Source organism: Sphingobium sp. Leaf26, assembly GCF_001421665.1.
In the GTDB taxonomy this organism is placed as follows: Bacteria; Pseudomonadota; Alphaproteobacteria; order Sphingomonadales; family Sphingomonadaceae; genus Sphingobium.
In genome coordinates, this window is record NZ_LMKV01000032.1 from 173,015 (window position 1) to 220,472 (window position 47,458).

The following is a 47,458-nucleotide window of genomic DNA, read 5'->3' on the forward strand; positions in this document are numbered from 1 at the left end:
CGGCAGATAGACATCGTCGATATACATGCCGACGCCCGGTTCGAGCGCGAAATTGGGATCGGACTGGCCGACGCCGCGGATGAAGGCGATGATGCCGGGCCCAAGATAGCCGTTTTGCGGCGCCAGCGTGACGTTGGGCGTCTGCGCCGCGACTTCGGAAATATTGGTCTGGCCGCGTGCTTCCAGCGCCTCGCCAGTCATGGCGGTGATGGCGAGCGGCGTGTCCTGCAATTTCTGCGACTTGAACTGGGCGGTGACGATGATGTCCGCCGCAGCGGGCGGGGTGACGGCCTGTTCCTGTGCCCAACCGGCCGGCGCTGCGGCGAGACAGGCCAGCACGGCCATGCTGGTTCCCAACAAGAGCTGCTTATTTACCACTATATCCTCCCATTTGTATGCTTATGATACAATATAGCTAAAATTCTGCCGTTTTATTTTGACTGAATTGCGACGGTCAGAAGAACAGGCTCGACGCTACAGATGAAATAATGATTTGCTGAAGCGGAGCATTTTTGGACGAGCGACAGATATGATCACACGGATCATAGCATGATGACTTCAATGTAAATAATGAACAGGCATATTAATATCGCCTATCGTGGCGAATACCTCCTCTCCTCCTGCGATTCAGTCGTCCCGATTATAGGCTTTGTTCGATGATCGACTAACAACTGTCCGTATATATGAAATATTCTGAAATGTGAAATGATATTTGTAAGAACGAGATTACTTGGTAACTTTATGAAATATATGAACGTTTTGCCAGTCTGATATGGAAGGGCGATCGGATCGCTCCTCCTATTCCTCTGAGATGCGCAGGACGGGTTTGACGACGGTGCCGTTTTCGGTGGCGGCGATGGCCTGGTTGATGTCGTCGAGGGTGAAATGGGCGATGAGCCGGTCGAAGGGGGCACGATCCAGGCGCCAGAGGNATGCGCAGGACGGGTTTGACGACGGTGCCGTTTTCGGTGGCGGCGATGGCCTGGTTGATGTCGTCGAGGGTGAAATGGGCGATGAGCCGGTCGAAGGGGAAATGGCCGGCGCGATAATGGTCCATCAGTTCGGGGAGGAAGGTCTGGAGGTCGCTGTCGCCGCCCAATATGCCCATGATCCGGCGCCCGCCGCCCATCAGTGCGGCCTCGTTGAAGGTCAGCATGTCCGTAGGATCGGATGCGCCCACGAGGCCGGCGATGCCCATCGGCGCGAGCAGGGACACGGCCTGTTCGATCAGGCGGTTGACGCCGGTCGTGTCGAAGGCATAGGCCAGGCCCGCCGGACAGAGCGCGCCGATGCGCGCGGGCACATCGGCACGGCCGTTGATCGCATGCGAAGCGCCCAGTTCCAGCGCAAGGTCGAGCCGGGCATCATGCAGGTCGATGGCGATGATGGGAAAGGCGCCGGCGATCCTGGCCGCCATGATCGCGGCCATGCCGACGGTTCCCGCGCCCCAGATCGCGATCGGCAGTCCGGCGCGCACCTTCATCGCCCGCAGCACCGCSCCCGCGCCGGTCATCAGCCCGCAGCCGATCGGCGCGAGGATGTCGAGCGGCACGTCGTCCATGCTGTCGGGCACGCGGACGACATTGCGTTCATGGGCGATGGCATGGGTGGCAAAGGCGGACTGGCCGAAGAAATGGCCGTTCATCGGTGCGCCGTCATGGAACAGCGTGGGGCTGCCATCGGCACGGACGCCGGACCAGTTATGCTGGACGAAGGCATAGCAATAGGTTGGCGCATCGACCGTGCAACTGGGGCACTGGCCRCAGGAGTTGAAGCTCATCACCACGCGGTCGCCGGGCCGGACGGCGGTGACGGCGCTGCCGACCGCCTCGACGATCCCGGCGCCTTCATGGCCCAGGACGATCGGCAGCGGGACCGGCAGTTGCGCGTCGCGCACGGCCAGNGGCGGTGACGGCGCTGCCGACCGCCTCGACGATCCCGGCGCCTTCATGGCCCAGGACGATCGGCAGCGGGACCGGCAGTTGCGCGTCGCGCACGGCCAGGTCGGTATGGCAGATGCCGCAGGCCACGATCCGCACCCGCACCTCGTCAGGCCGGATATCGTCCAGCCGGACCTCCCCGATCACGAACGGCTGGCCCGGCCCGCGGCAGATGGCCGCTCTGGCAATCGTCATGAAGCGATTCTCCTATATGGCACCCATAAGTCTGGGCGGAGAGAATGCCGACTAACGTCGGATATTATAAGGCTTTTTTTGGAGTTTTATGTGTGTGTGACCTACGGTTATGATCGTTTGCGAAATTTCCGAACCAGTGCCGCGATAGCCTTCGCGAGCAAGCGCATGTCCAGCACTATCACTACAAGGCCACCTATCCACTGATAGGTGGCGCCACAGCAAAGCCCGACAGGGCCGTCTAAAACGTCGCGAGCATCAAAAAAAGCGCGAACCCGCAACCCTATCCGTCAATCGTTACCGAAGACCCAATCCCATAGCGTTTGTGCGCGGCCCAATAGCCCGGACAACCGGGGCGAGGGTTTGGCAGGTGCGGCAATCACTCTTCTTTCGGCGGGCGTCCGCGCCGCCGCTTGTCGGGCTCCGCCAGTTTCACGCCGCGCCGCCGCAGCCCTTCGCGCAGCAGCATTTCGACCTGCGCATTGACGCTGCGAAATTCGGCCGCGGCGCCGCGTTCCAGCGCCTCGTACAGCGCCGGGTCCAGCCGCAGGGGGAAAGCCTTGCGCGGGGCGATATCGTCCTTCGCCACGATCCGGGCCTATTGGTAGAGGGTGCCCGTATTGATCACCGGCTGGCTGTCGCGCTCGCCGCACAGGACGACCATCAGGTTGCTGACCATGGCGGCGCGGCGTTCGTCATCCAGTTCGACCACATTCTTGGCCGATAGCTGGTCCAGCGCCAGTTCCACCATCGTCACCGCGCCTTCGACCAGCCGGGTGCGGGCGGCGATGACGGCTTCGGCCTGCTGGCGGCGCAGCATCGCCTGGGCGATTTCCGGCGCATAGGCAAGATGGGTCAGGCGACATTCGTCCACGGTGACGCCGGCGAGCGCGACCCGGTCCTGCAATTCCGCCTGCAATTCGTCCGCGACATGGTCGCCATCGCCACGCAGCGTCTTTTCCTCATGCTCGAAATCATCATAGGGATAGCGCGACCCGATTGCCCGCACCGCGCTTTCGATCTGGATTTCCACGAACGCCTTATAGTCGTCGACGTCGAACAGGGCCTGCGCCGTGTCGGTGACGCGCCAGACGACGTTGGACGCGATTTCCACCGGATTGCCGCGCTTGTCGTTGATCTTGAGCTTTTCGGAGGTGACGTTGTGAACGCGCACGCTGATCTTCTGCCGGGTCAGCCAGGGCAGCACCCAGCGCAGGCCCGGCGTGCGATCGGTGCCCTTGTAATCGCCGAACAGCAGGATCGCCGCCGCCTGGTTCGGCTGGATCAGGTAGAAGCCGGCAAGCGTCAGAATGAACAGCGAGATGGACAGCAGAAGCATCAAGCCGCCGATCGCCTCATGTCCGGTGCCGAGCAGGCCGATGGCGGCCAACCCACCGACGACGCAGAGCGGCGGGACCAGCAGCATGGCGTAGCCGCTCAGGGTGGTGATGCGCCGCTCGCGGGTGGCCTGAAGCACGGACATGGACATGATTCTCCATAAATTATGATATCATAATTATATCGAATCCATGGCGCGATCAAGGGGCGGTATGAAGGCCGTTCGACAGGGGGGTTGCGAACCGACAAGATGGACTTGGCGAGCCGCGGCCCGATCGGCTAGAGCGGCCGCATGACAGACCAGATCACAATCCGCCGTCCCGACGACTGGCACGTCCATCTGCGCGATGGCGACATGCTGAATGCCGTCGTCCATCATACCGCGCGCCAGTTCGCCCGCGCGATCGTCATGCCGAACCTGACGCCGCCGGTCATCAGCGTCGATGCGGCGCTGGCCTATCGGGATCGGATCGTGGCGGCACTGCCGGCGGGCACGGATTTCACGCCCCTGATGGTCTGCTACCTGACGGACGACGCCGATCCGATGGAAATTGCGCGCGGCTATACGCAGGGCGTCTTTGCCGCCTGCAAACTCTATCCGGCCCATGCCACCACCAATTCCGCCCATGGCGTCACCGACATTCGTCGCCTGTCCAGCCTGCTGGAAACCATGCAGCAGATCGGCATGCCATTGCTGATCCATGGCGAGGTGACGGACCGGGACGTCGACATCTTCGATCGCGAGGCGGTGTTCGTCGATCGCGTCCTGACGCCGCTCGTGCGCGATTACCCGTCGCTCAAGATCGTGCTGGAGCATATCACCACGGCCGAGGCAGTCGATTTCGTCGAAGCGAGCGGGCCGCTGATCGGTGCGACCATCACGCCCCAGCATGTCATCATCAATCGCAACGCGATTTTCGACGGTGGCATCCGTCCCCATGCCTATTGCCTGCCGGTCGCCAAGCGCGAACAGCATCGACTGGCCGTGCGCAAGGCGGCAGTGTCGGGATCGCCCAAATTCTTCCTGGGCACCGACAGCGCGCCCCATGCGATCGGCCGCAAGGAATCGGCCTGTGGCTGCGCCGGTATCTTCAACGCGCCCTTCGCCCTGGAAAGCTACCTCCAGGTGTTCGAGGAAGAAGGTGCGCTCGATCGGTTCGAGGGTTTCGCGTCGGAACATGGCCCCAATTTCTACGGCCTCCCGTTGAATGAAGGCAGGGTGACGCTGAAGCGTGAGGATGTGGTCGTGCCGGATGCGCTGGCGGAAGGCGGGATCAGCCTCGTCCCCTTCCATGCCGGCGAAACGCTGCGCTGGCGCCTGATCGACTGACGGCATGGCTAGAAGCTCTTATGGTCCATGCCATAGTTTTGATTGACCCCTCTTCAGGATAAAGAGGGTTGACGTTCAGCGCGCCAACAGCCGTAAGCGCGGCGGAGAGAAGTGCGACGTCCGGTCGAGCTTTCGCGATGGACCGATGGCGTCGGAGCCGCCAAGATAGGCATGTACGGGGCAAGAACCGTGTGGCCGTAAAAAGGGGAGGAGGGCAAGCGTGAAGATAGGGGCACCCAGAGAGACGGCGCAAGGCGAGGCGCGTGTTGCGCTGACGCCTGACAGCGCCGCGCAGTTGCAGAAATTGGGCCATAGCTGCCTGATCGAAAGCGGGGCCGGTGCGGCAGCGGGTTTGGGCGACGAGGCCTATCGCGCGGCAGGCGTGACCGTGGTCGCCGGCGCCGAGGCACTTTGGGCACAGGCGGATGTGATCGTGAAGGTCCGCCCGCCCGAAGCGGCCGAGGCTGCGCGCCTGACGCCAGGCAAGACGCTGATTTCCTTCTTCTACCCCGGCCAGCGCGGTGAAGAGCTGGAAGCGATCAATGCCACCGGCGCCAATGTGCTGGCGATGGACATGGTGCCCCGCATTTCGCGCGCGCAAAAGATGGACGCACTGTCGTCCATGGCGAACATCGCCGGTTATCGCGCCGTGATCGAGGCGGGCGCGAATTTCGGGCGCTTCTTCACCGGTCAGGTGACGGCGGCGGGCAAGGTGCCGCCGGCCAGGGTGCTGGTGATCGGCGCGGGCGTCGCGGGTCTGGCGGCGATTGGTGCCGCGACCTCGCTCGGCGCGATCACGCTGGCCTTCGACGTGCGGCCGGAAGTGGCCGAGCAGATCGAATCGATGGGCGCGCAGTTCGTCTATCTCGACTTTGCCGGGGAGCAGCAGGACGGGGCGACGACCGGCGGCTATGCTGCGCCGTCCAGCCCGGAATTTCGCGCAGCGCAGCTCAAGAAGTTCCGCGAACTCGCGCCCAATGTCGACATCGTGATTTCCACCGCGTTGATCCCCGGCCGGGACGCGCCGGTGCTGTGGACGAAGGATATGGTGGAGGCGATGCGCCCCGGATCGGTCATCGTCGATCTGGCGGCCGAACGCGGCGGCAATTGCGAACTGACGGTCGCCGATCAGAAGATCGTGTCTGCCAATGGCGTGACGATCATCGGCTACACCGATTTCCCAAGCCGCATGGCGGCGCAATCCAGTGCGCTTTATGCCAGCAACGTCCGGCATATGCTGGCCGACCTGACGCCGGGCAAGGATGGCGTGATCGTCCATAATATGGAGGATGACGTGATCCGGGGCGCGACCGTCGCCTATCAGGGGGGCGTCGCATTCCCGCCACCACCGCCCAAGATCAAGGCGATCGCGGCGCAGAAGCCCAAGCCCAAAGCCGAGGAACTGACGCCCGAGCAGAAGCGGGCGCGGGACGTCGCCGCCTTCAAGGCGCAGACCCGGTCGCAGGTGACGACGCTGATCGCCGGCGCTGTGCTGCTGATGGCGGTCGGTGCGGTCGCACCGGCCAGTTTCATGGCGCATTTCACCGTCTTCGTGCTGGCCTGCTTCGTGGGCTTCCAGGTGATCTGGAACGTCAGCCATGCGCTGCACACGCCATTGATGGCGGTGACGAACGCGATTTCGGGGATCGTCGTGGTGGGGGCCATGCTTCAGGTCGGATCGTCGAGCAGGATCGTCCTGGTGCTGGCGACGATTTCCATCCTGATCGCGTCGATCAATATCGTGGGCGGCTTCCTGGTCACGCGCCGGATGCTTGCCATGTTCCAGCGGTCGTAAGGGGGACGATCCATGTTTGATATCGGTGTGGTATCCGCCGCCTATATTTCCGCTGCGGTCCTTTTCATTCTATCCCTTGGCGGCCTGTCCGATCAGGAAAGCGCCAAGCGCGCCGTGTGGTATGGCATATCCGGCATGGCGCTGGCTGTGGTGGCCACGCTGTTCGGCCCCGGCGCAGCCAATCTGCCGATCGTGGTCGCGACCTTTGCGGTCGCCGCCGTCATCGGCTGGGTCGTGGCGGTGCGGGTCCAGATGACGGAAATGCCGCAACTCGTCGCCGCGTTGCACAGCTTCGTGGGTCTGGCTGCCGTCTTCATCGGCTATAATGCGCATTTCGAACTGGAAACGGTGACCGCGCTCGATCCTGCCGCGCGGGCGGCCCTAACCGGCTTTGCCGGCGTGCTGGCGCACAAGACGCCCGTCGAAATCAATATCCTCAAAGTCGAGGAGTTTCTGGGCATCTTCATCGGCGCGGTGACCTTCACCGGATCGATCGTCGCCTTCGGCAAGCTGGCCGGCAAACTGGACGGCAAGGCGAAGAAGCTGCCGGGCGGTCATGTGCTGAATGCGACTGCGGCGATCGCCTCGCTGGTGCTGCTGGTGATGTATGTCGGCAATATCGGGGTCGAGGGCCGCGAACTGACCGTGCTGATCGCGATGACGGTGCTGGCGCTGTTCATCGGTTTCCATCTGGTGATGGGTATCGGCGGCGCGGACATGCCCGTCGTCGTGTCGATGCTGAACAGCTATTCCGGCTGGGCGGCGGCCGCGATCGGCTTCACGCTGGGCAATGACCTGCTGATCGTGACGGGCGCGCTGGTCGGCTCTTCCGGTGCGATCCTGAGCTATATCATGTGCAAAGCGATGAATCGCAGCTTCGTGTCGGTGATCCTGGGCGGCTTTGGCGGCACCAGCGGCCCGGCGGCGGAGATCGAGGGTGAGCAGATCGCGATCGACGCCGATGGCGTGGCTTCGGCGCTGAACGATGCGGACAGCATCGTCATCGTGCCGGGCTATGGCATGGCGGTGGCGCAGGCGCAGCAGAGCGTGAGCGAACTGACCCGCAAGCTGCGCGCGGCGGGCAAGGTGGTGCGCTTCGCGATCCACCCGGTGGCGGGGCGCCTGCCCGGCCATATGAATGTACTGCTGGCGGAGGCGAAGGTGCCCTATGACATCGTGCTGGAAATGGACGAGATCAACGAGGATTTCCCGTCGACCGACGTGGTGATCGTCATTGGCTCCAACGACATCGTCAATCCGGCCGCGCAGGATGATCCCAATTCGCCGATCGCCGGCATGCCGGTGCTGGAAGTGTGGAAGGCCAAGCAGGTCTTCGTGTCGAAGCGCGGGCAGGGCACCGGCTATTCCGGGATCGAGAACCCGCTCTTCTACAAGGAGAATACGCGGATGTTCTATGGCGATGCAAAGGTCGCGGTGGACAGCCTGCTCGGCAAGATCGGCTGATCGAACGACCGTTCGCGGTCATGAAAATGGCCCGGCTCCCCATCGGAGGGCGCCGGGCCATTGTTTTTGGATCAGGCTGTCAGAAGCGACCCTCGAAACTCAGCCCCAATATGCGCGGATCGGTAAGCGTACCGCGCACCCGGCCGTCGAAATCGGTGAAGAACTGGCTGGGCTTCTGCACATTGAAGAGGTTGCTGGCGGTCAGGAATGCACCGAAATGCTGGCCCTGCCAGCCGATCTTGGCATTGACCAGCGTACGTGCGGGAATGTCGCGAAACGCCTGATCGACCGTGTCCTGATAATAAGCGCTGCGATAATTGGCGTTCAGATTGGCGAACGAGCCGTTGGGATGATGGAAGGTGGCGCCGCCCGATAGCGTCCAGTGCGGGGCGCGGGCAAATTCATTACCCTGCGCCGCCGCCGACAGCGATCCGACGGTGACGTTGAATTCCTGGAACCTGGTATTGCTGTAGCCGGCGCCGGCATAGAGATTGAGCGTCCGGGTCGGCCGGCCGCTCAGTTCGACCTCGGCGCCATAGAGGCGCGACTTGCCGGCATTGACGACCTGCGTGTCGAACACCGCGCCGGGGGTCAACTGGACCGACACCTGCTGGTCCTTCCAATCGATCCAATAGGCGTTTGCGTTGAGCGTCAGGCGGCGTTCGAGCCATTCCGACCGCAGCGCGAATTCGTAATTCCAGGTGTATTCTGGATCAAAATCATAGGCTTGCGCGCGCTGCTGGTTCAGGCCCGAACCGCCGGCGCGATAGCCGCGCTGGGCCGTGAAGCTGAGCGATACGTCCTGCGCCACATCATAGGTCAGGCCAATCTTGGGCAGCCAGGCGGTATAGGTGACGGGTCGTACCGGTTCGACGCTGTTGGCGCCCGCCGCCGTCGCCCGCAATATGGCATTGAGCTGCGTGACGATCGGCGCCAGCGCGGGGATAGGCAGATTTGCGGGATCAGGCAGCGCCCGGTCGATTACCACCGTCTGGATCGCGCCACGCTCCTGCGTTTCATGGTCGTAGCGCAGCCCGACATTGATCCGCAGGCGATCCGTGACGGGGAAGGTCAGGTCGGCGAATCCGGCGTAATTTTCGGTCAGGCGCGGTTGCGACAGGCTGTTGCGGATCGGAACCACGCCGCCATAGAGGTCGAGCACGGCGTTCACCGTGGCCTGCGGCAGGCCCATGGCCAGCAACTGCCGGTCGACGCCTAGCCGGGTGAGGTTCAGGCTCTGCGTCGCCTCGAACTGATAGCCGCGATTGTCGTCGCGCAGATAATAGCCGCCGATCAGGCCATGGACCCAGCTCTTGTCGATGTTGAACCGGAGTTCCTGCTGGAAGGTCTTGTCCGGATCATAGACGCGGCTGGTCTGGCCCGGCGTCGGTCCGCGATCGGGATCGCCGACCGATCGGAAGCGGATGTCGCTATAGTTGGTCACGGAGGTGAGGCTGAGCCCGCCGCCCAGATCATAGCCGACCTCTACCGTGCCGATATCGCTCTTCACCGTCTGGTCGTCCATGACGTCTTCGGTGGCGATCCGGTCGCGGCCATTATAGGGCGCATCGAACTCGCTGTAGAACATGCCGCGCTGGTGCCGGTCGTGCATGAAGGTCGCGACGATGCGCAGGTCCGGCAGGAAGTCGGGCGTCAGCAGCAATTTGGCCCGGATCGTCTCCGACTCGCGGCGATCGGCGTCCTTGTGCGTGGTGACATTGTGGATCAGGCCATCGGCACGAGAAATCTCACCCGCGAGGCGGAAGGCGACCTGTCCATCGACCAGAGGGCCACCGATCGCGGCGCCCACCCGGCGCTGGCCATCCTTGTCCGTCATCAGCGCGCGAAAGCGACCGCTCCATGCGTAGCTGGGATCGGTGGTGCGGATGATGACCGCGCCGGCCAGAGCGTTGCGGCCCTGCACGGTCGATTGCGGGCCACGGAACACTTCCACCTGCGCAATGTCATAGAGGTCGAGCGGCCCGGCCGTCAGTGCCGTGCGCGGCATGACGGCTCCGTCCAGATAGACGCTCGCCAGCGCGCCATCCCCGCCGCCCGACACGCTGAAGGCGTCGATGCCGCGAATCGAGAAGGTCGTCTTGTTGCCGTCCACGGCCAGATTGGGCGTCCGTTCCAATATGTCATAGACGCTGAGCAGATTCTGGTTGCTGATGGATTCGCTGGTCACCACCGCAACGCTGGCCGGCGTTTCCTGAAGCGTGCGGTTGGTCTTCTGTCCGGTGACGATGATTTCGCTGTTGTCCGCCGATGGTCCGGCCGGATTGGCGTCAGCAGCCGCCTGCGCATAGGCCGCAGGTGCCGTGCCGGCGAGCAGCAAGGCCGTGCTGAGAAAAGGAAAAAGCATGATGTATCCCCCCACAAGATGAGGGCGGCCTATAAACATAAATGTTGCGAGTCAATATCAGTAGCAATATAGGCGTGACAGGAGGACCGGGTCATGGGGGCGGCATTTCTGATTGCCACGGCGCTGTTCATGTCATTGGCCGGCATAGTGCTGTGCTGGCGGGCGTGGACGCGCCATGCGCTGGGCTGGCGCGTGGTGGTTGGCGCCGTCGCGCTCTGGGGCCTGTCGACCTGGGCATGGATCGCCGGTTTCGGGCCGGAAATCGGCATTGCGCTGGCGCTGGAGACGGCGGCATTGCTGGCCCTTGCCTTCATCCTCACCCGGATCGAGGTGCGGCCGGCGCAAGTCGTGCGGGATCGGATTGCGCCGCCGTTGCCGCGCCGCCGCCATGGCCGTGGGATTGCGCGGGCGCTGACGGCGGGATTGCTGGGCTTTGCCGCCGCGATCGGCCTGGCGGTGCTTTTCGCCACGCGCGCGCCGCTGGCCGAGCAGACACGTCTCATCCTCGCCGCGCTCGCCATGCCCTCGCTCTGGTGCGGCGCGATCGCCTGGACGGTGTGCGACCGGCGGCTGCTGCTTCAGATCGGCGTTTTCCTTGGCCTCGCTGCGACCAGCGCCGGCATCACCTTCATCACGGCCTGATCCATGCAGATACCCAAAAGCCTCACCCGCGCCGCCATGGAGGGCCATGGCCTGCTTGGCGTGCTGTTCGGCGCAATCATCTATGTGCTGTGCCTGACCGGGTCGATCCTGGTGCTGGTGGATCAGATCAGCATCTGGGAACGACCGGATGCGCCGGCCATCGCCAGCCTGTCGGATGCGGACATCGCCGCCATATCCGTCCGCGCCCTTGCCAGGGCGCAGGCGGCGGGCGTGGCGCATGACATCTACATGCAGATGCCCACGGACGAACTGCCGCGTATGACCGTGTACGGCTATGGCGAAAAGGGGGATCATCGCGACTGGAATGTCGATGCAGCGGGACAATTGGTGCCGCATGCGGAAACGCCCTGGCTGGACTATATGCAGTTGCTGCATTTCAACCTGACCCTGCCGGGCGCGATCGGTCGCTATATCGTCGGCATTTTCGGGACCATATTGCTGGCCAGCATCGTCACTGGCCTGCTGGCGCACCGCCGTATCCTGAAGGACGCCTTTCGCCTGCGCTGGGGCGGGTCGCGGCGGCTGACCAATGCCGACCTGCATAATCGCGTTGGCGTATGGGCCTTGCCCTTTCACCTGATCGTGGCGCTGACCGGGTCGCTGCTCGGCCTTGCCGGCCTCATCACCATCATTCTGGCGATGGTCGCCTATAAGGGCGATCAGGAAAAGGCGATCGCTTCGCTGCTTGGGCCGCAGGCCGGCGCGGATACGCGCGCTGCGCCACCACCCGACGTGGCCCGGATGCTGCGCGATATTCAGCTACGTGCGCCGGGCGCGGCCGTGACGCAACTGGCGATCGAACATGCCGGCACCGTCGGGCAGCAGGTGCGGATCATGGTCGCCGCGCCGCGCCATCTCGCCCGCAATGAGGCCTTTCTGTTCAGCGCCGATGGTCGCTTCAAATGGCGGGCCGGCCTGACCGACGGCAATGCCGGGATGCGCATCTATGGCATGATTACCCCGCTCCATTACGGTACCTATGGCGGGGTGGCGCTCAAGATCATCTATGCGCTGCTGGGCATGGGGCTGACCCTGATCGTCGCGACTGGCGGCAATGTCTGGCTGGCGCGGCGCCGAGAGCAGGGGCGTGCCACCCCAAGGCTGGAGGCGCTGTGGGCGGCGATCATCTGGGGCCAGCCGATCGTCATGGCGACGGTAGCGGTGCTGCTGCTGTTCGCGCCGGTGCCGGCGGTCGCCACTTACTGGCTGCTGACCACGCTGTGCTGGATCGTGGCGCTCAGCCTGCGGGAGAAGGCCAGGGCGTCGTTGCGGATCGGGCTGGCGGGATCGATCCTCGTCCTGTTCATGGCCCATGGGGTAGTTCGCGGCGCTGGGTATCCGATAATATTACTGGTGGACATGCTCGTGGTCCTGATCGTGCTGGCATGGATGGCGAAGAGCATCGGCGTAGCGCGGCGCCGACCGTTGCGGCCTGCCTCCGCCTAGAGCATCGTGCGGAAAAGTGGGAACCGGTTTTTGGCTTAAAACGATGCGAAAACAAAAAACTAGAGCGCGCGACCTGCATCGGATTTAACGCAGCGCGCTCTAGAAGCGCGCGCCCGCCGCCGCCAGCGCTTCCTTGACCCGCGCGGTCGCCATGCCGAGCGGATCGGTTTCGCCAAGCAGGGCGAAGCTGCCATTGAGCGCGAAGGCGCAATGGCCGTGCACGGTGGCGACCAGCGAGCGGGCGAGGCGCGGGGCGTTGTCCCGATGGCCATCCGGCAGGACCGCTGCAACCTCCCGCACGATCACCTCGGTCAGCGCACCGCGCCGCTGGGCGAGCGTGTCCGGCATCGCCATGCCAACCGGCAACCGATGATCGTAGATCGCCGTCCACAGGTTCATCTGCTCCGACGCAAAGCTGAAATAACCCGCGACCAGAGCCGCGATGCGATCGGTAGACGGGCCAGCCAGCCGGTGCTCCAGATGCTGCGCCCATTGCTCGAACGTCCGCGTGTTGATCGCCGCGACCAGCAGGTCATAGCTGCCGAACACATTGTAGAGCGTGCCCACGGCATAACCGATCCGCTTGGCCACTTCGCGCGCGGAGAAGCGGGCGAAGCCGACCTGCGCCATGTGTCGATGCCCTTCCTCCAGGATCAGCGCTTCCAGTTCCGCGCGGCTATGATCGGATCGCCTGCCCATGGGTTCCATCTAGAAATTTAATTTAACACTGTCTAATTATTTAATTGACCACTGTTCAATTAATGGATATTCCCAATGCAGACGCGACGGGCAGGCGATCGCGCCGGCGGGCTGGGCATGCTCCGCCGGGGGTTAACGGCCCGTCTATATTTGTCGCCTACAGGCACTCCATCAGGGGGTATTGTTCATGTCTGCACCGGATCTGTCGCTGCTGGGAAAACGGCGTTTCGCGCCTTTGTTCGTTGTCCAGTTCCTGGGGGCGTTCAACGATAATCTGCTGAAATTCGCGCTGCTGTTCCTCGCCAATTTCGTCCTGTTCCGGGCCGAGCCGGACAAGGCGGGGCTGCTGGCGACGATCGCGACGGGCCTGTTCATCCTGCCCTATTTCCTCTTTTCCGCGCTGGCGGGGCAGATTGCCGATGCCTGGGACAAGGCAAAGCTGGTGCGTGCGGTGAAGGCGGCCGAAATCGTCATCATGGCCACGGCGCTGCTCGGCTTCTGGCTGGAATCGGTGCCGCTGCTGCTGGCTTGCCTCTTCTTCATGGGGCTGCATTCGACTATCTTCGGCCCGGTCAAATTCTCGATCCTGCCGCAGCATCTCCACCCGAAGGAGGTGATGGGCGGGACCGGTCTGGTCGAAGCGGGCACCTTCCTGGCCATATTGGGTGGCCAGTTGCTGGGCGGAACCCTGACGGGCGCCAAGGCGCCGCTTTGGCTGGCCGACATCGTCGGAACCAGTGCAGCAGGTACTTTGCCGGCATGGATAGCCGGCGTGACCGCCGTCGCGGTCGCGCTGCTCGGCTTCATCGTCAGCCTGGCCGTACCGCCTGCCCCGCCAGTCGCGCAGGGGCTGCGGATCGACCCCAACATATTTCGCAGCACATGGCAGATTTTGAAGGCGGCACGCCATGGCCGTGGCGTCTGGCTGTCCATTCTTGGGATAAGCTGGTTCTTTGCGGTGGGCGCGGTGCTTCTGGCCCAGTTCGCTCCGCTGGTCAGCGGGGTGCTGCAAGCCAGTCAGGATGTCGCGCAACTGTTCCTGCTTGTCTTCTCGCTCAGTGTCGCGCTGGGGTCGCTGCTCGTCAATCGCCTGCTTTCGGGTGAAGTTTCCGCCCGCTTCGTGCCGATCTCGGCGCTGGCGCTGGCCGGCTTCATGATTGATCTCTGGCTTTCCACCAGCGCCTATGTGCCGGTGACGCGCGATGCCGGCATTGCAGCTTTCATCGACACGCCCGGAAGCTGGCCAATCCTCATCGACCTGTTCGGGATCGCCTTTGCCGGTGGCATGTTCATCGTCCCCCTCTATGCGATCCTCCAGACCCACGCCCCGCGCGAGGAACGATCGCGCACCATCGCCGCCAACAATATCCTGAACGCCGCCGTCAGTGTCGCGGTCGTTCTGGTCGTGACGCTGATGCTGGCGCGGGGCGAAAGCGTGCCGGGCATCATCGGCACATTGGGTTTTGCCACGCTGACGATCGCGCTCATCTCCTGCTGGCTGCTGCCTGAAACCATCATCAAGGCGATCGTGCGCGCAACGCTGCGCTTCCTCTATCGCATCGAATTGTCGGGCGAGGAGCATATGCCCCGCGCCGGTACGCCTGCCGTGGTCGTGGTCAACCATGTGTCTTTCCTCGACGGGCTGTTGCTCGCCGCTTTCCTGCCGGGCAAGCCGACCTTTGCGGTCAACACGCACATCGCCAAGGCCTGGTGGGTGAAGCCCTTCCTGGCGCTGTTCGATGCTTTCCCGGTCGATCCGACCAACCCGATGGCGGCCAAGGCCATGGTGAAAGCCGTGCGCGAAGGGCGGACCCTGGTCATCTTCCCGGAAGGCCGCATCACCGTCACCGGCGCGCTGATGAAGATATTCGATGGCCCCGGCATGGTCGCCGACAAAGCCGACGCGCCGATCATCCCCGTTCGCATCGACGGTGCGCAATATACGCCCTTTTCCCGCCTGCGCGGCAAGGTGCGTCTGCGCAGCTTCCCGAAGATCAGGCTGACCGTGCTGCCGCCCCGCCGTTTCAGCATAGAGGGCGAGATGACCGCCCGCGCCCGCCGTGCGATCGCCGGTCGCCGTCTCTATGACGAGATGAGCGAGATGATCTTCGCCACCTCGAACACCGAAGAGACGTTGTTCGCGGCGCTGCTGGAGGCACGGCATATCAATGGCGGCAAGGCGGCGGTCGTGGAAGACGTCAAGCGCGAACCGATGAGCTACAACCGGCTGGTCGTCGGCAGTCTGGCGCTGGGTCGTCCCCTGGCGGCGGCGAGCCGGCAGGGGGAGGCGGTCGGCGTGCTGCTGCCCAATGTCTCGGCCGTGGTCGCGACCTTCTTCGCGCTTCAGGCGCACGGCCGGGTAACGGCGATGCTCAATTACACCGCCGGCCTCACCAATTTGAAGGCAGCCTGCGCCGCCGCACAGATACGCACCATCGTCACCGCCCGCGCCTTCGTCGATCAGGCGAAACTGGGCGACATCGTCGCCGCGCTCGAAGCCGAAGGGCTGACCGTTCTCTGGCTGGAGGATATCGGCGCGACGATCGGCACCGGCGCCAAATTACGCGCGCTGATCGCCAGTCGCTTTGCCGGCTACAGCCATCGCCGCCTGCGCATCGCCCCTGACGCGCCGGCCGTCATCCTTTTCACCAGCGGATCGGAAGGTCTGCCCAAGGGCGTGGTGCTGACCCATCGCAACCTGTTGTCCAACTGCCGCCAGCTTGCCGCGCGGATCGATTTCAACAGCGCGGACATGGTGCTGAATGCGCTGCCGGTCTTCCACAGCTTCGGTCTGACCGGCGGCACGCTGCTGCCGATCCTGCACGGGGTGAAGACGTTGCTCTATCCCAGCCCGCTGCATTATCGCATCGTTCCCGCGCTCGCCTATGACAGCAATGCGACGATTCTGTTCGGCACCGACACCTTCCTGTCGGGCTATGCCCGCATGGCCCATGGCTATGACTTCTACTCGCTGCGCTATATCTTTGCAGGCGCCGAGCGGGTGCGGGACGAAACGCGCAAGGCCTATGCCGACAAGTTCGGCCTGCGCATCCTGGAAGGCTATGGCGCGACCGAGGCGGGGCCGGTGATCGCGGTCAACACGCCGATGCACTTCCGCGCCGGCACCGTCGGCCGCCTGCTGCCGGGGATCGAGGCGAAGCTGGACGACGTGCCCGGCATTGCCGAAGGTGGCCGCCTGGCGATCCGTGGCCCCAACATCATGGCCGGCTATATGAAGGCGGATGCGCCGGGCGTGCTGCAACCGCCGGAAGAGGGCTGGCACGACAGCGGCGACATCGTCACCATCGACGGCGAGGGTTTCGTCACCATCCGTGGTCGCGCCAAGCGCTTCGCCAAGATCGGCGGCGAGATGGTGTCGTTGCCCGCGGTGGAGGGCTATGCCGCGGCGCTTTGGCCCGACGCGGATCATGCCGTCGTCACCCGCCCGGACGCGCGCAAAGGGGAGCAACTGGTGCTGTTCACCACGCGCAAGGGGGCGAAGGCGGGCGAGCTTCAGGCCTGGGGCCGCGCCAATGGCGTGACCGAACTCGCCATTCCGCGGGACATTCGCGAACTGGACGCGCTGCCGGTGCTGGGCACGGGCAAGCTCGACTATGTCATGATGGGCAATATGGCCGTAGCCTGACACCCCATTTACACTCCCTGCGGTCCGGACTGGCGCCTGTGCGTCGATCCGGATCGCGGGGCGATTGCACCGTCCGCATAATATATTTCGTATACAATATTTGACATTGCGCTGTTATTGCCGCAGCATCCCGCCTGAAAAAAAGGTCAGGGAGACACAAAATGCGGAATTACCGTGTAAAATTAAGCTGCGCAGTGGCTGTCGCAGCGTTGGTGCCGGGGGTAGTGCTGGCGCAGGACGGCGAGTCGGCCGGCGCATCCGAAATCGTGGTGACGGGCACGCGCATCAAGCGACCCGATCTGGAAAGCAACAGCCCCCAGACCGTCGTCAGTGCCGAAGAGTTCCGCTATCAGGGCGCGACGACCGTCGAAGGCGTGCTGAACCGCCTGCCGCAATTCACGGCCGACGCGAACGAGAATGTGTCCAACGGATCGGACGGCACATCCAATATCAACCTGCGCAACCTTGGCGCGAACCGCGTGCTGGTGCTGGTCAACGGCCAGCGCATGTTGCCGCAGCAGGCGATCGACCTCAATTTCGTGCCCAGCAGCCTGGTCGAGCGTGTAGACGTCCTGACCGGCGGCGCATCGGCGGTCTATGGTTCGGACGCGCTGTCCGGTGTCGTCAATTTCGTGTTGAAGGACAATCTGGACGGTATCCGCATCGACGCCCAGACCGGCTTCTACCAGCATGACAATAACAACAGCGCGGTGCGCGGTCTGCTGGACGACAAGGGCTATCGCAAGGCGAACGGCTCGGTCATGGACGGCGGCAAGCAGGACATCACCGTGTCGGCGGGCAAGAATTTCGCCGACGGTCGCGGCAATATCACCGCCTATGCCGGCTACCGCCACTATGATCCGGTGCGCCAGTCGAACCGCGACGTGTCATCCTGCGCGCTGCAACAGGCCGACGACGCCGGCACTGCGCTTTTCTGCGGTGGGTCGAGCAATACGCCGATTGGCACTTTCGTTCCGCTGGAGGGTGCCTTTCAGGGGCAGACCCTGACCAACAACAAGGACGGCACCCAGACCTTCGTCCCCTATGACAACAGCTATGCCTATAATTACGCGCCGGACAATTATTTCCAGCGTTCCGACGAGCGTATCACGGCGGGGGCCTTCGCCAAGTTCGAATTGAGCAAGGCGGCCGAAGTCTATGGCAGCTTCATGTTCATGCGTGACCATACTTTCTCGCAGGTCGCGCCCTCAGCCATCTTCCTCGGCTCGCCCTTCGCCATTTCGTGCAACAACCCGCTGGCCAGCGCCAGCCAGCTCGATACGCTGTGCGGCAGCAAGGCGGGGACTGACCAGACGGCCGACGCGCTGGTCGGTTATCGCATGTCGATCGCCCCGCGCCGCGATGACCTCAAACATACCGACTATCGCTACAGCGCCGGCGTGCGCGGCGATCTGGGCAGTGGTTTCAGCTATGACGTGAACTATCTCTACTCGCTGGTCCGCTTCAAGGAACGCTATCTCAACAATGTCGACGCGGTGAAGGCGCAGCGCGCGCTGGATGTCGTGACCGTCAATGGCGTGCCCACCTGCCGATCGGTGGTCGATGGCACCGATCCCAACTGTATCCCGGTCAATGTGTTCTCGTCCGGCGGCGTGACTGCTGAACAGGGCGCCTATCTCTTCACCCCCAGCAATACCTCTTCGCGCAATTCGCAGCAGGTCTTCTCCGGTACGCTGAGTGGCGACCTGGGCCAGATGGGCATTACCAGCCCATGGGCCAGCCGGGGCGTGGGCATCGCACTCGGCGCTGAACATCGCCGCGAGACGCTGGCCTTCTTCGCCGACGATATCGCCCAGCAGGGCGGCGCCACCAATGCGGATGGCATCATCAGCGTGACCGAAGGCTATGGCGAAATCGAAATCCCGCTGATTTCCGACGTGCCGTTCGTCCGCTCGCTGACGATCAATGGTGGCCTGCGTTACTCGTCCTACAGCAACGAACAGAAGTCGACCGGCTTCAAGTCGAAATTCAATGTCTGGACTTACAAGGGCGAACTGAGCTGGCAGCCGGTCGATGATCTGCGCCTGCGCGCCAGTTACAACCATGCCATTCGCGCGCCCAATATCGGCGAACTGTTCGCATCGCAGTCGGTGGGCAACGTCGCGGGGCAGGACCCCTGCTCCGGTTCGGACCCGGTCGCATCGGAAGCGACCTGCGCGCTCACCGGCGTTACTGCCGCCCAATATGGCAATATCGTCGAATGTCCGGCGGATACCTGCTCGGCTCTGGGTGGCGGCAATCGCAATCTGCGGCCCGAAACCGCCGATACCATCACGGCGGGGTTCGTGCTGACGCCGCGCGCGCTCCGCAACTTCTCGCTGTCGGTCGACTATTACAAGATCAAGGTGAAGGACTATATCGGCGCGCTCGACGCTTCGCTGATCATCAGCCAGTGCGCCGAAACGGGCGATGCCTATTATTGCGGCCTTTTCAACCGCGATCCCCGGTCGGGCGCGATCTTCGGCCAGAATGGCTATATCGTTTCGACCACGCTCAACACCGGCTATCTGAAGACTTCGGGCATCGACATCACTGCCGATTACACCTTTGGCATCGGCAAGATGGGCCGGTTCAATGTCAACATGGTCGGCACCTGGTTGGCCGAGCAGGTGGCGCAACCGTTGCCGGGTCTGGGCAGCTATGACTGCAAGGGGCTGTTCGGTTACACCTGCGGCCAGCCCTCGCCCGAATGGCGCCATGTCGCGCGCTTCACTTGGATGGCGCCGAGCGACACCGTGCTCTCGCTGTCCTGGCGCCATATCGGCGGCACCAAGCTGTCGAGCCTGTCGGATAACGCATCGCTCAGCGGCACGCCCAGCGTCATCAACCGCAAGATCGACGACTATAATTATTTCGATCTGTCGCTGACCCAGTCGATCGGCAAGCAGTTGACGCTGCGGGCTGGCATGAACAACATGTTCGACAAGGATCCGCCGGCGATCGCCGCGGGCATCCTGTCCTCCTTCGGCAATGGCAACACCTATCCCGGTGTCTATGACGCACTTGGCCGCAACATCTTCATCGGTGCGACGGTGAATTTCTAAAAGACCGGCTGGCCGGGGCAAGTCCCCGGCCAGCAGACATAAAAAGGCCCGCCTGCATCGCGCGTGCAGGCGGGTTTTCTACACGGCGCAGGATGGGATCAGCGGGCAGCGTCGATCGTGAAGCTGTAGGTCAGCGATCGCAGCGGGATGCGGAAGTTCATATGCGCCCGACCGTCCGTATTCCATCCGGTGTCGCCGCCCACGCCCGCCTGCGCTGCATCGATCAGCAGCGTGCCATGGTCATGCGGGTGAATGTCCGAACTATGCGCCTGCCCCGGCGGCTTCATCGCCAGATCCGCATAGGGAAAGGCCAGCGCATTGACCGACAGCGGCTGCGCGCCGGTAATGCGCAATCCGGTGCCGGCGCCGCTCAGCGCGATCCAGCGCACGTCGCTCTTGTTCCCGGATTCCTGTGGGCGCGCATAGTCATGATACTGGTCAGCGAGGCTGCCACGCCATTGCGCGATCAGTCCGCCGCTCTTGCGATCCGCATAGGTTTCCTGCGGCCCGCGACCGTACCAGGCGACCCGATCCAGCGCGGCGGGCGTGTCGAATGCCAGCCCGACGCGCAAGGGATCGGGCAAGGTGTCGCGGATCGGATCGAAGCGCATCTTCACGCCGACCCGGCCATCGGCGGCCATGGTCCAGCGGGTTTCGACCTTGACCGATCCCACGCCCATGTCATGGCGCACGACAATGGCATTGCCCGATCGCTCGATCGCCTCGACCCGGCGATGATCGGAGAAATATTGCCACATGGCATGGCTTTTGGGAATGCCGGCGCCGACATCATTGTCGGTCGGTGCGCGCCAGAAATTGGGCGCTCCGCCACTGAGCAAAGTCGTGCCGCCGCGTGCATAGCGCCGCACCAGACCGGTCGCGCGGTCGATTTCCAGCACGCTATTGCCGGCGGACAGGCTTAGCGTTTCCGCTGTCTCGACCGGTGCGACCGCGCCGGCGGGTGGCACGGGCAGGGCAGGGGCGTTGAGGGCGAACTGGTCCCATCCCATGACATGCCCCATCGGCAGCGTCGGCACGGCGCCCGCCCTGGTCCGTGCGCGCAGCACTAATATCCGCTCTGCCGCCAGGTTCTTCGACGCCGGCAGGGAGAGAGGGATCTGCGCGCTGCCACCCGGCGCGACGGCAGGCATGGGCAGGCTACCACTGGCGGCGGCGATGCCGTCCTCCATCACCGTCCAGTCCAGCGTGAAGCGCGACAGGTCGATATGGTCGTGCCGGTTGAGGATGCGATAGCCGCTGCCATCCGCCACAAAGGCGATGGGCGCCTGCACCTTGGCCAGTTCATGATATTCGGGATCGGGGGTCCGGTCGGACTGGATCACGCCGTCGCCCACCGGGCTGTCGTCGCCATGAACGCCGGGCGCCTTGGGATCGGGATCATAGTCCGGTCCCTGCCCCCAATAGGGACGCCCGTCCTTGTCATGCAGCACCATGGTCTGGTCGACCCAGTCCCACACGAAGCCACCCTGCAATTTGGGATGCGCCCGCATCGCCTGCCAATAGCCCTCAAGGTCGCCCAGGCTGTTGCCCATCGCATGCGCATATTCGCACAGGATCAGCGGCTGCTTGAAGACCGGATCGCGCGCATAGTCGATCATCTTGGGCACATCGTCATACATGGGCGCGAAGATGTCGACATAGGCGTTCACCGGATGGCGCCAGCCGCTCATGCTCCAGCCGAGGAAGCTGACGAGCCGCGTCGGATCTTCCTGCTTCACCCATTTGGCCGCCGCTTCGAAACTGTCGCCGATCCCGGTTTCATTGCCCAGCGACCAGAAGATGACGGATGGATGATTGCGGTCGCGCCGCACCATGCGCTGCACCCGGTCCAGATGCGCGGCGCGCCATGCGGGATCATTGCCCAGCAGCACGGACGGATCGTTGTTCCGCTCCTGTGAGAGGCTGAGATAGCCGTGGCTCTCGATATTGGCCTCGTCCATGATGTAGAGGCCATATTCGTCGGCCAGATCATACCAGCGCGGGTCGTTGGGATAATGGGACGTGCGCACCGCGTTGATGTTGGCGGCCTTCATCAGCGCGATATCCTTGCGCATCGTCGCTTCGGAAACGATGCGGAAGGTCTTGGGATCATGTTCGTGCCGGTTGACGCCGCGGATCATGATCCGCTTGCCGTTCACCCTTACCTCGCCACCGGCGATCTCGACCGTGCGGAATCCGATCCGCCGGCTGGTCGCCTCGACCAGTTTGCCCTTGTCGTCCAGCAGTTCGACCACCAGCGTGTAGAGGTTGGGCGTTTCGGCGGTCCATGCCTTCACCCCTGGCAGGCTGGCGTCCATCCTGACCGCGCCGTTGCCCGTCGCCTCGCGCACCAGCAGGCTCTTTGCGTCGTCCAGCAAGGTGGCCCGCACGCGCATCGCGGCGGGTGCGCCGCCGATCGCGACCGTCAGCCCCAGCCGCCCGTCGCGATACCCATGATCCAGCCCGGCGTCGACTGTCAGGTCACGGATATGGGTCGGTGGGGCGGCATAGAGGCTGATGCTGCGCTCTATGCCATTGACCCGCCAGAAATCCTGATCTTCCAGATAGCTGCCGTCGGCAAAGCGATAAAGTTCGATCGCCACGACATTACGCCCCGGCCTGGCGTAGCGGCTGATATCGAATTCGGCGGGTAATTTGCTATCTTCCGAATAGCCGACCTTCTGCCCGTTGACCCAGAGATAATAGGCCGCCCCGGCCGCGCCCACGGTCAGCAGCAGCCGGCGCCCGGCAAAATGCGCCGGGATCGTCATTTCGCGCCGATAGGAGCCGACCTCGTTCAGGCCATGCGCGATCTTCGGCTGATCGCGCGGGAAGGGATAGCCGCTGCCCACGAATACCGGACGTCCATAGCCTTCCGCCTGCCAGATGCCGGGCACCGCGATCGTGCCCCATTTGCTTGCATCAAAGTCGGGGCGGTAGAAGTCGACTGGCCGGCTTTCCGGGTTGGGCGACAGGTGGAACTGCCAGTCCCCGTCCAGCGAGAGATGATAGCGGGACCGTGCCACATCGCGCGACAGTGCGCCCGCGCGCGTCTCGAACCCGGCGAAGGTCGCATGCATGGCTTCCGCGCCCTGCCGGATCACGTCCGGCTGCTCCCATTCGGGCGGGCTGCTCTGCGCCGGGGCGGGAGAGAGAAGAAGGCCGGCGATCAGCGCGCCGGTCGCGCTGGAGTGCATCCACATGCGCATCTTTCTCTCTCCGCCTTCTTACCGTCCCTTGACCACGACCATCACCGTGCCGCGTGCCGGCACGGCATAGCTGGCAGGCAGGGCGATGGCCGTAGCGCCGGACCATTGATCCTCGACCTGCGTGATCGAGGACAGACCGGCATCCGCCGCCGTCAGGGCCATGGTCGCAGCTTCGGCGCCGCGATTGAACAGGGCCAGCGCGACGCGCCCGTCCGCCAGAGGCTTGGCCCACACCTCCAGCGAACCCTGCTTGCGCACGGCCTTGCCCTGTACGCCGCGCGCATCCTGGTCGATCGCGATGACCCGGCGGTTGGTCAGCATCGCCAGTGTCGCGGCATCCGTCTCGCGCAGGTCATGCCCCATCATCAGCGGCGCGGCGGACATCGCCCACAGCGTCATATGGGTGCGATATTCGTCGGCGCTCATCCCGCCATTGCCGATTTCCAGCATGTCGGGGTCGTTCCAGCCGTGCGGCCCGGCATGGGCGGCGTTGCCATTCTTGTCGAAACCGATCCTGGCCATCGTCTCATAATCGTCGGTAATGTCGCCGGTGGTGCGCCACAATTGTCCGCCGACATCGCGGCCCCAGCTTCCAACGTCGAAGCGGCCATATTCGCACAGCGAATAGATCATCTCCCGCCCGGTCGCCTGCAATGCCGCACCCATCTCATGGTAACTGCGCTTGACCGTGTCTGCGTCGGCATAGAACCATTCGCCTGAACAGAGATCATATTTCAGATAGTCGAAACCCCAGTCGGCAAAGCTTTTCGCATCCTGCGCGACATGGCCATAGCTGCCCTCATAGTCGGCGCAGGTGCGCGGTCCCTGCGAGCTGTAGATGCCGATCTTCAGCCCCTTGGCATGGACATAGTCGGTCAGCGCCTTCATGTCCGGGAACTTCTCGTTTGGCTGCAACACGCCGCTGGCATCGCGCTGGCCCTGCCAGCCATCGTCGATGTTGATGTAGCGATAGCCCGCATCGCGCAGGCCGCTCGACACCATCGCATCGGCCATGGCGCGCACCGTCTTGTCGTCGATATGCTCGGCGAACTTGTTCCAGCTGCTCCAGCCCATCGGCGGCGTCGCAGCCAGCCTGCTGGGAATGGGCTGGCCCATCGGTGGCAAGGCGGCGAAGCGGAAAGCGCGGGCCTTGGCATCCTTCGCCGTGCCGCGATAGCCGTCGATCGCGATCGCGCTTTCCCATATCTGTCCTTCCAGATGCGGCTTGCCGTCCTTCAGGCTGACGCTCCAGTTGCGGGTCGGATGATCGCGATCATTGATGTTGCGCGCCTCGAACAGCAGCGTCCCATCCTCGATGCGTGGATTCATCATCTCGACCGGGCCGTACCAGAGCGTCGTGACGCGCCCCTTGATCTTGGCACCCTTGCTCGTCACCTCCATCATGGTGACGCCGGGTGTGGATGGCGCCTTGTCGAACAGCCAGATGCCGTCGAAGGCGGTCCTGGCGGATGCAGGCATGGCCGCGCATAGGGCGATAGTGGCAAAGGCTGTGGCAGCAAAAAGGGCGCGCGTCATCGCGATCTCCTCGTTGGATCAATGAAAAACGACAATGGAAAGGGAGGGCGGGGCCGTCAGTTGGCCGCTTCCTCCTGCCGGGCGCCGCTGCGACTGCGGCTGTAGAAGCAGTAGAACAGCAAGCCGATCACGTTCCACGCTCCAAAGCGGATCAGCGTGGATTCGGGCAGGCTGAACAGCAGATAGGCGCAGCCCAATATCGTCAGCGTCCCCACCACATAGGGTTGCGGGCAACGGAACAGGCGCGGCAATTCGGGCGAACGACGGCGCAGGATCATCAGGCAGGCACCCACCGCCATGAAGGCGATCAGCGTGCCGGCATTGGCCAGTTCGGCAATTTCGTCCAGGCGGAAGATCCCGGCGACCAATGCGATCGATACGCCGGTAATCAGCGTGATGCGGGTCGGCGCGCCGGTGCGCGGGCTGATCTTGGCCAGGCTGCGCGGCAGCAAGCCGTCACGCGCCATGACGAAGAATACGCGGCTCTGGCCATACATCATTACCAGGATGACGGAGGGCAGGGCGATGACGGCGGCGAGCGCGATCAGATGCGCGGCGACCGGCTGGCCCAACTGGCGCAGCACCAGCGCCAGCGGTTCGGGCGAATTGGCAAGCTGTTGGAAGGGCAGGGCGCCAACGGCCGCGACGGCCACGCCCATATAGATGACGGTGCAGACCAGCATCGATCCGATGATGCCGATGGTCAGGTCACGGCCCGGATTCTTCGCTTCCTCCGCCGATGTGGCGACCGCGTCGAACCCGTAGAAGGCGAAGAAGACGATCGCCGCCGCCGCCATCACACCCCGCTTTTCGCCGCCGATCTCGGTGCTGGCAAAGCCATAGGGCATGAAGGGTTCGAGGTTGGTGGACTGGAAGGCGGGCAGCGCCATGGCAACGAAGATCGACAGCGCAATGAGCTTGATGATGACCAGGATGATGTTGAGCGTCGCGCTTTCGCGGGTGCCTGCGATCAGCATGCCCATCACCGCCAGCGCCACCATGACGGCGGGCAGGTTGATGAGGCCGCCGCCATGCGGGCCTACCAGCAGCATCGCGGGCAGATGAATGCCCGCCGATTGCAGCCAGCCGACCAGATAGCCCGACCAGCCGACCGCCACGGTCGAACAGGCGAGCGAATATTCCAGGATCAGGCTCCAGCCCACGATCCAGGCGATGGTTTCGCCCATCGCGGCATAGCTGAACGTATAGGCGCTGCCCGCTGCCGGGATCAGGGTCGCCATTTCGGCATAGGCGAGCGCGGCGCAGGCGCAGACGGCGCCGGCAATGGCGAAGGCCAGGATGACGGCCGGCCCGGCGCGTTCGGCCCCCACGCCGGTCAGCGTATAGATGCCGGTGCCCACGATCGCGCCGACGCCCAAAGCGATCAGGTGCGGCCAGCTCAATGTCTTGGCCAGACTATGCCCGGACTCGCGCCTTGCGAGTGACTCGATGGATTTGCGTGGTCCGAGCATGAAGTCCCCTATTATATGGTCATTGCGTATGGCTGGCGGCGAGTTGCGCGCGCAGGTCGTCCAGGGTGCTGGCGATATGGCTGGTCAGGAGCGCCTGTACCGCGTCGGCATTGCCGGCGAGCCAGGCATCGAGAAGCGCCTGATGCTCCAGATGCGCACGGTCGCCGCGACCGGCCGGCGCCAGATGCGCCAGCACATAGCGTTCCGCCAGCACTTCGAGCCGCTCGACCAGTTGGGTCGTCAGCAGCCTGCCGCCCGGCCGCACCAGCGCGACATGGAATTCCCGGTTGCGCACGGCAACGGCGTTCAGGTCGTCATTGGCCGCCGCATCCAGCAGCTTGAAGGCGTCGATGGCCGCTTGCCTGTCACCTTCGGTCGTGCGCGTGCAGGAAAAGGCAGCGGCGACCGGTTCGGTCGCCAGCCGCAACAGGTAGATTTCCTCCGCCTGATCGGCCGACATGGGCCGCACGAACCAGCCACGATTGGCCTGGCTGGTCAGCAGCCCCTCATGCTCCAGCCGCGCCAGCGCCTCGCGCAAGGGGATTTTGCTGACGCCCAGTTCGGCGGCCAGCGCATCCTGCCGAACCGGCTCGCGATCGGGCAGCTTTCCTTCCACGATCCGTTCGCGGATCACTTCAAAAATACGTTCGGAAAGCGTGCGGACGACGATGGTCACCTGTCTGTCTCCATATTGGGCGCTGCGACGCGGGAAAAATGCGCCTCAACTTGACCGTATATGGTAGATAATCGCCTATTGCACTGCAAAAGCGCGGCTATTGTCCGTCTGTCCGAAAATGTCACGACTCGCGCGCGCGGCGCGGCATCGGCCGGTCGCATGCTGGAGAAGGGACGAAATCGGTACATGGTCGGCTTAGGCCTTGTGCGCTATCTGCTCAGTTGATATACCGTATACGATATTGAAGAGGCGATGCAATGGAGTTTTTGTGGGGCGTTTAGCGATAGTCGGCGGCGGCGTCGTCGGACTGGCCGTGGGGCTGGCGCTGCTGGACGCCGGACGGTCCGTGATACTGATCGACGACGATGCGGACGGGCAGGCCGCCTCCTGGGGCAATGCCGGCCATATCGCGGTCGAACAGGTGGAGCCGCTGGCATCGCTGGCTCTGCTGCGCAGCGTGCCACGCCGCCTCTTCTGGCGCGGTGGTGCATTGGACTTCCCGCTGTCGGCGATGGGCGCGTGGTTGCCCTTTGGTCTGCGGTTGATGGCGGCGGCACGACCGGCGCGGTTTCGTCAGGGTAGCGATGCCCTGCGCGGGTTGCTGGCGCAGGCCATGCCGGGTTGGGAGGCGCTGGTCGATCGCATCGGCGAGCCGGGCCTGCTGCGGCGGGATGGTCATTATGTCCTCTGGCAGACGGCGCAATCGGCGAAAGACGGCCGCGTCGGCTGGGCAGCCGCCGATACCGGGACGGCGCAGGTGCATGACGTGTCCGTGCCGGAACTGGCGCAACTGTCGCGGCTTACCGGTCAGCCGCCCGCGGGTGCGATCCGCTTTTCGGGCAGTGGCCAGATTGCGGACCTTTCCGCCCTGCGCCTTGCCCTTCGCGCGGCCCTTGTGGCGGGTGGCGGCGAGATTGTCGGGCGGAATGCCACTTTGCGCCGCACCGGCGGTCGGGTCGAGATACCCGGTATCGACGCCGACCATGTCATCCTCTGCGCCGGCGTCCGTTCCCGCCCGCTGATGGAGGCGCTGGGCCACAAGGTGCCGATGATCGCCGAGCGCGGCTATCATATCCGCGCGGACGCCGCCGACTGGCCCGCCGACCTGCCGCCGGTCGTGTTCGAGGATCGTTCGATGATCGTGACCCGATACCGCGACACCGTACAGGCCGCCAGCTTCGTGGAACTGAACCACGTCGGCGCCCCGGCCGACCCGCGCAAATGGAAGCGGCTGGAACGGCATGTGGCAGAACTGGGCCTGCCGATCCGCGGCCCTTTCACCCGCTGGATGGGCTGCCGCCCGACGCTGCCCGACTATCTGCCGGCGATCGGACGTTCGGACCGGGCGGACAATCTCTATTATGCCTTTGGGCATCAGCATCTGGGGCTTACACTGGCCCCCATCACCGCGCAGTTGGTGACGGCGCTGGTTACGGGAACGGCGCCAAAGCTGTCCAACTCGTTGTTCGATATCGAGCGTTTTGCATAAGGACTTGTCATGATTGGTGGATCGACCGCAGAGATCGAACTGGATCGCCTGCACCCCTGGGCCGACCGCGCCGCACCCATTGCGTTGGAGGAGCGTCTGGCGCGCCTCGACAAGGCACAGGTGCTGGCTGACGGCATCGGCGCGCAGGCGCTGCTGGTCAATGCCGGGGCGTCCCTGCGCTATTTCTCTGCCCTGCCCTGGGGGCAGAGCGAACGACTGGTCGCGATGCTGCTGCTGCCCGGGCGCACGCCGATCATCATCTGCCCGCATTTCGAGATCGGTACGCTGGAGGCGGATCTGGCGATCAGCGCCGATATCCGGTCCTGGCAGGAGGATGAAGATCCGGTCGCGCTGGTGGTCGATGCGCTGGCGGAGGCCGGCGTGCGCACGGTGGCTGTCGATCCTGAACTGCCTTTCCACTTCGCCGAGTGGCTGCGCGCCGCGACGCCGGCGGCTCTGGTCGATGCCACCCCCATCATCAGCGGCTGCCGCATGGTGAAGTCCGTCGCCGAACTGGCGCTGATGCGACAGGCCAAGGCAATGACGCTGAATGTCCACGCCGCCGCCGCGCGCATCCTGCGCCCCGGTATCAGGGCAAGCGAAGTGACCCGCTTCATCGACGAGGCGCATCGTCGGCTGGGCGCAAAAGGCTCCAACTTCTGCATCGTCCAGTTTGGCGAGGCGACAGCCTATCCCCACGGCCTGCCGGGCGACCGCGCGCTGGAGGAGGGCCAACTGGTACTGATCGACACGGGCTGCACGATCGAGGGCTATCATTCCGACATCACGCGCACCTACGCTTTTGGATCAGTGGGCCAGCAGGCCCGCGACATCTGGGCCTTGGAAAAGGATGCGCAGCAGGCGGCCTTCGATGCCGTCGTGCCCGGCGCCCCTTGTGAAAGCGTGGACGCGGCGGCACGGGCCGTGCTTGAGAAGGCGGGACTTGGCCCAGACTATCACTTGCCCGGCCTGCCGCATCGCACGGGCCATGGCATCGGCCTTTCGATCCATGAACCGGCCTATCTGGTGCGCGGGGATAAGACGCCGCTTGCGCCGGGCATGTGCTTTTCCAACGAGCCGATGATCGTGGTGCCGCAGCGCTTCGGCATCCGGCTGGAGGATCATTTCCATGTCACCGAAACCGGCGCGCAATGGTTTACCCGGCCGCAAGTGGCGATAGACCGGCCTTTCGCCGAATAACGCCCTGTTCGCTCTGCGGCCTTGGGCATCCGATGTTTGAGCTTGGCGAAGACCTGCTCGATCGGATTGAGGTCGGGCTTGCAGGGGGCAGGAACAGGAGCCTGGCTCCGGCGTTTCGGATTGCCGTTCGGACGGCTCGCCGTTTGTGATTGCCCGGATTGTCCATGATGACGAAGCCGCCTCTGGAGCGACCAAGAGCCGGGGCTTGAACGTCTGCTTTTTATCCGCGCCCCGGCTCTGGGCCTGAGCAGGAGTGTAGAGGCGGGTCAGAGATCGCGGTTATGCGATGATATCTGGTGCCGCGCCTCGGATGCGGCCCGCAACAATTCCCTGGCCGTGTCTTCCGCCGCCTCAGGCGTCATGCTGACGGCTATGCCATCCGGCCCATCCAGCATTACCTGCCCCTCTTCCGCGCAGGCTTTACCGCCTTCCTCGTAGACATATGCTTGGGACATGGTTTCTCCGTCACTTCACTGGCGATGGGCGCTTCCGATAACAGACGGTTCCATTATTCGCTGATGAACAGATAGGACGGATCAAACTCGCTCAGGCGCCGAAGCGTCGGTAAATCCAGAATGGTGACCCGGCCACGCTGCATATGCATCAATCCGCGCTCCCGTAATTCCTTGAGCATGCGGTTGATATGGACCGGTGTCATGCCGCAAGCCTCGCCCAGGTCGGCCTGGGTCAACGGGCAGGAAAATTGTCTGCCGTCACTCCGGCCGACGGCGCGCAGTTTAGCTTCGATTTCGCAGAAAAAATGGCCGACGCGGGCGACTGCATCCAGGCGGCCCAAACGGAATATCCATTCGCGGTGCATGGCCGCATCGAGCAGGGTGCTGAACCAGAGCAGCTTCGTCAGATTAGGCCGATCGCTCACAAACTTGTCCAGCGCTTCATGACGGACAAGCGCGATCCTGCACGGGCCAAGGGTCGCTACGTCATGATCCAGGCGTTTGAGCGGATATCCATGAAGATCGACAAAATCGCCGGCAACGTGCACCGCCACCAGTTGGCGCACACCTTCCCGATCATCCATATAGCGGCATATGAACCCTTCGATCAGATAGGTGCTCATACCAATCGGTTGGTTGGAAATCGCAAGGCTATGGCGCGCCGGCACATTTTGTACCGCGTGAATGTTCGCCTCCAGCGCTTGAAGATCTTCTACGGACAGTTCATCCCGACGGCGATTGCGGAGGAAATCGTTGAAAATCGCCATAAAGTCGTACTCCTGAGCACTTTGACCTGCGCTCTTGGAGTGCCTCAGGGGCTATGCGCATTTTGACGATATCAGAACCCGCGCAGGGCGAACAGGCACATCAGCTTGCCGCTTTAAGAGATGAAAATCGCCTGTCGGACGAGCCTCAGGCGGCGATCGCACCAACGGTCGATACCCTCATCGTCGCATTCGCCAGTTCCATGCACTCGTCAAGGCTTGTTCCAGCGATGTGCGTTTGTGTGTCGTCCCGGTGACGGATACTCACTTCCCAGATGGCCTCGCTTTCCATGCATCGCACCCGTGAAGCCGTACTGGCAAAAATGATGACGTCGCCCAGCCGTTCGCGGTGGAGCAAATGCCGAGCGACCGTCGTATGCGTTTCGCGATGGGCATTATGGTGAATGCGCAGGCTCTCGCATCTGGACGCGATGAATTCTATTGGTCGGCGGTCTGACATTGCGCATTGGCTCCACGTCTGTGGCATCGGTTGCAGCGAGAGACGTGCATTTTGCCTTGAAGTTCCGTGGATTCTTGCGTTCTTGATCCATGTTCTACGATTAGAGCCTGCGGTGAAGCTCCAGTAGATTTTGAGCGACTGCAACCACTTGTCGACAGGGCCGTTTAGCCGCCGCTGCACTTTCTGCGACAGGAGCTTTCATGGCTGGACGGACCATGCTTCAATTCTTCCACTGGTACTATCCCGACGGCGGAAGGCTTTGGAGCGAAGTCGCGCAGAAGGCCGAAAGTCTCCGGGATATGGGTGTGACCGATGTCTGGCTCCCGCCTGCTTACAAGGGCGCAGCGGGCGGCTATTCGGTGGGCTATGACAGCTATGACCTGTTCGACCTGGGCGAGTTCGACCAGAAAGGTTCGGTGGCCACCAAATATGGCGATCGCGCCGCCCTGGAGCATGCGACGGGTGCATTGCGGGACGCTGGCGTTCGTATCATTCATGATGTGGTGTTGAACCACAAGATGGGCGCGGATGAGACCGAGCCGGTCTTTGTGCGCCGCGCTAATCCCGACAACCGTGAAGAAGTAGAGGACGAGGCGTTCGAAGCCCGCGCCTGGACCCGGTTCACCTTTCCCGGACGGCAGGGCCGTTACTCGGAATTCATCTGGGACGCCAAATGCTTCACCGGCGTCGACCATATCGAGGAACCGACCGAAGATGGCGTATTCCGGCTGGTCAATGACTATGGCGATGGCGAGTGGAATAGAGAGGTCGATGGCGAAAGGGGCAACTTCGACTATCTGATGGGGTCGGACGTCGAATTTCGGAACAACGCTGTTTACGAGGAGCTGAAATATTGGGGGCGATGGCTGGCGGAGCAGCTTCCCTGCGACGGCTTCCGACTGGATGCAGCCAAGCATATCCCGGCCTGGTTTTTCCGCGATTGGGTCGGCCATATGCGCGAAAGCGTGGATAGCGAGTTGTTCGTGGTTGCCGAATATTGGCATCCCGACATGGATGCGCTTCTGGCCTATCTTGATCTGGTGGATCAGCAACTCATGCTGTTCGACGTCGGCCTGCTGCATCGGTTTCATGACGCGGCGCAGGCGGGCGGGGATTTCGATTTGCGTACCCTCTTCGATGGCGCGCTGGTCGCGGCATCGCCGCAGCATGCCGTGACGATCGTGGGCAATCATGACACCCAACCGCTCCAGGCCCTCGAAGCGCCTGTCGAGGACTGGTTCAAGCCGCTTGCCTATGCGTTGATCCTGATCCGCGAGCAGGGCGTACCGTGCATCTTCTATCCCGATCTCTATGGCGCAAAATATAGCGACGCCGGGGGTGACGGCGACACCCACGAGATCGAAATCAACCCGATCGCCTGCCTGCCACAACTGATCGAGGCCCGGCAGCGCTTTGCCAACGGGGCGCAGACCGACCTGTTCGATGACCCTCACTGCCTGGGCGTCATCCGACACGGTACATCAGACGAAGCGGGTTGCATCCTTCTCGTCAACAATGGCGCAGAGACGACGAAAACCGTCGAACTCGGACCACAACATGCAGGCGCAAATTTCCGCGACTTTCTGGGGCACTGCGAGGAGATGATAGTCGCCGATGACGAGGGGAAGATAGCGTTGCGCGTGAACGGCGGCTCTGTGAGCCTTTGGGTCCGGACGGATTGTCAGGCGCGCGCAGCCGAACCCGGTTAGCGCGCCGCCAGTATTTGTCGCTCCATAAAGCTGCAATCGACCAGCAGGGGCGGGCCTACCTTGTCCAAGTCACGCTTCTTCACGCGCCCGTCGCGCACAACCAATCGGGCATGGCCATCGGCTTTGGCGAGCGCCTCCCGGATCGTATCGCCCGTGCCCGACAGGACCATCCGCCCGCGCAGGGAACCGGTCGCGCCCTCCATCCCGATGGATGTTTCAAGGCGACCGCCGATAAAGAGCAGGTGCATGGCTCATAGCGACCCGCGCCAGCCGGTCGGACGATGTCAGGAACAGGCTGGCGCCGTGCTGCCCGAAACAGATGTTGGCGACCGCCTTGCCGGTGCCGATCAGGCCAATGGGTTCGCCATCGGCCGTCAATATATGCACGCCGCCCGGCCCCGTAGCGAAGACATGACCGCTTGGCGCCACCTTGAGTCCATCAGGCAGTCCCGGCAACCCCCGCGCCAGATCGGCGCGAAAATCATGGAACAGCCGCTGTCCCGTCGGCCGCCCGTCCGCGCCTAATATATAGGCGCGCACTTCCGGCCGGTTCTCGTCCGACAGGGCCAGATAGAGCGTCCGCCCGTCCGGCGCAATCGCCACGCCGTTGGGACGATGATGGCTGCCATCCAGCAATGCCACCTTGCCATCCGGAAACAGCGCATAAAGGCCATTCTGTTCGACCTCCCGCAATGTCGATGCATCGCCATCGGTAAAGCCATAGGGCGGATCGGTGAAATAGATGATCCCGGACGGCGCGATGCACAGGTCATTGGGGCTGTTGAATCGCTTGCCGTCGAACCGCTCGGCCAGCATAGTCCGTTTCCGGCTCTGGAGGTCGATCCGCACGATCGCGCGCGTCCCGCTGTCGGCCGCGACCAATGCGCCTTTCGTGTCGATGGCCAAGCCGTTGAGGCCGGCCTCCCGGACACCCGCCGGGATATCGCCCTGGAAGCCGGCGGGCGACAGGAAAGGTTTGGCGCCATCCTCCGGACGCCAGCGATAGACGATATTGGCCGGCGGATCGCTGAACAGCAGATAATTGCCCTGCGGCACCCACACCGGCCCTTCCGCCCAGCGAAATCCTTCCGCCAGAAACTCCACCGTCGCGGACGGCGGGATGATCGCGTCCAGCCTGGGGCTCAGCCGCTTGATGAAGCCAGCGGAGGCGGGGGCGGCCATTGTAGCAACCGGCAGGCTGGCCAGACCGGCCAGCAATGTTCGCCGCGCGATCATGCGCTCATCCTGACGCTGCGCCCCTCTGCGGCGCTGCGATAGATCGCCTGGATCACGCGCAGGTCGGCCAGCCCTTCCTCGCCCGCGACGATCGGCGTCGTCCCACGGATGATGCACTCGGCCATATGGTCGAGTTGCCCGGCAAACTGGTTCCTGGCCGGGGCGGGCAGCGTGCGCGGCGTGGTCGCGCCATCCTTGCGTATGGTCATGGCCTGCCCGGCATAGGATGTCGCCGGCTCCATCGCGATCCAGCCCTGCGTGCCGCTCACCCGATAGGCATTATGGGACGAACTGTAGCTGGACACGCAATTGGCGACGATGCCCGATGGAAAGCGCAGCAGGAAACTGATCTTGTCCTCCACCGTGCGGAAACGCGGATCGGACCGGTCGGTGGATGCGACCGCGCTCACCTCCACTGGCTCCTCCCCGCTCAGATAGCGCGCCGCATTCAGGCTGTAGATGCCGATGTCCATCATCGACCCGCCGCCCGACAAGGGCCGGTCGAGGCGCCACTGATCCGGCCTGATCGCAAATCCATGGTCGGCGGTGATGATCTGCGTCCGCCCGACATGGCCGGCACGGGCCAGGTCGATCGCCAGCCGGTTATACGGCTCGAAACGTGACCGATAGCCGATCATCAGCTTCGTCCCCGCCTTCTTGCAGGCCGCGATCATCGCTTCGCATTCCGCAACGGATACGGCCATCGGCTTCTCGCACATCACATGCTTGCCGGCCTGCGCGGCGCGGATGCTATATTCGGCGTGCAGGCTGTTGGGCAGCACGACATAGACGACATCGATATCCGGATTGTCACGGATGCGATCAAAATCGGCATAGCTGTAGCGATGCGTCTTGGGGATGCCATAGTCCGCGCCATATTGATCCAGCTTGGTGGGGGTGCCGCTGACCAGCGCCACCAGCCGGGCATGGTCGCATCCGGCGAAATTGGGCATGATCTGGCGCGTGGCATAGGAGCCGAGCCCGACGATCGCATAGCCGATCCTGCGCGCCGGTGGCGTTGCCGCCCGCGCCTTCAGGCCGGTCAGCACCATGCCCGCACCAAGGCCGGTCAATATCTCGCGACGCGAACCGCTCATCATGCCATCCTCCCAGGTTGATAGGCGATTATCTCAGTCCGCGACGCGGCTCAGGGTCGGGCGCAACCAGCCCAGATTGCGGGCAGCGATCGCCGCCTGGGTGCGGTTGCGGACGTTCAGCTTGCGCATCAACGCGGTCATATGGACCTTCACCGTGGCCTCTGCCATGCCCAGCTCATAGGCGATCTGCTTGTTCAGCAGCCCCGAATGGACGCAGTGCAGCACCTTCATCTGGGTTGGAGTCAGGCGGGGCGGTTCGGCACCCCTATGGTCGATCCGTCCATATGCCTGCTGATCGAGACTATCGTGCAAATCCATCGCGAAGTGCATCCGTCCTCTCCCTGTTCGGTCCGACAAAGGGTGCGCCAGCTTTTCTGGCCTGCTGGTTGCATCGGACTCGGTAACGCTAACAGTAGTGGAATCAGTCAGACAGCTTCAAGCAAAAATAACGCGATGTGCCGAAATATCTAGGATGTTCCATATTATCCTCTATAATCTGTCTAACAGATTTAAGGCGCGTGGAGCGGAATCGCTGAATTCCGGCGCAATATGATGGGGGAGAGGATGGCGCTATCACTATGTCGCTCGGCCGCGGTTGCCGCTTGGGAGTGCTGTTCCAGCCATAGGGCGAAGGCATGATGAGTCCGGCGGACTATCGGCTGATCCTGGCCGCCATCATCGGCATAGCCCTGTCCATCATCCTGATCATTCGGGGGCGCCTCCATCCCTTTGTGGGCCTGCTCTGCGGCGCCTTCACGGTCGGTTTGATCGCCGGCCTGCCGATGGAGGAAACGGCCAAGGCGGTCGAAAAGGGGGCCGGCGCCATCTTGGGCGGCACCGGTCTCGTCGTCGCGCTGGGCCTTGGTCTTGGCGCGATGCTGCAATTGTCGGACGGCGCGGGCGGTCTGGCGCGCGCCGCGCTGCGACTTTCGGGTGTGCGCGGCGCGCCCTGGGCCAGCCTCTTCACCGCCATCGTCATCGGCCTGCCGCTTTTCTTCGAAACGGGCCTTGTCCTGCTGTTGCCGATCGTCGCTTCGGCGGCCGCCGCGTTGCCCGCCGGGCAGAACGGCGATACCGCAAAGCTGCGGCTGATGCTGCCGGCGCTGGCTGGCCTGTCGGTGGTCCACGCGCTGGTGCCGCCGCATCCGGGGCCGCTGCTGGCGGTCAATGCGCTGGGGGCCAATCTGGGCTTGACCCTTCTCTATGGCCTCATCATCGGTATCCCGACCGCGATCATCGCCGGCCCGCTGCTGGCGCGCTTCACCGCGCCCGGCGTCAAGCTTAATCCCCCCCTGCTCGATCCGGTGAAGATCGACGTCGCAACGCCCTCGGTCGGCCGCACGCTGGCCGCCGTGCTGCTGCCGGTGGTGCTGATCGCCGCCGGTCAGGCGGTCGCGCTGTTGCCGCCCGCCGTCGCGGCGCATTTCCACTGGCTCGCCTGGATCAGTGACCCGGTCGTCGCCCTGCTTGTCGCCGTGCTGGTGGCGCTGCCACTACTGTTCGGTCGCCGCATCACCGATCGCACCATCCAGAATGCGATCTGGACCGAAGCGATGACGCCCGCCGGCGGCATCATCCTGGCGATCGGCGCAGGCGGCGCGCTCAAACAGGTGTTGGTGACAGCCGGCCTGTCCGACATGCTGGTGCGCATCGCCCAGGGCGGCGCGATATCGCCGATCCTGCTCGCCTGGGGCGTATCTGTGTGCATTCGGCTTGCGACCGGATCGGCCACGGTGGCGACCATCACCACGGCCGGCGTGATGCAGGGTCTGGTCGCGGCATCGGGGGTGGAGCCGGAATGGATGGTGCTGGCGATCGGCGCTGGCTCGCTCTTCTTCTCCCACGTCAATGATCCGGGCTTCTGGCTGGTGAAAAGCTATCTTGGGACCGACATGCCGGGCACCTTCCGCACCTGGTCGATCATGGAGACGGTGGTCGCGATCGTCGGCCTGCTGTTGGTGCTTGTCGCCAGCAGCATCTTCTAACTAGAGGAGCATGATGAGCCAGACGCGCCTTTCCGACCATGTCTATGCCCAGATCGTCGACATCATAAAGGCGGACGGTCTGGCGGTCGGTGCGCGCCTGCCGTCGGAGGCGCGGCTGGCGGAAATGTTCGGCGTATCGCGCGCAATCGTGCGTGAAGCGCTGATGCGGCTGGCATCGGACGGCATTACCGAAGCGCGGCGCGGTGCAGGCTCCTTCGTCAAGAGCCGCCCGTCCGACCGGCTCGCCAAGTTCATGCCGTCCACCGAACTGCCCACGACGCTCGGCAGCTATGAAGTACGCTTCGTGCTGGAGGCGGAGGCGGCGCGCCTGGCCGCCACCCGCCGCACTGCGCAGGAAATGATGTATGTGGAGGAAGGCATGGAGATGCTGCGTGCCGCACTCCTGTCCAGCGAACCGGCCCATGTCGAGGATATGGAACTGCATCGCCGCATTGCCGGGGCGACCGGCAATCCGGCCTTCCTGCTCGCGTTCGACGCGCTGCATGGCGATGTGGACAAAATCATGCGCGCGGGCGTCGATATCAGCCGCTCCCGCCCGCCCGATGTCATCGCCACGATGCTGCGCGAACATGAACAGATCGTCGTCGCCATCCGCGCGCAAGACCCGGAGGGCGCAGCGCTCGCCATGCGCTGGCATTTGTGGGAAGGGCGCCGGCGCCTGATGCCCTGATGTCCTGATGTCATTATGCTCCGATGGCCCGTCGCGGGTCAGCGGAGCCAGGCCAGCACCTTGTCCCGCAACACGTCCGGCGCGACATCGGTGGTCAGGATCAGCGTCTGCGCGTCGGGCAACGGGTGCTCCAAAGTCGCGATCTGGCTGTCCAGCAGGGTGGCCGGCATATAATGGCCTGGCCGGTTGTTCAGCCGCGCCAGCAACGTTTCCCGGCTATTGTCCAGCAGCACGAACCGCACATGGCTGCCGATCACTGACCGCAGCCGATCGCGATACGCGGCCCGCAACGCGGAACAGGCCGCAACAGCCGATCCATGTGTCTGACTCGCTGTCGCAGTCGCGACGCCCAGCCGGTCGAGCCAGGGCCAGCGATCCGCGTCCGTCAATGGCTGCCCTCCGCGCATCTTCTCGACCGCTTCGGGCGAATGGAAACTGTCCCCTTCCAGAAAGGGGCAGGTCATGGCTTTGCCCAGCAGCGCGCCCAGCGTCGACTTGCCGCAACCGCTGACCCCCATGATGATCACGGCAAGGGATTGGTTTCTGTCGCTATGGGCGAATGACGGCACGATGGCGTCCCTTGCAGGCGAACATAGCCCGGCGGGCATCGCCGGGGCCTGCGCGGCTATAAAAGGGTGGGCCGGGGGGTGAAAACTACGACCTATGTCGCAAGTGCCAAAGCCTGCCCTGGCTTCTAGCCCTGCACGCACAACAATCATATGGAGAGGCGGCTATGATCGGACGCAGCATGATCGCGGCTTTGCTGGCGGCGACCACCCTTGGAGCGCCGGCCTGGGCCGTCGGCACATCGGTTTTCCCGGTCGCGCCGGACGAGCCCCACGCCGTCACGGTCAAGGCGAAGGGGGATGGCAAGGCGGACGACAGCGCGGCGATCCAGCAGGCTTTGGATCAGGCCCGTGACAAAACTGGCCATGGCATCGTCTTCCTGCCGTCGGGCACCTACCGTATCACCCGATCGCTGATCGTGCCGGCCGGCGTGCGCGTCTATGGCGTCGGGCCGACCCGCCCGGTCATCCTGCTGGGCGCGAACACGCCGGGTTTCCAGCAGGGCGTTTCGACCATGGTCATTTTCGCGGGCGGCGACCAGTATCAGGTCGGCAAGGTGCCGGTCCCGGTGCCGACCGTCGTGCCGCGCGACAGGCAAGTGCGCGACGCCAATTCGGGCACCTTCTATTCTTCGATGAGCAATGTCGATATCGAGATCGGCGCAGGCAATCCGGCGGCGGCGGGCGTACGGTTCCGCATGGCACAACATGCCTTCCTCAGCCATATGGAGTTCCGCCTCGGGACCGCGTTCGCCGGTGTATACCAGGCGGGAAACGTCATCGAAAATGTTCATTTCCAGGGCGGCCGCTATGGCATCGTCACGGAAAAGACCTCGCCCGCCTGGCAGTTCACCCTGCTCGATTCCAGCTTCGATGGGCAGCGTGACGCGGCGATCCGCGAGCATGAGGTCGACCTGACCCTCGTCAACGTCGCGATCCGCAACACGCCGGTCGGGATCGAGATCGACCGCGGCTACAGCGACAGCCTCTGGGGCAAGGATGTCCGGTTCGAAAATGTGTCGAAAGCCGGTGTCGTCATCTCGAACGAGAAGAATGTCTTCACCCAGATCGGCTTCGAAAACGCGCTTCTGGAAAACAGCCCGGTCTTCACCCGTTTCCGCGACAGCGGCAAGACCGTGGCCGGCAAAGGCAAGGCTTATAAGGTCGCGAATTTCTCCTACGGCCTCGCCATTCCGGACATGGGCCGCACCGGCGAAAATGAGACGGAAGCGGACATCCAGTCGCTGCCTGCCATGCCAGCGCGGCGCGAAGGCGCCATCCGCGATCTGCCGCCGATGCGCGAATGGGTGAACGTCCGTACGCTGGGCGCCATGGGCGACGGCAAGGCCGACGATACCGCCGCAATCCAGAAGGCGATCGACAGCCACCGCATCCTCTATTTCCCGACCGGCTTCTACAAGGTGACGGACAAGCTGACGCTGCGTCCCGACAGCGTCCTGATCGGCCTGCATCCCGCTATCACCCAGCTCTATATTCCCGACGACAATCCCGCCCATGCCGGCCTCGGCCCGGTGCTGCCGATCCTCGAAAGCCCCAAAGGCGGCGACAATATCCTCTCCGGCCTCGGCCTGTTCACCGGCCGGATCAACCCGCGCGCTTCGGCCTTGCTGTGGCGGTCGGGCGAGCAAAGCCTGGTCGAGGACGTCAAGATCATGGGTGGCGGTGGTACCCCAACTGCCGACGGCAAGATGCTGGGCGCGTTGCGCGTCAACACCGGCGATCCGGTCACGGACGGACGGCTCGACGCCCAATATCCCAGCATCTGGGTGACGGACGGCGGCGGCGGCACCTTCGCCGACGTGTGGAGTCCCAACAGTTTCGCCCAGTCGGGTCTGCATATCACCAACACCAGCACGCCCGGCCATGTCTATGAAATGTCGGTCGAACATCATGCCCGCAATGAAATCGTCCTCGACAATGTCCAGAATTGGGAGTTTCTCGCTCCCCAGACAGAACAGGAGGTCGATGACGGCCCGGATGCCATCTCGCTCGACATCCGCAATTCCAGCAATATACTCTTCGCCAACTATCATGGCTATCGCGTGACGCGCACCTATGCGCCGGAAAAGAGCGCGGTGAAGCTGACCAACTCCAGCGATATCCGCTTCCGCAACGTCCATATCAATGCGGAAAGCGGTTACGCCACCTGTGACGATAAAGGCTGCGGCACTTTCCTGCGCGCCAGCAAATATCCGTTCGACAATGCGATCGAGGATGTGAGCCGCAAGCTGTTCATGCGCGAGCGCGAGTTCGCGAAACTGGATATCGGCGCGGCCGATCGCAAGATCGTGCCGGAATCGCCCGGCAGCGCCAAGGTCGAGAAACTGGAGGACGGTTTCTGGTCGATCTCCGGCGCAGCGGTGGATGGCCAAGGCGCGCTCTATTTCATCGACCGTCGCTTCCAGCGCATCCACCGCTGGACCGAGGCCAAGGGGCTGGAGATCGTTCGCGACAATGCGCTCGACGCCGTCAATCTGGCGATCGATCAATCGGGGCATCTGCTGATACTGTCGTCGCTGGGGCCGAAGGGCGGCGTCTATTCGGTCGATCCCGACGGGCCGAAGGAGCAGATGACCCTGATTCAGCCGACCCCGGTGCGGGCTGGCGGCACGGCAAAGACGCTGTTGCCGGTCAACTGGTGGAACAATGGCGAATTCCGCGACCAACTCGATCACAAGACCTACGAGTTCACGACGCTCGCCGAAATGTTCGCGCGCGATGTCGGCACGCCAAAGGCGAAAGAATATCTCTCCCCCGACGGCAGCCTGTCGCTCCCCGCCTTCCGCACATGGCAGCAGGGACCGGTCGACCATACAGGCTGGCGCTGGTCCGATGGTCTGAACGCCAACGGCCTCATCGGCGGCAAGCCGGGCGAGCGCCTGTTCGTCACCAACGGGTCGGAGAATGTGACCTATAGCGGCACCGTGGGTGCGGGCGGAACGCTGACCGACCTCAAGCGCTTCGCCAATCGCGGCGGCGAGAGCGTCGCGGTCGATGGCCGGGGGCGCGTCTATGTCGCGAACGGGCAGGTCTTCATCTACGGACCCGACGGCAAGGAGGCGGGGCGCATCGACGTGCCCGACCGCCCCCTGCAAATCCTGTTCGGCGGGCCGGACAGGCGGACGCTTTTTATCCTGACGCATCACGCTCTTTATGCGGCAAGGCCCTGAAAAACCGGGCTTCGTGCCGCATCTACGACCTATGTCTTAAGTGCAGCGGGCAGGGCGCGAAGATAGGTTTCGCATAACCGCCCGCCACGGGCGTACCGGCTCCGGGAGGGGTGGCCGGATATAAAGGGGAAGGATCCATGAACGTGACGATTGCAATCCATCGGCAACTGGCCGGCGTCAGCCTGGCGGCGATCGCGACCATGGCGCTGGCTGGCATGGCGCAGGCCCAGACAGCGCCGGTGCCACAGGCCCAGAGTATCGCGCCGCAGGATCAGGCCGGGGATGCCGCTGCCCCCCGCGCCTCCGACATCGTCGTCACCGGATCGCGCATCACCACCAGCGGCTTCAACGCGCCCACCCCGACCACGGTGATCGGCGAGGAGCAGATTGCCAACAATGCGCAGCCCAACATCTTCAACACGATCGCGCAATTGCCCTCGCTACAGGGATCGACCGGTGCCGCCACCGGCACCTTCTCGACGTCCAGCGGCCAACAGGGCCTTAGTTCCTTCTCGCTGCGCGGCCTTGGTCCGATCCGCACCCTGACCCTTCTGGACGGCCAACGCGTCGTGGGCGCCAATGTGACCGGTGTTCCCGATATTTCCATGTTCCCGCAATTGCTGGTGAAGCGGGTCGATGTCGTCACTGGCGGTGCCTCCGCCTCCTACGGGTCCGATGCGGTCGGCGGTGTCGTCAACTTCATCACCGACACGCATTTCGAAGGATTCAAGGGCAACATCCTGGGCAGCATCACCAAATATGGCGATGACGAAACCGCCCTCGTGCAGGCCGCCTATGGCAAATCCTTCATGGACGATCGCCTGCATGTGGTGCTGAGCGGCGAATATGACCATGAAGGCGGCGTTGGCGCGGGGGATTTCGGCACCGACCTGGCCGGCAGCCGCAACTGGTATCGCGCGACCACGCTGATGAACACGGGCCAGACCAATAATGGCCTGCCGCAGTTCAACTATCGCGATTACGCGCAACCCTATCAATATGCGCGCTACGGCCTGATCAACAACGGCCCGTTGCAGGGCATCGCCTTCGCCCCGGACGGCACGCCCTATCAATTCGACTACGGCTCGAACGGCACGCCGACCGGCACCGGTGCAGTCACCAATTGCTTTCGCGGCAACAGTTTCTGCGAGGGCGGTGATCTGTCGGGCGCGCCGGGTTCTGGCGCCTCGCTCAAGTCCAAGCTGGAGCGCATCAACGGCTATGGCCGGATCGGTTTCGACTTCGCTCCTGACAATGAAGCCTATGTCACGGTGAACGTGGCGCAGGTGAAAACCAACAATCAGCCCAGCCCCGGCTACGGCCGGGCGAACCTGACCGTCCAGTGCGCCAATCCCTATTTGCCGCAATCGGTGCGCGATGCCTGCGTCACTGCCGGCATCACATCCTTCGGCTTCGGGTCGAGCAACGCCGCCTTCCCCGACCCGCAAGTCTATACCGATCGCAAGCAATATCGCTTCGTCGCCGGGGCCAAGGGCAAGTTCGAGGTCGGTGGCTCCGACTGGAATTATGACGCCTATTATGAACATGGCATCACCATCTCCGACATCCGGGTGAAGGATATCGTCCTCCAGAACCGCTATGCGGCGGCGGCCAACGCGATCGAACTGAACGGTGCGATCGTCTGCGCCGATCCGGTGGCCCGCGCCAATGGTTGCCAGCCGATCAACATCTTCGGCAATTTCGCGCCTTCCGCAACGGCGCTCGCCTATGTCGCCCCGCATGAAAATGGCCCGTTCCAGCATACCAAGCTGACGCAGGACGTGGCCAGCCTCAATGTCTCCGGCAACCCCTTCGACTTGTGGGCCGGCCCGGTGTCGGTCGCGTTCGGCGGTGAATATCGCCGCGAATTCTACCGGGTGAACGCCGACCCCTACGGCGCCGGCGTTTCCGATCTCAGCCCCAACAGCCCGGACTATCCTGCCGACCCGCTGCTCAATGAGGCGCAGGGCAGCAACTGGGCGGCCGGCAATTACAAGAATGGCCGTGGCCGATATCATGTGATCGAAGGGTTCGTGGAAGTCGACGTCCCCCTCATCAATTCGGACTCGGTGGGGCGTGCAAACCTGAACGGCGCCGCCCGCGTCACCGATTATAGCACGTCGGGCACGGTCTGGGCATGGAAGGTCGGCGGTACCTGGGACACGCCACTCGATGGCATCCGACTGCGCGCCGTGACGTCGCGGGACGTACGCGCGCCCAACCTGTCGGAACTGTTCGCCGCGCCGACCGTCACCACGCTGCCCAACTTCAGCGATCCGTTCCAGGGGTCTGCGGTGCAGGCGTTCCAGAACACGATCGGCAACGCCAATCTGAAGCCGGAAATCGCGCGCAACACCGAAATCGGCATTGTGCTGTCGCGGCCGTCCTGGCTACCGGGGCTCAGCCTGTCCTTCGACTATTATGACATCAAGCTGAAAGGCGTCATCTCCAGCCTGTCGGCACAGCAGATCGTGCAATTCTGCTTCGACGGCAATCAGGCCTTCTGTGGCGGCTTCAGCCTCGACAATGCCAATCCCGGCCTCAACTATATCAACGTCCAGCCGTTCAACCTCGCCTCCTGGCGGACCAGCGGCTTCGATATCGAGGCCAGCTATCAATGGCAGCAGCCATTGGGCCTGCCGGGCAATTTCACCGTCCGTGCGCTCGGCACCCATATCCGCAAATTCATCGTCAATGCGGGCATCGCCGGTGTCGACCCGGTCGATCAGGCCGGTGCGAACAATGGCGCCACGCCCGACTGGAAATGGCTGGCGGTGCAAACCTATGACAGCGACCGGTTCACCCTGACGGTGCAGGAACGCTGGTTCAGCGACGGCACCTTTGGCAACCAATATGTGGTCTGCCAATCGTCCTGTCCGGCATCGACCGCGAACCACCCGACCATCGACTATAACAGGATGAAGGGGGCCTTCTATGTGGACGTCGGCGCGACCTTCAAGTTCAGCGATCGCCTGTCCATCTATGGGAAGGTCGATAATCTGTTCGACAAGGATCCGGTCGCCTCGCCGCAGACCAATACCGGTCTGGACATCAATCCGGCTCTCTACGACACGCTGGGCCGTATCTATCGCGCAGGTGTTCGCTTCAATTTCTGACAATCATCCCTGATTTCCCCCAAACTTCGTCCCGGTCCTGCACGGCCGGGACGTCTTCTTTTGCGCGCTTGGCAATGTCGACTTCCGCATCATGGACGGCCATCCGGCGATCGCCGGTAGGGAGCCACTAGCCAGCTCTGTATTTCCACTGGTCCATATCGGCCCGATCGGCAGCTTCGCCACGGTCAAGCGCGCCAATAATTTTCTGTGCGGCGTCCAGGCGGCCAGCCTTGCCGAAGCGGTTGCCTTGTTCGAGAAACATGGCCTCGATGTCGGGCAGGCCATGTCCATCCTCTTCGACGGTGCGCCTGCCAGCCCGATTGTGAAGGGCGTCGGTCGTCGCATGCTAGACCGTGATTATGCGCCTCATCTCCTGATGCCATTAATGGCCAAGGATCTGGGCTATGCGGCGCAGGCGCTGGCCGATACCTGCATCCGATCCAGCATTGCGACCGCTGCGCGACAATATTTTCTGGATGCTGACGCCGCGGGTGAGGGCCTACGGGACATAACGGCGATCGTGGAGCCGCTCAGAAAAGCCTGAAAAAGAGACGGAGAGAGTGAATGAAAAAAGGCGTTTTCACCTTCGGGGATGAATATCATTGGCGCGAAAGGATCGGCCCGCCTAGCCGGCGCCCAGTCAGGACCAACACCTAATTGGGGGCTTTGGGCACGTACGCATTCATGGACTTTGCCGAACTGACCGCACCCGCCGGCACGCTGGCGGACCTCATGGCGACGTGGGCTTGTAGAGGGCAAGCTCAGCCAATAGCCGTCAGTCAGGATTGGCTGTTTTGCAAAATTCATTTGCAATTTTACAAATTTGCATTTGTCTTGTGCCGCAAGATGAGAAATGGGTCTTCCTGGTAACATGCCGTGATCGGGCGATCGTGGTGGTTGCGCTGGAGCGATCTATCCCAGGAGGAGAATGTGGTGGGGGATTCTGTCGAACGGGAATCGATGCCCTATGACATCGTGATCGTGGGTGGTGGGCCTGCGGGTTTGTCGGCGGCGATCCGGTGCAAGCAGTTGGCGGAGGCTGCGGNCGAACGGGAATCGATGCCCTATGACATCGTGATCGTGGGTGGTGGGCCTGCGGGTTTGTCGGCGGCGATCCGGTGCAAGCAGTTGGCGGAGGCTGCGGGGAGCGACGTGTCGGTGTGCGTGCTGGAGAAGGGGTCGGAAATCGGCGCCCATATCCTGTCGGGCGCGGTGATCGATCCCAGGGCGCTGGACGAACTCTTCCCCCAATGGCGCGACATGGGCTGTTCGCTGGCGGATGTGCCGGTGACCGACAACCGGCACTGGTTCCTGACGAAGACCGGCAAGGTGGCCATGCCGCACATCCTGACGCCGGGCTGGATGCACAATAAGGGCACCTATACCGGGTCGCTGGGCAATCTGTGCCGCTGGCTGGCCGAGCAGGCCGAGGGGCTGGGCGTGGAAATCTTCCCCGGTTTCGCAGCGGCGGAAATCCTCTATCATGAGGATGGCAGCGTGAAGGGCGTGGCCACCGGCGACATGGGCGTCGACCGGCAAGGCAATCGCAAGGGCGACTATCAGCCGGGGCTGGAGCTGCATGCCAGATATACATTCTTTGCCGAGGGCGCGCGCGGGCACCTGACCAAGGTCTTGAAGCGGCAGTTCGCGCTGGAGGCGGAGTGCGAGCCGCAGGTCTATGGCCTGGGCATGAAGGAATTGTGGGACATCGATCCCGCGCTGCATCAGCCGGGGCTGGTGATCCATTCGCAGGGCTGGCCGCTGACCGACGCTTATGGTGGCGGCTTCCTCTATCATCAGGCCAATGGCCAGGTGGCGCTGGGGTTCGTGGTGGGGCTGGGCTATCGCAACCCGCATCTCTATCCGTTCGAGGAGTTTCAGCGCTGGAAACAGCATCCCGACATCCGCAAATATCTGGAGGGCGGGCGGCGCGTTTCCTATGGCGCGCGGGCGATCAACGAAGGCGGCTGGCAGTCCATCCCCAAGCTGGTGTTCCCCGGCGGGGCGCTGATCGGCTGTTCGGCGGGCTTCGTGAATGTGCCGCGCATCAAGGGCACGCACACGGCGATGAAGTCGGGCATGCTGGCGGCCGAGGCGGCGTTCGTGGCGGTGCAGGCGGATCGGTCGGGCGATGTGCTGGATGCGTATGAAGCCGATCTGCGGTCGAGCTGGATCGCGAGCGAATTGCAGATGGTGAAGAATGCCGAGCCGTTGCTGAGCARGTTCGGCGGGACGATCGGCACGCTGCTGGCGGGCATCGACATGTGGATGCGCACGCTGAAGGTGGGCCTGCCCTTCACGATGAAGCACAAGCCGGACAATGAGAAGATCTGGCCCAAGGAGGCCTGCGCGAAGATCGCCTATCCCAAGCCCGATGGCGTGGTGAGTTTCGACCGGCTGTCGTCGGTGTTCCTGAGCAACACCAATCATGAGGAAGACCAGCCGGTCCATCTGCAACTGAAGGACCCGGCGATCCCGATCAGCTACAACCTGCCCCTTTATGACGAGCCGGCGCAGCGTTACTGTCCGGCCGGCGTCTATGAGGTGGTTGGGGCGGATGAGGGGCTTGCCCGTTTCCAGATCAACGCGCAGAATTGCGTCCATTGCAAGACGTGCGACATCAAGGACCCGACCCAGAATATCAACTGGGTCGTCCCCGAAGG

General features: G+C 63.4%; 32 protein-coding genes and 4 pseudogenes (1 of these 36 only partly in view). 16 read left to right on the forward strand and 20 right to left on the reverse strand.

The genetic code is table 11. The features are described from left to right. The 5 genes and pseudogenes from ASE85_RS21155 to ASE85_RS21170 all read right to left on the reverse strand — a co-directional run. Nucleotides 1–378: the start of a TonB-dependent receptor gene (locus ASE85_RS21155; RefSeq protein WP_235523652.1), read on the reverse strand. It extends 2,151 nt beyond the left edge of the window; the window shows 378 of its 2,529 coding nt (coding positions 1–378); it begins with the start codon at nucleotides 376–378; its stop codon lies beyond the left edge, outside the window. Between the two features lie 554 nt (nucleotides 379–932). Further along, nucleotides 933–1,780, reverse strand: a pseudogene (locus ASE85_RS21160) (zinc-binding dehydrogenase); the annotation flags it as partial. A 124-nt stretch (nucleotides 1,781–1,904) separates the two neighbouring features. After that, nucleotides 1,905–2,135 (reverse strand): annotated as a pseudogene (locus tag ASE85_RS24160) (alcohol dehydrogenase catalytic domain-containing protein); the annotation flags it as partial. Between the two features lie 376 nt (nucleotides 2,136–2,511). Next, nucleotides 2,512–2,721 carry a toxin-antitoxin system HicB family antitoxin gene (locus ASE85_RS21165; protein ID WP_235523653.1) on the reverse strand — a complete coding sequence of 70 codons (210 nt, stop codon included), beginning with the start codon at nucleotides 2,719–2,721 and terminating at the stop codon, nucleotides 2,512–2,514. Nucleotides 2,722–2,730: 9 nt separating this feature from the next. Next, nucleotides 2,731–3,615 (reverse strand): SPFH domain-containing protein, encoded by an 885-nt coding sequence (locus ASE85_RS21170; protein WP_443018558.1) that lies wholly within the window; start codon nucleotides 3,613–3,615, stop codon nucleotides 2,731–2,733. Between the two features lie 147 nt (nucleotides 3,616–3,762). Here ASE85_RS21170 and pyrC point away from each other — a divergent pair, with 147 nt between their 5' ends. From pyrC to ASE85_RS21185, 3 genes are all read left to right on the forward strand, one after another. Continuing rightward, nucleotides 3,763–4,800, forward strand: coding sequence for a dihydroorotase (gene pyrC / locus ASE85_RS21175; RefSeq protein ID WP_056693563.1), 1,038 nt, complete (start codon nucleotides 3,763–3,765; stop codon nucleotides 4,798–4,800). A gap of 220 nt (nucleotides 4,801–5,020) precedes the next feature. Further along, the gene (locus ASE85_RS21180; protein ID WP_056693566.1) at nucleotides 5,021–6,595 is read left to right on the forward strand and encodes a Re/Si-specific NAD(P)(+) transhydrogenase subunit alpha; all 1,575 of its coding nucleotides are present in this window, start codon (nucleotides 5,021–5,023) and stop codon (nucleotides 6,593–6,595) included. A 12-nt stretch (nucleotides 6,596–6,607) separates the two neighbouring features. Beyond that, nucleotides 6,608–8,059, forward strand: coding sequence for an NAD(P)(+) transhydrogenase (Re/Si-specific) subunit beta (locus ASE85_RS21185; RefSeq protein ID WP_056693568.1), 1,452 nt, complete (start codon nucleotides 6,608–6,610; stop codon nucleotides 8,057–8,059). Nucleotides 8,060–8,138: 79 nt separating this feature from the next. Here ASE85_RS21185 and ASE85_RS21190 read toward each other — a convergent pair whose 3' ends face one another. Beyond that, nucleotides 8,139–10,424, reverse strand: a complete 2,286-nt coding sequence (locus ASE85_RS21190; RefSeq protein ID WP_082462966.1) for a TonB-dependent receptor — start codon at nucleotides 10,422–10,424, stop codon at nucleotides 8,139–8,141. A gap of 93 nt (nucleotides 10,425–10,517) precedes the next feature. Here ASE85_RS21190 and ASE85_RS21195 point away from each other — a divergent pair, with 93 nt between their 5' ends. Both ASE85_RS21195 and ASE85_RS21200 read left to right on the forward strand, forming a co-directional pair. After that, nucleotides 10,518–11,066, forward strand: coding sequence for a hypothetical protein (locus ASE85_RS21195; protein ID WP_056693571.1), 549 nt, complete (start codon nucleotides 10,518–10,520; stop codon nucleotides 11,064–11,066). A 3-nt stretch (nucleotides 11,067–11,069) separates the two neighbouring features. After that, a complete protein-coding gene (locus tag ASE85_RS21200) occupies nucleotides 11,070–12,533 on the forward strand; it encodes a PepSY-associated TM helix domain-containing protein (protein ID WP_056693573.1) in 1,464 nt (487 codons plus the stop codon). Between the two features lie 99 nt (nucleotides 12,534–12,632). Here the strand turns inward: ASE85_RS21200 and ASE85_RS21205 are convergent, their stop codons facing one another. Further along, nucleotides 12,633–13,232, reverse strand: a complete 600-nt coding sequence (locus ASE85_RS21205; protein WP_056693685.1) for a TetR/AcrR family transcriptional regulator — start codon at nucleotides 13,230–13,232, stop codon at nucleotides 12,633–12,635. Nucleotides 13,233–13,419: 187 nt separating this feature from the next. Here ASE85_RS21205 and ASE85_RS21210 point away from each other — a divergent pair, with 187 nt between their 5' ends. Together ASE85_RS21210 and ASE85_RS21215 are read left to right on the forward strand one after the other, a co-directional pair. Then, complete coding sequence (locus ASE85_RS21210) at nucleotides 13,420–16,878, forward strand: acyl-[ACP]--phospholipid O-acyltransferase (protein ID WP_235523654.1); 3,459 nt, start codon at nucleotides 13,420–13,422, stop codon at nucleotides 16,876–16,878. 161 nt (nucleotides 16,879–17,039) lie between these two features. Next, the gene (locus tag ASE85_RS21215; protein WP_056693576.1) at nucleotides 17,040–19,943 is read left to right on the forward strand and encodes a TonB-dependent receptor domain-containing protein; all 2,904 of its coding nucleotides are present in this window, start codon (nucleotides 17,040–17,042) and stop codon (nucleotides 19,941–19,943) included. Between the two features lie 98 nt (nucleotides 19,944–20,041). On the opposite strand, the gene ASE85_RS21220 is transcribed toward ASE85_RS21215, so the two are convergent. From ASE85_RS21220 to ASE85_RS21235, 4 genes are read right to left on the reverse strand one after another with little or no spacing between them, the layout of a single operon-like run. Further along, entirely contained in the window at nucleotides 20,042–23,152 is a 3,111-nt protein-coding gene (locus tag ASE85_RS21220) for a glycoside hydrolase family 2 TIM barrel-domain containing protein (RefSeq protein WP_235523655.1), read from the reverse strand. Between the two features lie 18 nt (nucleotides 23,153–23,170). Continuing rightward, entirely contained in the window at nucleotides 23,171–24,688 is a 1,518-nt protein-coding gene (locus ASE85_RS21225) for a glycoside hydrolase family 27 protein (RefSeq protein WP_056693583.1), read from the reverse strand. Nucleotides 24,689–24,744: 56 nt separating this feature from the next. Then, on the reverse strand, nucleotides 24,745–26,160 hold the full coding sequence (locus ASE85_RS21230; RefSeq protein WP_056693586.1) for an amino acid permease: 1,416 nt from the start codon (nucleotides 26,158–26,160) through the stop codon (nucleotides 24,745–24,747). Between the two features lie 19 nt (nucleotides 26,161–26,179). Continuing rightward, entirely contained in the window at nucleotides 26,180–26,836 is a 657-nt protein-coding gene (locus ASE85_RS21235) for a GntR family transcriptional regulator (RefSeq protein ID WP_056693588.1), read from the reverse strand. 268 nt (nucleotides 26,837–27,104) lie between these two features. Here ASE85_RS21235 and ASE85_RS21240 point away from each other — a divergent pair, with 268 nt between their 5' ends. Continuing rightward, on the forward strand, nucleotides 27,105–28,325 hold the full coding sequence (locus tag ASE85_RS21240; RefSeq protein WP_056693591.1) for an NAD(P)/FAD-dependent oxidoreductase: 1,221 nt from the start codon (nucleotides 27,105–27,107) through the stop codon (nucleotides 28,323–28,325). Between the two features lie 9 nt (nucleotides 28,326–28,334). Further along, nucleotides 28,335–29,525: a M24 family metallopeptidase gene (locus tag ASE85_RS21245; RefSeq protein ID WP_056693592.1), complete on the forward strand. Its 1,191-nt coding sequence runs from the start codon at nucleotides 28,335–28,337 to the stop codon at nucleotides 29,523–29,525. Here ASE85_RS21245 and ASE85_RS23625 read toward each other — a convergent pair. The 4 genes and pseudogenes from ASE85_RS23625 to ASE85_RS23265 form a co-directional block, all read right to left on the reverse strand. Beyond that, nucleotides 29,447–29,706, reverse strand: a pseudogene (locus ASE85_RS23625) (transposase); the annotation flags it as partial. The gene ASE85_RS21245 and the pseudogene ASE85_RS23625 overlap by 79 nt on opposite strands. 85 nt (nucleotides 29,707–29,791) lie before the next feature. Next, on the reverse strand, nucleotides 29,792–29,980 hold the full coding sequence (locus ASE85_RS21250) for a hypothetical protein (protein WP_056693595.1): 189 nt from the start codon (nucleotides 29,978–29,980) through the stop codon (nucleotides 29,792–29,794). A gap of 53 nt (nucleotides 29,981–30,033) precedes the next feature. Continuing rightward, nucleotides 30,034–30,747: a Crp/Fnr family transcriptional regulator gene (locus ASE85_RS21255; protein WP_056693599.1), complete on the reverse strand. Its 714-nt coding sequence runs from the start codon at nucleotides 30,745–30,747 to the stop codon at nucleotides 30,034–30,036. Nucleotides 30,748–30,892: 145 nt separating this feature from the next. After that, nucleotides 30,893–31,204, reverse strand: a complete 312-nt coding sequence (locus tag ASE85_RS23265) for a hypothetical protein (RefSeq protein ID WP_156358458.1) — start codon at nucleotides 31,202–31,204, stop codon at nucleotides 30,893–30,895. 200 nt (nucleotides 31,205–31,404) lie between these two features. On the opposite strand from ASE85_RS23265, the gene amyA reads away from it, so the two are divergent. Beyond that, the gene (gene amyA / locus ASE85_RS21260) at nucleotides 31,405–32,913 is read left to right on the forward strand and encodes an alpha-amylase (protein WP_056693603.1); all 1,509 of its coding nucleotides are present in this window, start codon (nucleotides 31,405–31,407) and stop codon (nucleotides 32,911–32,913) included. Here the strand turns inward: amyA and ASE85_RS21265 are convergent. The 4 genes from ASE85_RS21265 to ASE85_RS21280 are packed head-to-tail and all read right to left on the reverse strand — an operon-like array spanning nucleotide 32,910 to nucleotide 35,576. Further along, a complete protein-coding gene (locus tag ASE85_RS21265; RefSeq protein WP_156358459.1) occupies nucleotides 32,910–33,161 on the reverse strand; it encodes a hypothetical protein in 252 nt (83 codons plus the stop codon). The two genes, amyA and ASE85_RS21265, sit on opposite strands and share 4 nt — an antisense overlap. Next, nucleotides 33,130–34,149, reverse strand: coding sequence for an SMP-30/gluconolactonase/LRE family protein (locus ASE85_RS21270; RefSeq protein ID WP_056693612.1), 1,020 nt, complete (start codon nucleotides 34,147–34,149; stop codon nucleotides 33,130–33,132). The genes ASE85_RS21265 and ASE85_RS21270 overlap by 32 nt, the downstream gene beginning before the upstream one ends. Continuing rightward, nucleotides 34,146–35,246: a Gfo/Idh/MocA family protein gene (locus ASE85_RS21275; protein ID WP_056693691.1), complete on the reverse strand. Its 1,101-nt coding sequence runs from the start codon at nucleotides 35,244–35,246 to the stop codon at nucleotides 34,146–34,148. The genes ASE85_RS21270 and ASE85_RS21275 overlap by 4 nt, the downstream gene beginning before the upstream one ends. Nucleotides 35,247–35,279: 33 nt before the next feature. Beyond that, nucleotides 35,280–35,576: a response regulator transcription factor gene (locus ASE85_RS21280; RefSeq protein WP_235523656.1), complete on the reverse strand. Its 297-nt coding sequence runs from the start codon at nucleotides 35,574–35,576 to the stop codon at nucleotides 35,280–35,282. A gap of 308 nt (nucleotides 35,577–35,884) precedes the next feature. On the opposite strand from ASE85_RS21280, the gene ASE85_RS21285 reads away from it, so the two are divergent. Together ASE85_RS21285 and ASE85_RS21290 are read left to right on the forward strand one after the other, a co-directional pair. Further along, complete coding sequence (locus tag ASE85_RS21285) at nucleotides 35,885–37,231, forward strand: GntT/GntP/DsdX family permease (protein ID WP_056693698.1); 1,347 nt, start codon at nucleotides 35,885–35,887, stop codon at nucleotides 37,229–37,231. A gap of 13 nt (nucleotides 37,232–37,244) precedes the next feature. Further along, a complete protein-coding gene (locus ASE85_RS21290) occupies nucleotides 37,245–37,922 on the forward strand; it encodes a FadR/GntR family transcriptional regulator (protein ID WP_056693701.1) in 678 nt (225 codons plus the stop codon). 38 nt (nucleotides 37,923–37,960) lie between these two features. Here the strand turns inward: ASE85_RS21290 and ASE85_RS21295 are convergent, their stop codons facing one another. Then, nucleotides 37,961–38,440: a gluconokinase gene (locus ASE85_RS21295; protein ID WP_082462969.1), complete on the reverse strand. Its 480-nt coding sequence runs from the start codon at nucleotides 38,438–38,440 to the stop codon at nucleotides 37,961–37,963. 215 nt (nucleotides 38,441–38,655) lie between these two features. Here ASE85_RS21295 and ASE85_RS21300 point away from each other — a divergent pair, with 215 nt between their 5' ends. From ASE85_RS21300 to ASE85_RS21315, 4 genes and pseudogenes are all read left to right on the forward strand, one after another. Continuing rightward, nucleotides 38,656–41,679 carry a glycosyl hydrolase family 28-related protein gene (locus ASE85_RS21300; protein WP_056693615.1) on the forward strand — a complete coding sequence of 1,008 codons (3,024 nt, stop codon included), beginning with the start codon at nucleotides 38,656–38,658 and terminating at the stop codon, nucleotides 41,677–41,679. A 137-nt stretch (nucleotides 41,680–41,816) separates the two neighbouring features. Further along, nucleotides 41,817–44,795, forward strand: coding sequence for a TonB-dependent receptor plug domain-containing protein (locus tag ASE85_RS21305; protein ID WP_056693616.1), 2,979 nt, complete (start codon nucleotides 41,817–41,819; stop codon nucleotides 44,793–44,795). A gap of 91 nt (nucleotides 44,796–44,886) precedes the next feature. Further along, complete coding sequence (locus ASE85_RS21310) at nucleotides 44,887–45,339, forward strand: NAD-binding protein (RefSeq protein ID WP_082462967.1); 453 nt, start codon at nucleotides 44,887–44,889, stop codon at nucleotides 45,337–45,339. Between the two features lie 502 nt (nucleotides 45,340–45,841). Then, nucleotides 45,842–47,458, forward strand: a pseudogene (locus ASE85_RS21315) (electron transfer flavoprotein-ubiquinone oxidoreductase); the annotation flags it as partial.

Bases quoted from the DNA above. Each gene is read 5' to 3' on its own strand.
- ASE85_RS21170 (WP_443018558.1), bottom strand. From the start codon at position 3,615: ATGTCCGTGCTTCAGGCCACCCGCGAGCGGCGCATCACCACCCTGAGC.
- pyrC (WP_056693563.1), top strand. From the start codon at position 3,763: ATGACAGACCAGATCACAATCCGCCGTCCCGACGACTGGCACGTCCAT.
- ASE85_RS21185 (WP_056693568.1), top strand. From the start codon at position 6,608: ATGTTTGATATCGGTGTGGTATCCGCCGCCTATATTTCCGCTGCGGTC.
- ASE85_RS21190 (WP_082462966.1), bottom strand. From the start codon at position 10,424: ATGCTTTTTCCTTTTCTCAGCACGGCCTTGCTGCTCGCCGGCACGGCA.
- ASE85_RS21195 (WP_056693571.1), top strand. From the start codon at position 10,518: ATGGGGGCGGCATTTCTGATTGCCACGGCGCTGTTCATGTCATTGGCC.
- ASE85_RS21200 (WP_056693573.1), top strand. From the start codon at position 11,070: ATGCAGATACCCAAAAGCCTCACCCGCGCCGCCATGGAGGGCCATGGC.
- ASE85_RS21205 (WP_056693685.1), bottom strand. From the start codon at position 13,232: ATGGGCAGGCGATCCGATCATAGCCGCGCGGAACTGGAAGCGCTGATC.
- ASE85_RS21210 (WP_235523654.1), top strand. From the start codon at position 13,420: ATGTCTGCACCGGATCTGTCGCTGCTGGGAAAACGGCGTTTCGCGCCT.
- ASE85_RS21215 (WP_056693576.1), top strand. From the start codon at position 17,040: ATGCGGAATTACCGTGTAAAATTAAGCTGCGCAGTGGCTGTCGCAGCG.
- ASE85_RS21220 (WP_235523655.1), bottom strand. From the start codon at position 23,152: ATGCGCATGTGGATGCACTCCAGCGCGACCGGCGCGCTGATCGCCGGC.
- ASE85_RS21225 (WP_056693583.1), bottom strand. From the start codon at position 24,688: ATGACGCGCGCCCTTTTTGCTGCCACAGCCTTTGCCACTATCGCCCTA.
- ASE85_RS21230 (WP_056693586.1), bottom strand. From the start codon at position 26,160: ATGCTCGGACCACGCAAATCCATCGAGTCACTCGCAAGGCGCGAGTCC.
- ASE85_RS21245 (WP_056693592.1), top strand. From the start codon at position 28,335: ATGATTGGTGGATCGACCGCAGAGATCGAACTGGATCGCCTGCACCCC.
- ASE85_RS21250 (WP_056693595.1), bottom strand. From the start codon at position 29,980: ATGTCCCAAGCATATGTCTACGAGGAAGGCGGTAAAGCCTGCGCGGAA.
- ASE85_RS21255 (WP_056693599.1), bottom strand. From the start codon at position 30,747: ATGGCGATTTTCAACGATTTCCTCCGCAATCGCCGTCGGGATGAACTG.
- ASE85_RS23265 (WP_156358458.1), bottom strand. From the start codon at position 31,204: ATGTCAGACCGCCGACCAATAGAATTCATCGCGTCCAGATGCGAGAGC.
- amyA (WP_056693603.1), top strand. From the start codon at position 31,405: ATGGCTGGACGGACCATGCTTCAATTCTTCCACTGGTACTATCCCGAC.
- ASE85_RS21265 (WP_156358459.1), bottom strand. From the start codon at position 33,161: ATGCACCTGCTCTTTATCGGCGGTCGCCTTGAAACATCCATCGGGATG.
- ASE85_RS21270 (WP_056693612.1), bottom strand. From the start codon at position 34,149: ATGATCGCGCGGCGAACATTGCTGGCCGGTCTGGCCAGCCTGCCGGTT.
- ASE85_RS21275 (WP_056693691.1), bottom strand. From the start codon at position 35,246: ATGAGCGGTTCGCGTCGCGAGATATTGACCGGCCTTGGTGCGGGCATG.
- ASE85_RS21280 (WP_235523656.1), bottom strand. From the start codon at position 35,576: ATGCACTTCGCGATGGATTTGCACGATAGTCTCGATCAGCAGGCATAT.
- ASE85_RS21285 (WP_056693698.1), top strand. From the start codon at position 35,885: ATGAGTCCGGCGGACTATCGGCTGATCCTGGCCGCCATCATCGGCATA.
- ASE85_RS21290 (WP_056693701.1), top strand. From the start codon at position 37,245: ATGAGCCAGACGCGCCTTTCCGACCATGTCTATGCCCAGATCGTCGAC.
- ASE85_RS21295 (WP_082462969.1), bottom strand. From the start codon at position 38,440: ATGGGGGTCAGCGGTTGCGGCAAGTCGACGCTGGGCGCGCTGCTGGGC.
- ASE85_RS21300 (WP_056693615.1), top strand. From the start codon at position 38,656: ATGATCGGACGCAGCATGATCGCGGCTTTGCTGGCGGCGACCACCCTT.
- ASE85_RS21305 (WP_056693616.1), top strand. From the start codon at position 41,817: ATGAACGTGACGATTGCAATCCATCGGCAACTGGCCGGCGTCAGCCTG.
- ASE85_RS21310 (WP_082462967.1), top strand. From the start codon at position 44,887: ATGGACGGCCATCCGGCGATCGCCGGTAGGGAGCCACTAGCCAGCTCT.